Here is a 46,470-nt window from a genome sequence, read left to right on the forward strand (position 1 = left end):
TCCTGCGGGTCCTGGAGGGCGTCCAGGCCGAGTTCAACACCGGTGCCAAGAAGGTCTCCCTGGCCGACCTGATCGTCCTCGCGGGTGCCGCGGCGGTCGAGAAGGCCGCCAAGGACGCCGGTGTCGCGGTGGAGGTCCCCTTCACCCCGGGCCGTGTGGACGCGACCGAGGAGCACACCGACGTCGAGTCCTTCGCGGCGCTGGAGCCGGTCGCGGACGGCTTCCGCAACTACCTCGGCAAGGGCAACCGCCTCCCGGCCGAGTACCTGCTGCTCGACCGCGCCAACCTGCTCACCCTGAGCGCCCCCGAGATGACCGTCCTCGTCGGTGGTCTGCGCGTCCTCGGCGCCAACCAGGGCGGCACCGCGCACGGTGTCTTCACCGACCGTCCGGGCGTCCTGACGAACGACTTCTTCGTCAACCTGCTCGACCTGGGCACGGAGTGGAAGTCCACCTCCGAGGACCAGACGGCCTTCGAGGGCCGCGACGCGGCGACGGGCAAGCTGAAGTGGACCGGCACCCGTGCCGACCTGGTCTTCGGCTCCAACTCCGAGCTGCGCGCCCTCGCCGAGGTCTACGCGAGCGACGACGCGAAGGAGAAGTTCGTGAAGGACTTCGTCGACGCGTGGGTCAAGGTCTCGAACCTGGACCGCTTCGACCTGGTCTGAGCGTCCGAGTGAGGCAGGGGCCGGTCCTTCGGGGCCGGACCCTGCGTCATGTCTACGAGGAGAGCGTGGCCACGAACTTCCCGAGCCGCGCGATGCCCTCCCGCAGTTCCTCGGCCGAGGCCGCGTAGGACAGCCGTACATGCGTGTCGGCGGTGCCCACCCCGAAGTCCCGCCCCGGGGTGAGCGCCACATGGGCCTCCTCCAGCGCCCGTCCGCAGAACTCCCACGAGGTGAGCCCGGTGCCGCTGACGTCGAAGTAGACGTAGAACGCCCCGTCGGGCGGCACGGGCACCGGCAGTCCGATCCCCGCGAGCCCGTCGAGGACCAGCTTCCGCCGCCGCCCGAACTCGGCCCGCCGCTCCTCGCACACGGCGAGCGACTCGGGCGTGAAGCACGCGAGCGCGGCGTACTGGGCGGGGGTGGAGGCACAGATCATGTAGTTCTGGGCCAGCCGCTCCAGCGCCGGCACCAGCGCCTCGGGCACCACGCTCCAGCCCAGCCGCCAGCCGGTCATCCCGAAGTACTTCGAGAAACTGTTGATCACGACGGCTTCCTGGTCGTACGACAGCACACTGCGCGGCGGCCGCCCGTGCTCGTCGTGGTCGCCGAGGTCGAGGTAGATCTCGTCGACGATCCGCCACGCGTCCCGCTCCCGGGCGAACTCGCTGATCGCGGCCAGCTCGTCGGCCGGTACGGAGGTGCCGGTCGGGTTGGAGGGACTGGCGACCATGATCCCGCGGGTGCGCTCGGTCCAGTACGACCGGACGGAGGCCGTGTCCAGCTGGTACCGCGACTCGGCGCTGGTCGGCACCAGGGTGACCCGGGCGCCGAAGCTCTCGGCGATCTGCCGGTTGCACGGGTAGGAGGGGTCGGCGATGAGGACCTCGTCCCCGGGGTCGACGAGCGCGGCGGCGCCCAGCACCAGCGCGGCCGAGGCGCCGGCGGTCACGACGACGCGGGCCGGGTCCAGATCGACGCCGTGCTGATCGCCGTAGAACCGCGCTATGGCCAGCCGCAGTTCGGGCAGCCCGAGCGCCCCGGTGTAGCTCATGGGCCGGCTCCCCACGGCCTCCCGCAGGGCCTCCAGCACGGCCGGCGGCGCCCCGAAGTCCGGTTCCCCCAGGCTGAGTTTGACGACGTGACGGCCCTCGGCCTCCAGCGCCGCGGCATGCTTGCCGAACTCCATGGCGTAGAACGGCGCGACGGACCGAGCCCGCTGCGAGATCCTCATACGGTCGGCCTCCTGGGGTCCTCGAATCACGTCGAACTATACGAGGCCGGGTAAAAGGGCAGGTCAGGCGTCCCCACCGGGCATGCGGCGGAGTTATCTAAGAGGGGACGCCTCAGCTCACGCCCGCCGCGTCCAGCAGGGTCGTCACCGTGGGTGTGACGAGACCCGTCAGCTTGTCGGCTCCGATGCCCGCGCGGGCGCTGGCGCCGTCGAAGACCAGGCTGAGCTGGCGGGCCAGCAGGTCGGGATCGCCGGCCCCACCTTGTTCGGCCTCGGAACGGAAGAAGGCCGTCAGGTTCGCCTTGACCTGATGGGCGACCCGGCTGGCGGGATGCCCCTGGTCCTTGAGCTCGATCTGGACGGCCAGATACCGGCACCCCCGGAACTCGGGCGCACCCGACTGCGACTCCACTTGCTCGAAGACGTGCAGGATGCGCTCGCGGGGGGAACGGCCGTCGTCCGCCGCGGGAAGGAGGGTCGCCGCATAAGCGGCGGCCTGCTCCTTCAGGCTCACCGCGAGCAGGTCGTCCTTGCTCTCGAACAGCTGGTACATGGACCGCTTCGACACACCCGCCGCCTTGCACAGCGCCTCGACGCCGATGCTGACGCCGTCTCGGTAGGTGAGGGTGGCCGCCGCCTCCAGCAGTCGCTCTCTGGGGCTCGGTTTCACTTCGGAGGTCATACCGCGAGGTTAACCCGAAGCGGACAAAATAGAAACCGATCGGTTTCCGGAGGGCTTGAACTCCTTCCCGGCCACGGCGGTCCCGGACCCGCCCCGGCTTGCGCGTGAAAACCGATCGGTTTACCTTGGTGGAAACCGATCGGTTTCACGTTCTCCGGAGCAAGGAGTCGGCGAGATGCCCAGCCAAGAGTCACGTCCCTCGATCCACATCCCGGGGACCACCAGCCACACGCTCCCCGCTCGCGGCGGCCGTGAAGGACAGCTGCGCTATCTGAAGGCGGGCACGGGCGCTCCCCTGGTCCTGCTGCACACCGTGCGCACCCAGGCCGAGCACTTCCGCCGCCTCGTCCCGCTGATCGCGGACCACTACACGGTCCACGCCCTGGATCTGCCGGGGATGGGCTACTCGGAGATCGTGCCCGGGGCGTCGTACGACGAACCCGCGATGCGTGCGGGCGTCGAGCGGCTGCTGACCGAACTCGACCTGCACGACGTGACGTTGGCCGGCGAGTCCATGGGCGCGGTGCTCGCCCTGACCACCGCGGCCGACCTCCCCGAGCGCGTCCGACGCGTCGTCGCGGTCAACGCCTACGACTTCCGCGGCGGCATCGCCCGCTCCAGCCTCCTCGCCCGAGCCGTGGTCACCGGTGTCCTCGCGCCGGGAGCAGGCCCGCTGCTCGCCCGGGTCGAGCCCAAGCCCGCCCTGCGCACGATCCTTCAGGGCGGCCTCGGCGACAGGAGTGCCCTGCGCGAGGACTACGTCGACGAGCTCCTCCAGGTCGGCGCCCGCCCCGGCTACCCCACCGTCGCCCGGGCCGTGTACCAGGCCCTGCCCAGCCTCATCGCGGCCCGCTCCCGCTACCCCGAGGTCAAGGCCCCCATCCACCTCGTCTACGGCGAGAAGGACTGGTCCCGCCCCTCGGACCGCCAGGCCAACCAACACCTCCTGCCCGCCGCCGACTTCACCCAGATCCCCGGGGCAGGCCACTTCGTCGCCCTGGAACGACCGGACGTACTGGCCGACTTGCTCAACGCGGTGGCGTGACCCGCCCCGGCCCGCGTTCGGATGCGGCCGTGGTGGGTTGGGCGGCGCAACGCGCCCGCGTCGGGCCGGCCGGAGCGCGGGCGGGCACGGGTTCGCGTCCGGTGCTGCTTCGCGTCCGGTGCTGCCGCCGGATCAGCGATCGGCGGTCTCGGCCGGGAGGGGGTCGTCCTCCGGCACGGTGTCCGGGTCCGCGAGCGGTCGCGCCTCATAGGTGATGCGGGTGACGCCGTCGGCGTGCCGTTCGGTGCTCGCGCGGACGCCGAAGACCGTGGCGAGGATCCGGGGGGTCAGGACCTCCAGGACCGGGCCCGCGGCAACCACCGCTCCCTCGTGCAGGACGACCAGGTGGTCGCAGAGGCGGGCGGCCAGGTCGAGGTCGTGCAGGACGGCCAGCGTGGTGACGCCGGTGGCGCGGATCAGGTCCAGGAGCTCGAACCGGGCCCGGATGTCGAGGTGGTTGGTGAGTTCGTCCAGGACCAGCAGCTGCGGGTTCTGGGCCAACGCCCGCGCCAGCAGCACGCGTTGGCGTTCGCCGCCGGAGAGCGAGGCGTAGTCCCGGTGCGCGAAGGGCCGTACACCGCAGCGGTCGATGGCCTCCTCCACGGTCCGGTGGTCCTTCGTTCCGTCCCGCCCCAGCAGACCGTGATGCGGCGACCGGCCGAGCGCGACGATCTCGGTGACGCTCAGCCCGGTGGTGTTGCCGCCCGCGTCCTGGAGGACGGCCGCGGTACGGCGCGCCGTGGCCCGCGGGGACAGCGACCACACGTCGTCCTCGCCGACCCTGACCACGCCCTCCGTCGGCCGCAGCGAGCGGTAGACCGCGCGCAACAAGGTCGACTTGCCGCTGCCGTTGGGCCCGACGAGTCCGACGATGCCGCCCTTGTCCGCCTCCAGGTGGACGTCGTGGAGGATCGGGGTGCGGTCCAGGGTGATGTGGAGCCCGTCCACGGTGAGTTTCATGGTTCAGTCCAGACCCTTGTTGCGGCGCAGCAGCCACAGGAAGAAGGGGGCGCCGAGGAAGGCGGTGATGATGCCCAGCGGCAGTTCGTTGGGGCGGGTGAGGGTGCGGGAGAGCAGGTCGACGAGGACCAGGTAGAAGGCTCCCGACAGGGCGGTCAGGGGCAGGAGTCGGCGGTGGTCGGCGCCGAGGGTGAGGCGGACCAGGTGCGGGATCATCAGGCCGACGAAGCCGATGCCGCCCGCGACGGCGACGACCGTGCCGGTCAGCAGCGCGCTGAGGGCCAGGAGGAGGGCCCGTAGCCGGTTGACGTCCACGCCGAGCGCGGTGGCGGACTCGTCGCCGGCCAGCAGGGTGTTGAGGTGCCGGCCGAGGAGCGTGAGGAGGACGGTGGTGGCCAGGACGACCGCGGTGACCGTGGGGATCTGGTCCCACTGGGCGCCCGCGACGCTGCCCAGCATCCAGAACATGACCGTTCGCAACTCGTTGGGCGTGGCCTGGAGTTGGACGAAGCTGGTCGCCGAGAGAAGGACGTAGCCGACGGCCACGCCGGCCAGGACCAGCCGGGTCGGAGCGAGGCGCCCCCGCCGCTGTCCGAGCGCGAAGACCAGTGCGCCCGCCACGATCGCCCCGAGGAAGGCCGCCGCCGACACCCCGAGCCCGGCGAGCGCCGCGCCGCCGCCCAGGGTGATGACGAGGACCGCGCCCAGCGTCGCGCCGTAGGAGAAGCCGAGCACGACGGGGTCGGCGAGCGGGTTGGCCACGACCGTCTGGAGCACTGCGCCGGTCACGGCGAGTCCGGCGCCGACCAGGGCGGCCAGGACCACTCGCGGGGTGCGGAAGTTCCAGACGATCTGGTCGAGCGCGGGGTCGGAGGGGACCGGGCCCGCGCCGGTGACGTGGTGCAGGACGATCGACCAGACGTCGCCGAGGGGAACGTTCACCGCGCCGATGCTGATCGCCACGATCATGGCGGCGAGCAGCGCGACCGGCAGGAGTGTGAAGGCCAGCGGGACCCGGATACGGGTCAGAACGCGTCCGGGTGCAGCTTCCTGGCGATCTTCTCCACGGCCAGGTCGTTGCTGGGGCCGAGGTACATCGAGTCGGACACCGTCACGTACGTGTTGTTCTTGGCTGCCGGCCACTGGGGGAACTCCTTCAGCAGTTTCCTGGCGTAGGCCGCCGGGTTCGGGTCGTTGTAGGCGATGACGACCACGGCGTCGACGTCGGTGGCGGCCACCGTCTCCTTGCTCAGGTCGGCGAAGGTGGTCGTGGCGGCGCTTTCGAAGGCGTTGGAGGCACCGGCCCTGGCGAGGATGTCGTTGACGATGCCCTTGGAGAAGATCGAGCTGAAGTCGTTGCTGCCCATGGACATGTTGGAGAAGAGCACCATGACCTTCGGCTTCTTCTCGCCCTCGACCTTGTCGGAGACCGCCGCGATGTTCTTCTCGGAGGCGGCGATCACCTTCTCCGCCCTGTCACCGACGTTGAAGATCTTTCCCATGTCACGCAGCAGTCGGTAGCTGTCGGCCACGGTCATCTTCGAAGGGTCGTCGTCGCAGCCCTGCGGGGAGACGTAACTGTTGGCTCCCACCTGCTTCAGCTGCTCGCGGGTGGCGAAGCCGTTCTTCTGGTCGAAGCCGTACGTGGTGACGGACAGGACGAGGTCGGGGCGCAGGCCGAGCATGGCCTCGCGGGGGATGTCGTACGCCTCGTTGAGCCTGACGTCACCGGTGGGGAGCTTCTTGATGGCCGCGGCGCGGCCCGGCACGTCGGAGGCGCCGTACGTCTGCTGGTTGGCGACGATCCTGTCGCCCAGGCCGAGAGCCAGGAGCGTCGAGACCTCGGCGACGGAGGCACCGTTCATCACGACGACCCGGCTGGGTGCCTTCTCGAACGTCTGCTGCACACCGCAGTTGTCGAGGGTCACCGGATAGCCGGACTTCGCGGCGGCCTCGGTGGCGGTACCGCCCGCCGCGCCGCCGGAGGGGTCGGACGAGGAGCCGCACGCAGCTGTGGTCAGACAGAGGGCCGCGGCCAGGGCGGTGGCGACCGGCCGGTACATCGACATGCGAACTCCTTGCGTACGGACTGCGGTGAAAGGCTCTGGTACAGCAGTCGGGCGGAAGCGGCCCCCAGTTCCCGGCGATTTCCCTTGGTTCGGCGAAGGCCGGCGCCTGCCGGGCGGCGCCGGCCTTCCCGTCACGCCGCCTCGGCGGCCTGTGCCTCGGCCTCCAGCAGCAGGCGGTCCAGGGTGGCCCGGGCGCGGGCCACCCTGGAGCGGACCGTGCCGACGGGGCAGCCGATGAGACCGGCCGCCTCGTCGTAGGGCAGCCCCACCACCTGGGTCAGCATGAATGCCTCGCGGCGCTCGTCCGGCAGCCTCTCCAGCAGGTCGAGGAGCGCGACGCCGTCGTCGAAGCCCGGGAGTCCACGGGGCTGGGCGCGCTCCATGGCCGACTGCCAGTCATCCGTGTCGGCCGAACGGGGTCGGACCGCGGCCCGGCGCAAACTGTCGGCCACCGCTCGACGGGCGATCGACATCAGCCAGGTGCGGGCCGAGGACCGCCCCTCGAAACGCGGCAGGCTGCCGAGGGCCCGGACGAACGTGTCCTGGGCTAGGTCGTCGGCTCCCTGGGGGTCGCCGCTCAGAAAGGCGACATAGCGCAGTACGTCGGCGTGCAGCGCGCGGACGAAGTGCTCGGTCGCGTCGAGGTCGCCGCCCCGGGCGGCCAGTGCCCAGGCGGTGGCGGAGACGTCCGCCGTGGCACGCTCCGCCCGACGGGGAGCGGGCAGGACAGAAGTGGTCACGTGATGTCCTTCTCGGGTCATCCGGAGCCGACGTCCCGTCACGGGACACGGCTCTACGGCACTTGGGTGCGGCCGCACCCGGTGGGTACGGCGCATGCCCGGAGCTCGTCGCGCGCCTCATCGGGTCGCACGGCATGGCGAAAGAGCGAGTGAGGTGAGCCCCGGTCGTTCCGGCTGTCTCAGACGACAGCGGCACCCACGGGCGGTCCGCGGGAGGTGACCGAGTAGCAGAGAAGGAAGCGGGCCGGCGAGGGCCGGTACGCGGCACGGCGCCTGCGCGCGGAGGGACGGCGGACCGGCACGGGCAGCGCCAGCAGCATCCGCAGTGGCGCGGTCAGCCGGGCGGCCGCGGCCCGCAGGACCCGGAAGACGGCGCGCTCACCGTGGGCGAGCCACAGCCCGCACAGGATCGCGGCGAGGAGGTGGGCGGCGAGCATGCCGAACGAAGGGGAGCCGGCCATGGTGTGCGCGTCACCCATGTCGTGCGAGCCGTGCGCCATGTGTGTCATGCCGCTCATGTCCATGGCATCCGAGAAGCCCATGTCCGTGGCGTTCGAGGAGTCCATGTCCATGCCGGCCATACCGGTGTGGGTGGCGGCGGGTTCGGACGTCACGGTCTGCGCCAGGGAGAACCCCTCGTGGAGCATGACCTGAGCGGCGACCACGACGGTGACGATCAGCGCGCGCCCCCGCTCACGGCCGGCCAGCAGCCAGCCGGCCGTACCGGTCGCCGCCGCACCGGCGGCCATGGTCCACCAGGGGACGGCGGTGCCGGACATCATCACGTGGCCGAGAGCAGCCAGCAGCACGCAGGCGGCGGCGAACACACCGGCCCGCAGTGTGCGGCACCACCCTCCGACAGCCATGACGCGCCCATCTTCGCACCCGGGTACCGCTCGTCGAGGAGGGGTACGGACGCCCACCGGGTTCCCCACCAACCGTCGTACGAGAAGCCGTGGTTGAAGTCATGCCCTCCAGGAGTCACATCACGGTGAACGCCTGTCGGTACTCGCTCGGTGTGGTCCCCGTGGCACGGCGGAAGTGCTGGCGCAGGTTCGCCGGAGTGCCGAGGCCGCAGAGCTGACCGATGCGGCCGACGGTGGCGTCGGTGGTCTCCAGGAGTTCGCGGGCCCGGTCCACGCGGGCCGCGTTGAGCCAGCGGATCGGGGTGGTGCCGGTCTCGGCCGCGAAGGCGCACACGAAGGTCCGGGTGGACAGCAGGGCGTGGGCGGCCAGTTCGGCGACCGTCAGAGGCTTGTCGAGGCGGGCCAGCGCCCATTCGAGCGTCGCGCCGAGACCCGTCCTGGCCTGCGGCACCGGCGGTTTCCGGATGAACTGCGCCTGTCCGCCTTCCCGGCGCGGTGCGGCCACGATCTCCCGCGCCACCGCGTTCGCCACGGCCGCCCCGTGGTCCCGGCGCAGGAGGTGCAGACAGAGGTCGATGCCGCTGGCCACCCCCGCGGAGGTGAGGACGCCCCCGTCGTCGACGTAGAGCACGTCGGGGTCGACCTCGATCGCCGGGTGGAGGCGGGCCAGGTCGTCGGCGTAGCGCCAGTGGGTCGTCGCGCGCCTCCCGTCGAGCAGGCCCGCGGCGGCGAGCGCGAAGGCTCCGGTGCAGATCGAGGCGATGCGGGCGCCGTCACGGTGTGCCCGGCGCAGCGCGTCCACCACGTCGTCCGGTACGCCGCCCTCGGGTCCGTGTCCGTGGAAGGCGGGCACGATCACGGTGTCCGCGGCGCCGACCGCGTCAAGGCCGTGCGCGGCGGTCAGCGGCCATCCGTTGTCCGTCACGACGGGGCCCGAGGTGCGGCCGCAGAGCGTCACCTCGTAGGGCAGTTCCGGTCTGTCGAGGAGGTGGAACGGCATGCCGACCTCCATCGGCAGTACGCCGTCGAGGGCGAGGACGGCGACGCGGTGAACGGGCATGGCAGAAATCTATCCACCTCGGCCTCTTCTGCCGCTTGTCGGGGTGACCGCGACCTCGGACGATCGAGACGACCAGGTCAACAGGCCCGGCACCGCACCGAGTTCACCCCGTCCACTCCACCAGGAGGTCCGGAGCCATGCCCGTAGCACGCCCGTACCGAGTCACCGTGCTGCTGTTCGAAGGTGTCGAGGAGTTGGACGCGATCGGCCCCTGGGAGACGCTCCGCTTCTGGCAGGAGCTGACCGGACGGGACGTGCTCGTCCGCACCGCGAGCCTCGACGGCCGCCCGGTGCGCTGCGGACTGGGGCTGGCGGTCACGCCCGACGGCGCCGTCGACGACGGTCCGAGGCCGGACCTCCTCGTGCATCCGGGCGGTGCCGGGGTCGACGCCCTGCGGACCGACCCGGTCCACCTGGAACGGCTGCGGTCCCTCTCGTCCGAGGGCACGGTCTGGCGTCGGTCTGCAACGGCGCCCTGGTCCTCGCGGCGGCGGGGCTCCTCGACGGGCTCCCGGCGACCTCGCACTGGAGCGTCCTCGACGACCTCGCGTCACACTCCCCGGACATCGAGGTGCGCGCCGAGGAGCGCTGGGTCGACGCCGGACACATCGTGACCAGCGCGGGCGTCTCGGCCGGCATCGACATGGCCCTGCACCTCGTCGACCGCTTCGAGGGGACCGAGTTGGCCCGGACGGTGGCCCAGGTCCTGGACTACCCGTGGCACTCCCCTGGCTCGGCGCCGGACGACGACAAGGCCCTGCGCGAGGCACTCCTCGCCGCACACCGCTGACGACGCCAGGGAGGCGGGGGCCGGGGCGGGGGGCCGGCGACACGGGTGGGGCGGTGGGTCGTTCGGGGGCCGCATGCCCACGACGAACGGCGCGACGACGAGGGTGAGGGCTGTCCGCCGGACAAGGCGCGCCGCCATCCGGCGAGCAGCCGCAGGTGCCGCACCGACCGCTCCCGGTCGCTCCCGGTCCCTCCCGGTCGCTCCCCGTCTCGCCCCGTCGCTCCCCGTCTCTCCCGCTCAGCCCACGGAACCGGCCGCCGCGAGATCGAGCGCGATGTCCGTGATCATGTCCTCCTGGCCACCGACCATCTTGCGCCGACCGACCTCGACGAGGATCGCGCGGGTGTCGAGGCCGTGGCGGCGGGCGGCGGTCTCGGCGTGGCGCAGGAAGCTGGAGTACACGCCGGCGTAGCCGAGGGTGAGTGTCTCGCGGTCCACCCGCACCTCGCGGTCCTGCAAGGGGCGTACGAGGTCGTCGGCGGCGTCCATCAGGGGGAACAGGTCGCAGCCGTGCTGCCAGCCCATCAGGTCGGCGACCGCGACGAACGCCTCCAGCGGGCAGTTGCCCGCCCCGGCGCCCTGTCCGGCGAGCGAGGCGTCGACACGGGTGACGCCGTTCTCGACGGCGACGACGGAGTTGGCGACGCCCAGGCCGAGGTTGTGGTGGGCGTGCATGCCGATCCCGGTGTCCGGGTCGAGGACATCACGGTAGGCGCGGACCCGGTCGCGGACGCCGTCCATGGTCAGGCGGCCGCCGGAGTCGGTGACGTAGACGCACCCGGCTCCGTAGGACTCCATCAGCTGTGCCTGGCGGGCCAGTTCGGCAGGGTCGGCCATGTGGGACATCATCAGGAACCCGGCCACGTCCATGCCCAGCTCGCGGGCGGCGGCGATGTGCTGGGCGGAGATGTCGGCCTCGGTGCAGTGGGTGGCGACGCGGACCGAGCGGATGCCGAGCGCGTGGGCCTGCCGCAGGTCGTGCAGGGTGCCGATGCCGGGCAGCAGCAGTGTGGTGGGCACCGCGTGCTGGACGCTGTCGCAGACGGCCTCGATCCACTCCCAGTCGGTGTGCGCCCCGACGCCGTAGGTGATGCTGGAGCCGGACAGGCCGTCGCCGTGGGCGATCTCGATCGCGGCGACCCCGGCCGCGTCCAGGGCGGTGGCGATGGTGCGGGCCTGCTCGACGGTGTAGCGGTGGCGTACGGCGTGCATGCCGTCCCGCAGGGTCACGTCCTGCACGTACAGGGCGGGGGGCTGGGTCGCGGTCATCGGGAGACCACCTCCGTGAGGGGCTGCGCGGCGGCCATGCGCTCGGCGGTGCGCAGGGCGGCCGAGGTCATGATGTCGAGGTTCCCGGCATAGGCGGGCAGGTAGTGGGCGGCGCCCTCGACCTCCAGGAAGACCGAGACCTTCGCGGCGTCGGCGGCTCGTGTGCCGGCGGGCAGCAGGGAGCGCAGGGGGTCGTCGTCGGCGACGCGCTCGAACTGGACTTTCTGCTTGAGGCGGTATCCGGGCACGTACGCCTGGACCCGGACGACCATGTCCTGCACCGAGGCGGTCACCGCGGCGTCGTCGCACTCGCCGACCAGGCAGTGCACGGTGTCGCGCATGATCAGCGGAGGTTCGGCGGGGTTCAGGACGATGATCGCCTTGCCCCGGGCGGCGCCGCCCACCTTCTCGATGGCCGCGGAGGTGGTCTCGGTGAACTCGTCGATGTTGGCCCGGGTGCCGGGACCGGCCGAGCGCGAGGAGATCGAGGCGACGATCTCGCCGTAGTGGACGGGCGTCACGGCCGCGACGGCGGCCACGATCGGGATGGTGGCCTGTCCGCCGCAGGTGACCATGTTGACGTTCGGTGCGTCGAGGTGGGCGTCGCCGTTGACGGGCGGGACGACGTACGGGCCGAGTGCGGCGGGCGTCAGATCCACGACCCTGCGGCCCAGCGAGCGCAGCACCTCGTCGTGGCGGCGGTGCGCACCGGCGGAGGTGGCGTCGAAGACGATCTCCACGTCCGCGAACTCGTCCAGCTTCACCAGGCCGTCCACGCCCTCGTGGGTAGTGGCGACCTTCAGGCGGCGGGCGCGGGCCAGGCCGTCGGAGTCGGGGTCGATCCCCACCATCGCGGCGATCTCCAGGGAGTCGGAGAGCCGGAGGATTTTGATCATCAGGTCGGTGCCGATGTTGCCCGACCCGATGACGGCGACCTTCGTGCTCATGCTCCGGCTCCTTCCGTGGCGGCGGACGCGAACGCGGTCGTGACGGTGCCGAGTCCTTCGATGTGCGCGGTGAACGCGTCGCCCTCGGCGGCGACGGCCATCGGGCCGAGCGCCCCGGTCAGGACGATGTCGCCGGCCCGCAGCGGGTCGCCCAGGCCGGCGAGGGTGGCGGCGAGCCAGAGGGCGGCGGTGAGCGGGCTGCCCAGGCAGTCGGCGCCGGTGCCCTGCGAGACGGTCTCGCCGTTCTTCGTCAGGGTCATCCGTACGGCGCGCAGGTCGACCCGGTCCAGCGGGACGGGGGTGCCGCCGAGGACGTACAGGCCGCAGGAGGCGTTGTCCGCGACGGTGTCGACGATGGTGATGTCCCAGTCGGCGATCCGGCTGTCCACGATCTCCAGCGCGGGCAGCGCGAACGCGGTGGCACGCAGAAGGTCGGCGACGGTGGGGTCGCGGTGCGGCAGGTCCGTGCCCAGCACCAGGGCGACCTCGGCCTCGACCTTCGGCTGGAGCAGTCGGCCGGAGGCGATCGGCTGCCCCTCGGGCACGGCCATGTCGGCGAACAGGGCACCGAAGTCCGGCTGACCGACGCCCAGTTGCCGCTGCACGGCGGGCGAGGTCAGACCGATCTTGCGGCCCACGAGCCGTCGGCCGGCGGTGACACCGCGTTCCACGTGCAGGCGCTGCACCGCGTAGGCGGCGTCGAGGTCCGCCTCGGGCAGGAGCGAGCGCACCGGGGCGCACGGGACGCCGGTGCGGGCGGCCTCCGCCAGGACGTCCGCCGCCTTGGCCACGGTGTCGGCGGATGCGCGGGCGCTCACGGTCGCCCCCGGTGCGGACCGGTACAGCGGTGCGGTGCGGACATGCGGGTTACCTCCGGTGCGGGGAGACAGGGGGCTGTCGGAGAGGCGGCGGTGGCCGTCCGTCGATCCACGACAGGTATAGGTGTGGGGCCGGAGCAGTGGCAAAATTCGTTCCGTGACACGGAACAGCGCGCAGGGGAACATGCTCGACAAGGCGACTGCCGTCCTCGACTGCTACCGCCCGGACGGGGGCGCGTTCCGTCTCACGGAAATCGCCACCCGTACGGGGCTGGCCAAGACGACGGCGTTCCGCCTCTGCGCCGATCTGGTTCGCCTCGGACTGCTCGAACGCGACGGCGAGACCTACCGGCTCGGCGGCAGGCTCTTCGAGCTGGGCTCGCTGGTGCCGCGCCGGCTCGACCTGCGGGAGGCGGCACTGCCGTTCCTCCAGGACCTCTTCGAGGCCACCCACGAGACCGTGCACCTCGGCGTCCGGGAGGGACACGAGGTGGTCTACATCGAGCGGATCCACGGCCACCAGGCCCTGTCGCTGCCCTCCCGCATCGGCGGCCGACTCCCCCTGAGCTGCACAGGCGTGGGCAAGGCGCTGCTGGCCTTCTCCGGCTCCGAGCTGGTGGACGAGGTGCTGGCCGCGCCGCTGCCCCGTCTCACCCCCCACTCGGTCACCGACGCGGCGCGGCTGCGTACCGTCATCGAGCAGATCCAGGTGTCCGGCCTCGCCTACGAGGAGCAGGAAGCCGCCCTCGGCGTCAGCTGCATCGCTTCCCCGGTCTTCGACGGACCGACGGCGGTGGGCGCCCTGTCGGTCGCCGTGCCGCGCGCCCGCTTCCACCCCGCCCAGCTCGCACCCGCCGTGCGCACGGCCGCCCTCGGCTTGTCCCGTGTCCTGCGCGCGGGGGGCAACCCGCCGCGCCGCGCCTCTTCTTGAGACGTCACCGGGGGGCCTGCGGTGCCGTCACCCCGCCGTTGGTGATGAGGTGGCCGTCTCCGGATCAGTCGTCCGCGATCCCCGCGCCGCTCAGCGCGGGCACGGTGTTCTCGGAGCGGGCCAGCGAGCGGGCACCGACGCGGAACTGGTTGAGCTTGTCCACGATGGTCTGGCCGACGGGGAGATGCCCCCAGACGCTGATGCCCTGGTGGGTGGTGGGTTCCCAGGTGTTCTCGTCGATGACGATCGGGTTCCAGCCCACTTCCCACTCGAAGCCCGAGGGGGTGCGGGCGTAGTAGGAGAGTTCACGGTCGTTGGTGTGCCGGCCCACGGACAGGGCCATGTCGAAGCCGAGTTCGTGCACGCGCTGGTAGCTCCGGGCGACGTCGTCGAGGCTCGCGGCCTGGATGTTGAGGTGCTGCACGCGGGTGCGGACCGGGTCGATCGGCAGACCGCGGGTGGTGGCGACGGCGACGGAGTGGTGGCGTTCGTTGACGCGCAGGAACCGGATCCTGAGCTTGACGCCGCTGATCGTCTCGTCGATGTAGTCGGTCAAGCGGGCGTCGAAGACCGTGTTGAAGTAGCCGCGGATCTGCGCGGGCTTGATGGAGGTCAGCGCGATGTGTCCCATGCCCGAGTCCCCGGTCACGAACCCGGAGGCAAGCATGCACAGCGGCTCGGCCGAGGCCGTCGGGGTGGTGTAGATCTCCTGGGTGATGCCCTTGGGACCGGGGAAGCGCAGCAGGCGTTCGACGCCCCGCAGCGCCGCCTCCTCGTCGGTACCGACGGTGAGGGGGACGCCGTGGGCGCGGATGCGGGCCTCGATCTGCTCGAACGCGGTGTGGTCATCGATGTGCCAGCCGGTGGCGACGACGTCCTCGGCGGGGCCCCGCCGCAGCAGGAAACGGCACTCCTGGTCGTCCAGGCGAAAACGCATCAGGTCGTGGGAGAGGGCGTCGTGGTGCATGCCGATGGCGTCCGTGCCGAACCGGCGCCAGTCGGTGAACCGGTTGGTCTCGATGACGATGTAGCCGAGATGGACGGCTCCGAAGACGGAGGCGCCGGTGGCCGCTTCGGTACTCATCGGCGGCCTGCCAGGAAGTCGACGCACAGCCGGTTGAACAGCTCGGCGCGCTCGAACTGGACCCAGTGCCCGGTGTTGGCAACCAGGTAGAGGTCGCAGTTGGGCAGGCGCTCGGCCAGCATCCGGCCACCGGACGGCCGGTTGACCTTGTCCCGCGCTCCCCACAGCACCAGCGTGGGCACGGGCAGCCGGGACAGGCGGGGGTCGCGGGTGAAGTCCATCTTCCACACGGTCCGCAGGGCGCCCGGTCCCGAAGGCCGTCGCAGCGGCGGCGCGGCGATCACCTCGGGGTCGATGCTGGCCCGGTAGCGCTCGTCGATCGCGGAGTCCGGGACGTCGGCGGCGTTGAAGACGAGGTAGTTGCGGATGAACTTCTCCAGCTTGTGCCGCGAAGGCCCGTCGCCGGTGTAGTAGTTCAGCAGGCTGCTGAGGCCGGGGGTGGGCAGGGCGCGGGTGGTGCCGATGCCGCCCGGGCCCATGAGGACCATGCGCTCGACCCGGTCGGGGGTGTCCAGGGCCAGGCGCAGGGCGCAGGCGCCGCCGTAGGAGTTGCCGACCAAGTGGGCTTTCTCCAGGCCGAGTTCGTCGAGCAGTCCACGGATGCCGTCGGCCAGGTACCCGAAGGGGTCGGTGCCGTCGACGCCCTTGCTGCTGCGTCCGTAGCCGGGCAGGTCGGGCACGATGACCCGGTGTTCCTCGGCCAACTCCGCGATGTTGCGGGCGTAGTTGGAGACGCCGGAGGCTCCTGGGCCGCCGCCGTGCAGCAGCAGGACGGGCGGGCCGTCTCCGGTCTCCGCGGCGAAGATCTTCCGCCCGCCGATGTCGTACGTCGTCTCCTGCATCGTCGGCAGGCCGGTCGGGGTGGTCGTCATGATGCCGGTGTCCTCACTGGGCGGCGGACGCGGTCGGGCGGGAGGTCGTGGACGGGGTGAAACCGCGAGGTGGGGGCGGGAGCGGGGTGCCTTCGGGAGCGGCGGCGGCGTAGACGTAGGCGTCGGGGCGCAGGGCGAGCGTGGCGGCGCCGTGCCTGGTCATCCAGGGCAGCAGGATGCCGTCGCTGTCGACGAGGGTGCCCTCGGCCGGCCGGGAGCCGACGGGGGTGACGGTCAGGGAAGGGACGCCGGGCAGGTCCCAGGCGGGCTGGGGTGAGGCCGTGGGGGCGTGCAGGAGGAGCCACCGGCCCCCGAGTGCGTCGTCGAGACGGACGCGGGTGCCGTCGGGGCCGGTGACCCAGGGCTGGGGGACCTGGTGGCCGCTCGCCCTGGTGCGCGGGCGGGCCTGCAGGCCGGCGTCGTACTGTGCGACGGGGATCCAGTGGGAGTCCTGCATCCAGTTGCCGAAGCCCGGTATGCGGTCCAGGGCGCGCAGGGCGCCGTTGCGGACGCGCGCGAGCGGCAGGCGGCGTTCGGTGATGATCCGGCCGACGAACACCGCCCGCTTGGTGACTTCCTTGACGTGCGGTTTGCGCTCGGCCTCGTAGCTGTCGAGCACGCTCTCGGGCAGTTCGCCGCGCAGGACGGCGTCGAGTTTCCAGCAGAGGTTGGCCACGTCGCGCACCCCGGCGGCCATGCCCTGGCCGATCCACGGAGGCATGGCGTGGGCGGCGTCGCCGGCGAGGAAGACCCGGCCCATGCGGAAGCGGGTGGCGAAGCGGACGTGGTGGCTGTAGACGGTGGCACGCAGGATCTCGATGCTGTCGCGGGAGATGCCGTACCTCGCCACCAGCCGGTACACGGCCTCCTCGGTCGTCAGCTGCTTCTCGTCGTCGCCGGGCAGGATCGGGAACTCCCACCGGTGGTGGCCGAGCGGGGTCGGACAGTCCACGGCGGGACGGGCCGGGTCGCAGCGGAAGCGCAGCCTGTCGTGGTCCAGCCAGGGCTTGAGCATCTTCGTGTCGATGACCACCCAGCGGTCCTCGTACGTCCTGCCCTCGTAGCCGATGTTGAGCTGGGCACGGGTGAGGCTGGAACCGCCGTCGGCCGCGATCACATAGGAAGCACGCAGACGGTGAACGGAGTCGTCGGCCCTGCCGATCACCGTCAGTTCCACCCCGTCCGCGTTCTGGCGCACGCGCAGGCACTCGTGCCGCAGCAGCACCCGCACATGGGGGTAGCGGTCGACGCCGTCGCGCAGGACCTGCTCCAGAGCGGGCTGGTAGATGAACATCTGCGGCGGATGGCCGTGGCCGCGCGGGGTGGGACGGGCGCTCAGGAACGGGCGGCCGTTCGCGTCGACGAAGTCGACGGGCCGTTCGGTCAGCATGTCCTGCTTGAGCCGCTCGGCCAGGCCGGTCCGCTGCCAGACGCGGACGACCTCCTCGTCGGTGGAGATGGCTCTGGCGCGGCTGAAGATCTCCGCCTCGCTCTCCAGGACGACGACGCGCAGGCCCATGGCCCCCAGCAGATTCGCGGCGGTCACGCCCGTGGGCCCGTAACCGATCACCGCCACGTCGTAGTCGTCGCTCTCGGTCTCTGTTCCGGCCCTGATCTCACTCACACCAGGCCACCTCACTGTCGTCCGTAGTGCTCGGTTCTTGCTGCACGGCTCTTGCTGTAGCGATTATTCCAATTGGAACGTCCGCTACGGTATGCTCGTCGTCGGAGACGGTCAAGAGCCGGCGTGAACCGCACGGAGGAGGGGCACCTGCCATGACGAGGCCGCAGACGACCCGCAAGAAGCGCGCGAACGGGGTGGAGTCGCGGCAGCGCATCCTCGACGCCACCGTGGAGATCGCGGGCGAGCGGGGATACGAGGGCACGTCGATCGCGGCGGTCAGCGCCAAGTGCGGACTGCCCGCCAGCTCGATCTACTGGCACTTCAAGGACAAGGACGACCTGATCGCCGCGGTCATCGAACGCAGCTTCGACACCTGGCTGGCCGCGGTCGTGCTTCCGGGCGAGGAGACGGGGACCCCGCTGGAGCGGATCACCGTCATGGCGGGCAGCGTGGCGAAGTCACTGATCGACGCCCCCGACTTCCTCCGTCTGGGTCTGATGCTCGCGCTGGAACGACGTCCCGCCGAGCCCCGCGGCCGGACCGTGTTCCTCCAGGTCCGCGCCATCGCGCACGCGAAGGTCACCGAGGTGGCCCGGACGCTGTTCCCCGACCTCGACGAAGAGGCCGTCCGCACCCTGGCGACCTACGCCGTCGCGGGCGCCGACGGACTGTTCGTCCACCGGGAGATCAACGGCGACGCCGTCGACCTGGTGGCGATGTTCGAACTGCATGCCCAGCTGGTCTACGAGGCGGCGACGCGCATGGCGGCAAGGAGCGAGGCATGACCCCGCCCGGCCGGCGGCGTGCGGAAGCCGCCCGGCTGCTGCGCGAGGCCGAACGCCGTACGACGCCCATCGAACCGCTCTCCACGACGCTGCCCGGTCTCGGTCTCGCCGACGCCTACGCCGTCCAGCAGGACAACATCAGCCACCGGCTGGCCACCGGGGCGACGGTGATCGGCCACAAGGTCGGTCTGACCTCCGCCGCGATGCAGCGGCTCCTCGGCGTGCACGAGCCGGACTTCGGGCACCTGCTCGACGACATGCTCCACCGCGACGGCGGCACCGTACGCGCCGCCCGCTACTGCGCGCCGCGCGTCGAGCCCGAGATCTGTTTCCGCCTCGCCCGGCCGCTGCGCGGTCCCGGCGTGACCACCAGGGACGTACTGGCCGCCACCGAGGCGGTCGCTCCCGCACTGGAGATCGTCGACAGCCGCATCCGCGACTGGCGGATCACCCTGGTCGACACCGTCGCTGACAACGCCAGTTCCGCGGGACTGATCTGCGGTTCCTGGACACCGATGGAGTACGCGCCTGAGCTCGCGGCGGTCACCTCCGACCTGTATGTGAACGGGGACCACGTGGCGTCCGGCAGCGGCAAGGAGGTCCTGGGACACCCGGCCGCCGCGGTCGCCTGGCTGGCCAACACCCTCGCCGCCTTCGATACCGGACTGGACGCCGGACACGTGATCCTGCCCGGCGCCCTGACCACCGCTCCCCTCGTCGGCGCCGGACAGAAGGCGGAGGCCCGTTTCAGTGCCCTCGGCTCGGTCTCGGTGTCCTTCGTCTGACCGACCGTCCCGCCCGCCGACCCGACACCCCCAGCCTGCTCGTCGCCCGGTCGGCAGTCCGTGGTCGGCCGTGCGTGGACGGCACTCCGTGGTCGGCGGCCGGAATGACACGACTTCACCGCCGTACCGCGCAGAGCTACATGAAAGGCCCCGTCACATGTCCCCTTCGGCACAGCGCATCGACGTCCACCAGCACGTGGTGCCCGACTTCTACCGGGCCGAGCTCGCCGAGGCCGGTATCGCCGACGCTGGCGGCCGGCCCCTGCCCGACTGGAGCCCCGAGTCGGCGCTGGAACTGATGGACCTGCTGGGCACCACCACCTCGATCCTCTCCGTCTCCACGCCCGGCACCGGCTTCCTCACCGACCCCGGCGAGGCCGCCGACCTGGCCCGACGCCTCAACGACCACTCCGCGGCCCTGACCGCCGACCACCCCGGCCGCTTCGGCTTCTTCGCCACCCTGCCCATGCCCGACACGGACGCCTCCGCCGCCGAGGCCACGCGGGCCCTGGACGCCCTGCGCGCCGACGGCGTCACCCTGCTCGCCAACAACCGGGGCACCTACCTCGGCGCCGACGGCCAGGACAGGCTGTGGCGCACCCTGAACGACCGCGGTGCGGTGGTCTTCGTGCACCCTGCGGAGCTGCCCGCTCCGCCGGTCGACGGCATTCCCGCCTTCGCCGCCGACTTCCTCCTGGACACCACCCGCGCCGCCTACCTCCTGGTCCGCAACTGCATCCCGCGCCGCTACCCGGACATCCGGTTCATCCTCAGCCACGCCGGCGGCTTCGTCCCTTACTCCTCGCACCGCATGGCCGTCACCATCGCAAGCGACACCGCACGCAGCCCGCTCGACGTGCTGGACGACTTCCGCTCCTTCTACTTCGACACCGCTCTGTCCTCCAGCCCCGCCGCCCTGCCCACCCTGCTCGCCTTCGCCCGCCCCGGCCACGTCCTCTTCGGCAGCGACTGGCCCTTCGCCCCCACTCCCGCCGGGCAGTACTTCGCCAACGGCCTCGACAGCAATGTCGACTCGGACACGCTCCAGGCCATCAACCGCACCAACGCCGAGGCGCTCTTCCCCCGTCTGGCCACCACGCCCCCCGCGCCGTCCCCGGCCCTTCCGGCACCGGTGCGCCTGCGCCGGGCGGCCCAGCGCACCGCCGCGCGTCTTGCCTTCAAGCTCGTCCAGCCCGGCACCGACTGAGACAGGTTCCTCAAGTCCACAGCCCCGCTCCGCAAGCCCGCCGATCAGGCCGAAGCCGCCCAGGAAGCCGTCGCGACCGGCCCCGCCGGCCACCGCGGTGTCCTGTTCGCCATGGCCTGTCCCTGGTCCTGGTCGTCGCGTCCGTCTCCGCGCTCAACCTCGCCCTGCCCGACCTGACCATCGACCTGTCGACCTGTCGACCACCAACAGCTCGCTGGCCTGAATCGCCGACGGCTACACCGTCGCCCTGACCGCTCTCGTCCTGCCCCTCGGCGCCCTCGGCAAGGCGTCGCCTCCGCGATGAACGACACCACCCGCGAGGTCGGCTCGGCCGTCGGCATCGCCCTCATGGGCTCGATCTACGGCAGCCACTACCGCTCCAGCCTGCCCGACCCCCTCGACCGGCTCCCGACCGAAGCCGCCGACGCCGCACGCGACTCCGCCGCCGCGGGCCTCCACGTCGCCGACCGACTCGGCGCCCGGGGCACGACCCTGGCGGACGGCGTCAAGGCCGCCTTCATGGACGGTCCGTCCGCCTCACTCATCGCGCTCGGCGTCATCGTCCTGGCACGAGGGACTGAAACCCGAGAAAACTACAGGTCATTGTCCCTTTGCAGCGGGTTCCAGAACAGCGACGCACTCCACGTGATGCGTCATCGGAAACAGATCGAACACCCGAAGCGTCCGCACCCGGTACCCCCCGTCCCGGAAGTACCCCAGGTCCCGGGCCAGCGCGGCCGGGTCGCAGGCGACGTACGCGATGCGGCGGGCCCCGAGGGACGTCAGGTGCTCCACCGTCTTGCGGCCCGCGCCAGCCCGCGGCGGGTCCAGGACGATCAGGTCGACCTCGGTGATGCCGGTGCGCGGCAGGACGCTCTCGACCTTGCCCTGTTCGATGCGGACCCGGTCGAAGCCGGCGAGGTTGTGGCGGGCGTCCTCGACCGCGCGCTTGCCGGACTCGATGCCGAGCACCGCGCCCTGGTCGCCGAGGCGGTCGGCCAGCGCGCCCGCGAACAGGCCGACGCCGCAGTACAGGTCGAGCGCCATCTCGCCCTTGCGCGGCAGCAGGCCCTGCATGACCGCCTTCACCAGGGTGTCGGCCGCCTGCGGGTGGACCTGCCAGAAGCCGCCGCTGCCCACCCGGTGGGTGCGGCCGTCGGCGCGCTCGCGCACGAACCCGCGGCCGTGGACGCGGTGGATGCCGCCGTCCTTCTCCTCGACCCGCATCACGGAGACCGGCTTGTCGAGTTCCACGAGCGGCAGCCGGGCGCCCGGCCGGGGCTCCAGGATGACCATGCGGTCCTGGGACCCCGTGGCCGCGATCGCCTCGACCGACGCCATCCCCGACCAGTCGCGCTCCTCGATGCCCAGCTCGCTCACGCCCGGGGCGGCGATCATGCAGTGCTCGATCGGCTCGACCTCGTGCGAGCGGTGGCGGCGCAGACCGGCATTGCCGTCGGGGTCGACCGCGTACTGCACGCGCGTGCGCCACGCCGGCACCTCGCCCGCCGGCAGCTTGTCGCCCTCGGCCGGCATCACCGTGCCGTCCCAGCCGGCCTCCTCGGGGGTGAGCCCCGCGAGTCGCTTCAGCTGCTCGGCGACCACCTCGCCCTTGAGGCGCCGCTGCGCCCCCGGCTTGGCGTGCTGCCAGTCGCAGCCGCCGCAGCGGCCGGGACCGGCGTAGGGACAGGGCGCCTCGATCCGGTCCTTGGACGCCTCCAGGACCGTCACCGCGTCGGCCCGCAGGAACCGCGCCCCCTCCTCGCCCTCGGTCACCCGGGCCACCACCCGCTCACCGGGCAGCGTGTGCCGGACGAACAGCACCTGGCCGTCGGACGTACGGGCGATGCAGTGCCCGCCGTGGGCGACGGGGCCGACCTCGACCTCGAACTCCGTCCCCACCAGCGATTTCTTCGGTTCTGCCTGCATGGCGGGGTGACTCCAAAAAGGTGAGGGACACGCGTTCCCAAAAGGTGAGGCACACGCGTGGGGACAACAGCCGACCAGTCTACTTCGGCGCCGACGGCTCCTTCGCCCGCTCGGCGGGTCCTCGCCGCACCGCACCCGGCGCGTTCCACTCCTGCCGCTTGCGCGCCCGCAGGCGAGCCGCCTCGGAGGACTGCAACTGGTACGGCACCGAGGTCACCATGACCCCCGGCGTGAACAGCAGCCGCCCCTTCAGCCTGAGCGCGCTCTGGTTGTGCAGCAGATGCTCGTACCAGTGCCCGACCACGTACTCGGGGATGATCACCGACACCGCGTCCCGCGGCGACTCCTTCCGCAGCCCCTTGACGTAGTCGATGATCGGCCGCGTGATCTCGCGGTACGGCGAGTCCAGCACCTTCAGGGGTACGTCGATCCCGCGCCGCTCCCACTCGGCGCGCAGCGCCTTGGTCTCGGCCGGGTCCACGTTGACGCTCAGGGCCTCCAGCGAGTCCGAGCGCATCAGCTTGGCGTAGGCGAGCGCGCGCAGCGCCGGGCGGTGGATCTTGGAGATCAGGACCACGGAGTGGACGCGGGAGGGCCGCAGGCTGTCGTCGCTCGGGCCCTCGGGCGCGGCGAGCTCCTCGGCGACACGGTCGTAGTGCTTACGGATGGCCGTCATCGTCGCGTAGAAGATGCACATGCCGAGCAGGGCCACCCAGGCGCCGTGGGTGAACTTGGTGACCAGGACGACGACCAGGACCAGCCCGGTGAAGAAGGCACCGAAGGCGTTGATCGCCCGGGAGCGGATCATGTGGGTGCGCTTGGCCTGGTCCTTCTCCACGGCCAGGTGGCGGTTCCAGTGCCGGACCATGCCGGTCTGGCTGAGCGTGAAGGACACGAACACGCCGACGATGTAGAGCTGGATCAGCCGCGTCGAGTCGGCGCCGTAGATCCACACCAGCATGGCGGCCGCGCCGGCCAGCAGCACGATGCCGTTGGAGAAGGCGAGGCGGTCGCCGCGGGTGTGCAGCTGGCGCGGGAGGTAGCGGTCCTGCGCGAGGATCGAGCCGAGCAACGGGAAGCCGTTGTAGGCGGTGTTGGCCGCCAGGAACAGCACCAGCGCGGTGGCGGCGGCCAGCACGATGAACAGGAAGCTGCCCTTGCCGAAGACCGCCTCGGCGACCTGGGAGATCACCGGGTTCTGGACGTAGTCCGAGCCGAGGGCCACGCCGTTGTGGATCAGGTCGACGGCCGGGTTCTCGGCCATGCGCACCTTGGTGGTCATGGCCAGCGCGATGATCCCGCAGAACATGGTGACGGCGAGCAGGCCCATCATGGCGAGCGTGGTCGCCGCGTTCTTCGACTTGGGCTTGCGGAAGGCCGGCACGCCGTTGGAGATCGCCTCGACACCGGTGAGCGCGGCACATCCGGAGGAGAAGGCGCGCAGCAGCAGGAAGACCAGGGCGAATCCGGCCAGGCCCTGGTGCTCGGCCTTGATGTGGTAGTCCGCCGTCGGGGCCCGCATGGTGTCGCCGAGGACCAGACCGCGGAAGGCGCCCCAGGCGATCATGACGAAGACGCCCGCGACGAAGACGTACGTCGGGATCGCGAAGAGCGAGCCGGACTCCCTGACCCCGCGCAGGTTCATCAGGGTCAGCAGCACGATCACGGCGATCGCGCACAGCACCTTGTGCTCGACCACGAAGGGGACCGCGGAGCCGAGGTTCTCGATGCCGGAGGCGATGGAGACGGCGACCGTGAGGACGTAGTCGACGAGCAGGGCGCTGGCGACCGTGAGGCCGGCCTTGGGGCCGAGGTTGGTGGTGGCCACCTCGTAGTCGCCGCCGCCGCTCGGGTACGCGTGCACGTTCTGCCGGTAGGAGGCGACCACGGTGAACATCAGCACGACGACCGCGACGGCGATCCACGGGCTGAAGTGGTACGCCGACACGCCCGCGATGGACAGGACCAGCAGCACCTCGCCGGGCGCGTACGCCACGGACGACAGCGGGTCGGAGGCGAACACGGGAAGGGCGATGCGCTTCGGCAGGAGCGTTTCCCCGAGCCGATCACTGCGCAGTGCGCGCCCGATCAGGATCCGTTTGGGCACGTCGGTCAGTTTGGACACAACAGAGAAGCGTAAGCGTTCGAACGGGTGCCCAACCACCCGGCACCCCGCATCTGCTCTCCGGGTGAAATCGGCGGCCGCCCCGGCTACGGATTCCGCAGGTGGCCGGATCGGCATGCCTATATGACAAGACCCCGCCGCCCCACCGCTCCGGAGGCCTCATGGACACCACCGCGCAACTGATCGGCGCCGCCGCCGCCCTCGTCGGCCTCGGAATCCTGACCCTTGCGAGTGTCCGCAGCATCAGCCGCCGCTGACGGCACGAAGTCGGGGCAACCGTGCACAGGGGTGCCGTCGTCCTACCGCGCGTGTGTAGCTTGGGCGTCGGTCTGAGACCCTGATGTGGCTGAGCAGTAGTTATTGACACCGGAAGGACGGTCGTGCACATCGTCATCATGGGCTGCGGGAGAGTGGGTTCCGCTCTCGCCCAGACCCTGGAGCAACAGGGGCACACGGTCGCCGTGATCGACCAGGACCCCACCGCCTTCCGACGACTGGGCTCCGGTTTCGGCGGCCGGCGTGTCACCGGAGTCGGCTTCGACCAGGACACCCTGCGCGAGGCGGGCATCGAGGAGGCCGGGGCCTTCGCCGCGGTCTCCAGCGGCGACAACTCCAACATCATCGCCGCGCGGGTCGCGCGCGAGATGTTCGGCATCGAGAACGTCGCGGCCCGTATCTACGACCCCCGGCGCGCCGAGGTCTACCAGCGTCTGGGCATCCCGACGGTGGCCACGGTCCGCTGGACGGCGGACCAGATGCTGCGCCGGCTGCTGCCGTCGGGCGCGGAGCCGCTGTGGCGCGATCCCACCGGTGGTGTCCAGCTGGCCGAGGTGCACGCCTCGTCCGCCTGGGTCGGCCACAAGATCAGCAGGATGCAGGAGGAGACGGGCGTCCGGGTGGCGTTCCTGACCCGCCTCGGCGAGGCGATCCTGCCCACCTCGCAGACCGTGCTCCAGGAGGGTGACCTGGTCCACGTGATGATGCGTACGGACGACATCGAGAAGGTCGAGGCGTCCTTCGCCGAGGGCCCCGAAGAGGAGGGCGGTCACTGATGAGGGTCGCCATTGCCGGTGCCGGCGCGGTCGGCCGCTCGATCGCGGGCGAGCTGCTGGAGAACGGCCACGAGGTCCTTCTCATCGACAAGGCGCCGACCGCCATCTCGGTCGAGCGCGTCCCGCAGGCGGAGTGGCTGCTCGCCGACGCCTGTGAGATCACCTCCCTGGACGAGGCCGCGCTCCAGCGCTGCAACGTCGTGATCGCCGCGACCGGCGACGACAAGGTCAACCTGGTCGTCTCGCTGCTGGCGAAGACGGAGTACGGCGTCCCCCGGGTCGTCGCACGCGTGAACAACCCGAAGAACGAGTGGCTGTTCAACGAGTCCTGGGGCGTGGACGTCGCCGTCTCCACCCCGCGCCTGATGTCCGCCCTGGTCGAGGAGGCGGTGAGCGTCGGCGACCTGGTCCGCCTGCTCCGCTTCAGCCACGGCGACGCGAACCTGGTCGAGCTGACCCTCCCGGAGGAGTCGGCCCTGGCCGGCACCACGGTCGGCGACGTGGAGTGGCCCGAGGACACCTCCCTGGTCACCATCATCCGCGGCACCCGCGTCCTCACCCCGTCCCAGGAGGACTCCCTGGAGGCCGGCGACGAACTCCTGTTCGTGGCGGCCCAGGCCCGCGAGGAACAACTGGAGGACCTGCTGTCGGTCCGCAGGGAAGACGCGTCTTAGGGGTTACGACGACGAAGGGCGCCCTGGAAATCTCAGGGCGCCCTTTCTCACTTCAGCCCGTCCGGCGTTTGAGGACGAGGCCCTTTCGGGGCCGACGCGGGGGCCCGGGGGCGGCAGCACCCGGCAAGCCCCGCACCCGGCACCGAGCGCTATGCCTCCCGGCGGTGTCGACCGCCCGCGGCCTCCGTGTCCCCGCGCTCCGCGGCCTGGGCCGCCTTTCGTGCCTCTTCGGCCTTCTCCTCCGCCTCCATCTCCGCGAACACGTCGATCGGCGCGGGCGCCTTCGCGAGGAAGACCCAGGTGAGCCAGACGGCGAGCAGGAACGGCGGGATCTTCAGGGCGACCAGGACCCAGCCGAGCTGCGCGGTGTCGGCCCACCAGTACAGCGGGAAGAGGATCGCGCACTTGGCGAGAAGGATGCCGCCCCAGGCGTAACTGGCCTTGGCGTACGCCTTCTTGCGGCCGGGGTTGCGGGTCCGCCAGGAGAGGTTCTCCTTGAAGACCGGGCCGAGGATGAGCCCCATCAGCGGCACACCGGCGAGGGTGGTGATGACGTACGCCAGGCCGAGACCCAGCGTGTACAGCATGCCCGGCAGGTAGAAGTTCTTCGCGTTGCCGGTCATCATCGCGAAGACGACACCGAAGGCGACGCCGAAGACCCCGCTGAAGGCGTGCTTGACGGTGTCGCGCATGACCAGGCGGACCACGACCAGCAGCAGGGACACCGCGAGCGCGGCGATCGCCGACAGGTGCAGGTCCTTGTTGATCGTGAAGATCGTGACGAAGAGCAGTCCTGGCAGGACCGTCTCGACCATGCCCCGGACGCCGCCGAACGCCTCGAAGAGGGCGGCCTCGGTCACCGCCCGCGCGTCGTCGGCCTGAGTGTCTTCGGTCGGCTTGTCGAGAGACGTCACCGGCTACTCCCGTCCGAGGGGTCGGAGTTCGTATTTCGGATTGAACAGCACCCGGCGGCCCCGGCTCATCGAGATCCGGCCCGACGCGATCAGCTTGCGGCCCGGCTCTATCCCGACGATGGAGCGCCGGCCGAGCCACACCACGTCCAGGGCGGCGGAGCCGTCGAACAGCTCGGCCTCCAGGGCGGGGACGCCTGCGCGCGGCCGCAGGGTGACCGTGCGCAAGGTACCAGTAACGGTCACGATCTGGCGGTCGTGGCAGTCGCCGATCCGGGTGCAGCCGGCGGTCTCGGTGTCCTCGCGCAGCTCCTCGGACTCCAGGTCCTCCTGCGACGAGGAGAGCCGGTCGAGCATGCGCCGGAACCGGCTCACCGGCTTCTCGGAACGAGGAACAGCACTCATATCCGAAAGCGTACCGGGGCCTGCCGACAGCGTTGTACCCACAGCACTGGCGTTCGAACCGGCCCCCGGTGCCCGGCTTCGTCGCCGGCCTCTCACTTCTCGAACCGGTAGCCCATCCCCGGCTCCGTGACGAAGTGCTTGGGGTGCGAGGGGTCCGCCTCCAGCTTGCGTCGCAGCTGGGCCATGTAGACCCGCAGGTAGTTGCTCTCCGTGCCGTACGACGGCCCCCAGACCTCCTGGAGGAGCTGCTTCTGGCTGACCAGCCGGCCGGTGTTGCGGACCAGCACCTCCAGCAGGTGCCACTCGGTGGGCGTGAGCCGTACGTCCCGGCCGTGCCGCTGGACCTTCTTCGCGGCCAGGTCGACGGTGAACTCGTCGGTCTCCACCAGGACGTCGTCCTCGCCGCCCCCGGTGGGCTCGGCGCGGCGCACGGCGGCCCTGAGGCGGGCCAGCAGCTCGTCCATGCCGAACGGCTTGGTCACGTAGTCGTCGGCGCCCGCGTCCAGCGCCTCGACCTTCTCGTCGGAGGAGTGCCGGGCGGACAGCACCAGGATCGGCACCCGGGTCCAGCCGCGCAGCCCCCTGATCACCTCGACGCCGTCCATGTCGGGCAGGCCGAGGTCGAGGACGACCACGTCGGGGTGGCGGGCGGCGGCGAGCTTCAGGGCGGTGGCGCCGTCGTGCGCCGCGTCGACCTCGTACTTGCGCGCCTTGAGGTTGATCACGAGGGCGCGCACGATCTGCGGCTCGTCGTCGATGACCAGCACTCTGGTCATGTGGCCTGCCTTTCGGGTTCTGCTTCCGCGAAGGGTGCGTCGAGGAGCTCCACACGCGCGTGGGCGGCCCGGAGCGTCAGCACCATGGTGAGGCCTCCGCCGGGCGTGTCCTCCGCGTTGAGGGTGCCGTTCATCGCCTCCGCGAAACCCCGGGCCACCGCGAGCCCGAGTCCCACACCGGCACCGCGCGGGGCGTCGCCGTAGCGCTGGAAGGGTTCGAAGATGCGTTCCTTGGCCTCGTCGGGGACGCCCGGGCCGCGGTCGACGACCCGCACCTCCACCCGGTCGGCGATGGCACTGGCGGAGACCCGGACGGGCCGCCCGGCCGGGCTGTACTTGACGGCGTTCTCGACGAGGTTGGCCACCGAGCGCTCCAGGAGCCCCGGGTCGACGGCGACCATGGGCAGGGTCTCCGGGACGTCCAGCTCGACGCTCCCGTCGGGCACCCCGCCGAGCGCCATCGGCACCACCTCGTCGACATCGATCTCCCGGATGAGCGGGGTGACCGTGCCGGTCTGGAGGCGGGACATGTCGAGCAGGTTGCCCACGAGGTGGTCGAGCCGGTCGGCGCCCTCCTCGATGCCCTCCAGGAGCTCCGCCTGGTCCTCCTCGGACCAGGCCACGTCGTCGGACCTGAGCGAGGAGACGGCCGCCTTGATGCCGGCCAGCGGGGTCCGCAGATCGTGCGACACGGCCGCCAGGAGCGCCGTACGGATGCGGTTGCCCTCGGCGAGCGCGCGGGCGCGGTCGGCCTCCTCCTGGAGGCGGCTGCGGTCCAGGACGACGGCGGCCTGGGCGGCGAAGGCGGCCAGCACCCTGCGGTCCTCGGCGGGCAGCACCCGGCCGGTGAGCGCGAGCGCCATGTGATCCCCCACGGGCATGTCGACGTCGGCGTCCTCCGGCCGCTCCACGGACGGCCCGAGTCCTGAGCGGCCCGCACAGGTCCAGGGCTCGGTGTCGCCGGCCCGTTCCAGCAGGGCCGCCGACTCCATGCCGAAGGTCTCCCGGACCCGCTCCAGGAGCTCCTCCAGGCCGGTCTCGCCGCGCAGGACGTTCCCGGCGAGGAAGGACAGGATCTCCGACTCGGCGCGCAGCCGAGCGGCCTGATGGGTCCTCCTGGCCGCCAGGTCGACGACGGAGGCGACCGAGATGCCGACGCCCACGAAGATCACGATGGCGACGATGTTCTTCGGGTCGGCGATGGTCCAGCGGTGCAGGGGCGGTGTGTAGAAGTAGTTCAGCAGCAGCGAGCCGACCGCGGCCGAGGCGAGCGCCGGGAACAGTCCGCCGAGCAGGGCCGCTGCCACCACGACCGCGAGGAACAGCAGCATGTCGTTGGCGAGGCCGAGGTCGACGGCGCTGAGGAGGACGGCCAGCAGTACCGGTCCCGCCACGCCGACCAGCCACCCCCACAGGATGCGGGCCCGTCCGAGCCGGGCGCTGCGGGCCACCGGCAGTCCACGCCCCTTCGCGACCTCGTCGTGGGTGACGATGTGCACGTCCAGGTCGGGCCCGGACTCCCTCGCCACCGTCGCGCCCACGCCGGGTCCGAAGACGTACTGCCAGGTCTTGCGGCGGGAGGAGCCGAGGACGATCTGGGTGGCGTTGACCCCGCGCGCGAAGTCGAGCAGCGCGGCCGGTATGTCGTCGCCGACCACATGGTGAAAGGTTCCTCCGAGGTCCTCGACCAGGGTCCTCTGCACGGCGAGTTCCTTGGGCGAGGCGGAGGTGAGTCCGTCGCTGCGCGCTATGTAGACGGCGAGGACCTCGCCGCCGGCGCCCTTCTCGGCCAGGCGCGCGGCCCGTCGGATGAGGGTCCGCCCCTCCGGCCCGCCGGTCAGCCCGACCACGATCCGCTCCCGGGAACCCCAGATCCGTGAGACGCGGTGCTCGTTGCGGTACTGCTGGAGGTACTCGTCGACGCGGTCGGCCACCCACAGCAGGGCGAGCTCGCGCAGGGCGGTGAGGTTGCCGGGCCGGAAGTAGTTGGAGAGCGCGGCGTCGACCTTGTCCGGCTGGTAGATGTTGCCGTGCGCCATCCGGCGCCGCAGCGCCTCGGGCGACATGTCGACGAGCTCGATCTGGTCGGCGCGCCGTACGACCTCGTCGGGCACGGTCTCGCGCTGCCGCACCCCGGTGATCGACTCGACGACGTCGCCGAGCGACTCCAGATGCTGGATGTTCACCGTCGAGACCACGTCGATCCCCGCCGCCAGCAGCTCCTCCACGTCCTGCCAGCGCTTGGCGTTGCGGGAGCCCGGGATGTTGGTGTGGGCGAGTTCGTCCACCAGGGCGACGGCGGGGGCCCGCCGCAGTACGGCGTCGACGTCCATCTCGGTGAAGACGGCGTCCCGGTACTCGATCTCCCGGCGCGGGATCTGCTCCAGCCCGTGCAGCATCACCTCGGTGCGGGGCCGCCCGTGATGCTCCACGAAGCCCACGACACAGTCTTTCCCCCGCTCGACCCTGCGGTGCGCCTCGGACAGCATCGCGTACGTCTTCCCGACCCCGGGTGCCGCACCGAGATAGATCCGAAGCCTGCCGCGTCCCATGTCCCCATTGTCTTCCGCCCACCGTGTACCTGCGCAGCGCCGACCTTACGTCCAACAATCCCGACAAAGGGGTCCGGGACGGGTCTCGGGGAGGTCTTTGACGCAACTCTGACGCGGGGGGTGGCTGGGGGCTCGTCTGACGCCGGGGGCGTGCCGGGGGGCGGGCCTGACGCCGGGGGCCGTGGCCGGAGACGTCTGACGCCAGGGGCGCGGCCGAGGGAGCGGCTCTGACGCCGGAGGCGGGGACCGTGGCCGGGGGGCGCCTCTGACGCCGGGGGCGCGGGGAGCCGACCGCGACGCAGGCCCCAGCCGGGGTGGCGAGCCCCCTCAAGGTGGGTCGCCGCTCCGCCGGTCCGACCGTCGCACGCGCGCTGCACCAAAGATGCCCGCCTCATCGCGGCCCGCTCTCGTCGCACCGAGATCGAGACGCACCGCCCGGCCCTGCACGCGTCACAGCCAATCGCGGCCACCGCTGTGTCCGCGGCCTGGCCGCCACACCGCCCCCGCCGGACCATGCCACGTCCCAGCGGGCCGCCCGGTCCGCACCGGCAACACCGGCCACGACCCGCGGGGACTCGCCCACAGCACCCTTCGCACCCCGACCCGCAGGGACTCGCCCACGGCCCCCTTCACCCGCGCCCCAGCCAGAACCGCGAACTCAAGCCCCCGGATCCCCCTTCGCCTCCGACGTGACCCCTCAGCCCCCTCAGCCCCCCACGATCACCCCGTCCCCCACCTCCAGCACCCGGTCCGCCAGATCCAGCAGCGTCGCGTCATGCGTCGCCACCAGCGCCGTCACGTTCTCACTGCGTACGACGGCCCGCAGCAGTTCCATCACGGCGTGGCCGGTCTCCGCGTCCAGTTGGCCGGTCGGTTCGTCCGCGATGAGGAGGGAGGGGTTGTTGGCGAGGGCGCGGGCGATGGCGACGCGTTGCTGCTGGCCGCCGGAGAGTTCCCCGGGGCGCTGCTTCGCGTGGTCCGAGAGACCGACCAGGGCCAGCAGCAGCTCGACGCGCTCCTCACGCGCGCGTGCCTCGGCCCGCCGCAGCCGCATCGGGACGCCGACGTTCTCCGCCGCCGTGAGGATCGGGATGAGCCCGAAGGACTGGAAGACGAAGCCGATACGGTCCCGGCGCAGCGCCAGCAGCCCGTCCTCGTCCAGTCCGGCGAGATCGACCCCGTCGAGCTCCACCCGCCCCCGGTCGGGCCGGTCAAGCCCGCCGACGATGTTCAGGAGTGTGGTCTTCCCGGAGCCCGACCGCCCCTTGAGGGCCACCAGCTCCCCGCGCGGCACCTCGAAGGACACCCCGCGCAGCGCGTGCACCGCGCCGGCCCCCTCTCCGAACGACCTGTGGATGTCCTCGACCCGCACCATGGTCTCGGTGACCGTCTGCGTCATACGTCCTCCCCCGTGAACCGTGAAACCCCTGAACTCCCGTGAAACCGGGCGCCAGTATCACCGTACGGCGCCCGGCCTTCAACGCCTTCAGCTCGGGTTCTCCCCATGCGTGAGCGTCTCCCACGCCACGAAGAGATTGTTGCTGCCCGCCGGACGGTTCCGCTCGGTCAGCGTCTGCGTGTTGGTCATGCCCATGCCAAGCCGATGGTGCAGGGCGTTGTAGCCGACCTCGGTGACCGGCCCGAGCCCGAGCTTCAGCGACCCTCCGCAGAGCCAGCTGGGCACGGCCGTCCCGAGTTCGTACTTGGCCTGGAACCCCAGCGCCTGCCGCAGCCGCTCGCCCACATCGGTGCCGTACAGATCCTGCCCCTGGATGCGACTGGTCTCGGCGACGTGCGAGATCGCGGAGACGCCGTACCCGGTGTGCGTGAAGTCCCGGCAGGTCTCCTGGGTGAGCCCGGTGACGAAGGTCGACTGCCCCTGCCAGTAATTGACGATCTTCTCCCGGGTGTTGAGGTTCTGGCTCGGCACGGTCTTCGGCAGCGCGCCGTCGGACTCCAGATACACATAGGCGGCGGTACGGGTCCGGAACTTCCCCATCGCCTTGTCGTACGACGCCTTGTCCTCCAGGAAGACGGAGATGCCGACGGCGGCCTCCATCATCGACAGCTCCCAGTTCCCGTTGGAGTTCGAGCCGTTGATGATCTCCGGCAGATAGACGGAGCGGAGCATGGTCGCGAAGCGCCCGGAGTTCGCCCAGCTCCCGGTGTACGTGTACTTGATGATCTCGGCCGCCCTGGGCCACGTCGAGCCGGCCCAGCCGGTCTGGAGGGGTGCGTTGCTGTTGGTGTGGTCCGTGATCACCGCCGACCAGGCGTCCATCAGCTGGATGGCCTTCTTGGCGTACCGGTCGTCCCGGGTGATGTACCAGGCGAGCGCGTCGGTGTACGCGGCGATCGCGTCCTCGCGCTCGTCGGTGCAGCCGTAGTTGGGGTTCGAGTACGACCCGCACTCGACGACCGCGCGCGGCTTCGGCGTGCGGTTCAGATCGGCGTACCTGCTCGCCAGCATCTGGTCGAAGGCGCCCTTCCAGGGCTGGGCGCCGGCGTTGACCTTGCCGCGGACGAAGTCCAACTGCCCCTGGGAGACGGTGACTCCGGGATGGACGAAGGTGGCGGGAGCGGCGTCGGCGGGCACCGCGAGAGCTCCGGCGGCCAGGGCCGCGACGGTGGCGAGAAGAGCGGTTCTGCGCATGCGTGGGGGGCCTTTCGTTCTCGTATATGAACGGAAAGCGCCTTTATGAACAGAGGCGTTGAGCGGAGACCGTAGGTACAGACCAATCGGCCGTCAAGGGTCCGCGCATGCGAAAGGGCCGCACCCCATGACGAGGTACGGCCCTCAGGCCTCGACGTTGCTCGTCTACCGGACCTCGGTGATCTCCGGTCCGCGCTGGAGCTGGCCCATCCCGCCGGAGAAGCGGGAGCCCTCCTCCTGCTGCTGGACGCCCTCGGGGACCATCTGGGCGTCGTTCGGCAGCTTGAGGACGATCGGGTCGCGGGGCGCCATCGGGCCCTCGCCGCGGACCACGACCGTGTCCCGGAAGATCTGCTCCAAGAGCCCGGCCGCCTGCGGCTGCACCGCGCCCTGGCCCGAGATCACACCGCGCAGGAACCAGCGGGGACCGTCCACGCCCACGAACCGCACGACCTGGAAGCCGCCCGTGCCGTCCGGCAGCTGCACCGGCACCTGGGCACGCAGCTCCCAGCCCAGCGGACCCTCGACCTCGTCGACGATGCCGCCCTGCTGGGTGATGCCGGAGCCGATCTCCTCGCGCACCTCGCCCCAGATGCCCTCGCGCTTGGGAGCGGCGAAGGCCTGCAGCTGGATGGCGCTGTCGCGCAGCACGACGGTGGCCGCGACGATCGCGTCGCCCGCGACCTCGACCCGCAGCTCCATGCCGTCGACACCCGGGACGAACAGACCGCCCAGGTCGACCCGGCCCTCGGCGGGGTCGCGGACCTCGGTGTCGTCCCAGGGCCCGTCGGGGCGCGGCTCCGGCTCCAGCCGTACGCGCTCGCGCTCTACGTCGTCCGCCTCAGTGTCGACACTGTCGACGACCTGCTCGGCCTCGCCGGCCGCGTCCTCGGCGGCACCCTTCTTCTTGCGACGTCCGAACACGTCACTGTCCTTCCCGGTCGGATACGACCGAAGCGTATCGATTCCCACCCGTATGACCGCCCATGGCGGCCGCATCGCCTGTATCGCCCCCGTCGCCCACGGCGGCGTGACCGCCGGTGGACCCGAAGCCCCCCTCGGCCCGCGCCGATGCGGGAAGCTCCGCGACCTCCTGGAAGCGGACCCTCTCGACCTGCTGGACGACGAGTTGGGCAATCCGGTCGAAGCGCTCGAACCGCACCGACTCGTGCGGGTCGAGATTCACCACGATCACCTTGATCTCCCCACGGTACCCGGCATCAACCGTCCCCGGGGCATTCACGAGAGCGACACCGCAGCGGGCGGCGAGGCCGGATCGGGGGTGCACGAAGGCCGCGTACCCCTCCGGCAGCGCCACAGACACCCCGGTGGGCAGCACGGCCCGCTCCCCCGGCTCGAGTTCACGGGCCTCGGTGGTCCGCAGATCGGCCCCGGCGTCACCAGGGTGCTCGTACGCCGGAAGCGGTACGTCGGGGTCGACGCGCCGGATGAGCACGTTCAGGGGGTCACGGCTCACGGGTTCACCTCGAAGGCACGGGCACGCCGGACCTGGTCCGGGTCGTCCATGGCGGCCCGGATCTCCTCCGGACGGCCGTTGTCGATGAAGTGGTCCACCTTGACCTCGATGAACAGGGCGTCCGCGCGGACCGCGACGGGCCCCTCGGGGCCGCCGATCCGGCCGGTGGCGCTCGAGTAGATCTTCCGCCCGGCCACCGCGGTCACCTCGGCCTCCAGGTACAGCACCGTGCCGACGGGCACCGGCCGCACGAAGTCGGTCTCCAGGCGGCCGGTCACGGCGATCGTGCGCAGCAGCCAGTTGAGCGAGCCCAGGGTCTCGTCGAGGGCGGTCGCGAGCACCCCGCCGTGCGCGAGCCCCGGAGCGCCCTGATGGGCGGGGCGCACGGTGAACTCGGCGGTGACCGAGACACCCTCGCCGGCCCGCGCCTCCAGGTGCAGCCCGTGGGGCTGCTCGCCGCCACAGCCGAAACACTGGCCGTAGTGCGCACCGAGCAGCTCACCGGGCGCGGGAGCGTCCGGGTGTCGCACAGGTTGCGCCGCGTCGGCGGGAGGCTTGAGAGCCGGGGAAGTACCACTCACAGGCGCAGACCTTACCCGCGCGTCGGGGGTATCAGGACACCGTGCCAAGCTTGTTTCATGCAGCCCTCCGCCGTCCCGTACGACGAACGCCTCACCGCCCCCCGCTCCTGGTGGCTGATCTCCCTCCTGGTCGGGGTCGCCTTCGCGCTGATCCTGCTCCCCTTCGGCACGCTCCCGCTGCTCGGCGGCCTGGTCGGCGGCACCGCCGCGGCGGCGGTCATGGCGAGCTCCTACGGCTCGCTGCGCATCCGTGTGGTGGGTGACTCGCTGATCGCGGGTGAGGCGAAGATCCCGGTGTCGGCGCTGGGCGAGGCGGAGGTCCTGGACCCGGAGGAGGCCCGGGCCTGGCGGACGTACAAGGCGGACACCCGCGCCTTCCTGCTGCTGCGGGCCTACATCCCGAGGGCGCTGAAGGTCGAGGTCACCGATCCGGCCGACCCGACGCCCTACCTGTACCTGTCGACCCGGGAGCCGGAGCGGCTGGCCGAGGCGCTGAATGCGGCCCGCACCGCCGCCGCCTAGGACATTCGTGCAGGGCTTCACCCAGCGGTGAAGCCCGCGTTCTCACCGGGGCGCCCGAAGTCTCACGGAAGTCTTACCCCTCCAGCTCCAGCGGGTTCGCCGGCGCCTCCAGGGCGGGCAGATCGGGCAGCGCGTCCCACGGCACCTGGATCCTGCGCAGGTCCTGGCGGATGCGCTCGGCGAGCTTCCTGGTGTCGCGGCGGTTCATGACCGCCCCCACGGCCGCGCCGACCATGAACGGCATCAGGTTCGGCAGATCACGGATCATCCGCTTCATGATCTGCTGCCGCAGCTGCTGCTTCATGGGGCCGCTCACGGCGGTGTTGAACGTCGACGGCTTCCTCACGTCGATCCCGCGCTCCCCGGACCAGGAGTTCAGATACGCGGTGCTGCGCTCCCTGAGGTTCCCGGGCGGCCGTACGCCGTAGACCTCGTGCAGTTCGGCGATCAGCTTCAGCTCGATCGCGGCCACGCCGGTGATCTCGGCGGCCAGTTCGGTCGGCATCGCCGGCGGCACGGGAAGCATCGCCGCCGCACCGACCCCCGCTCCGACCGTCGCGGTGGCGCTCGCGGCGCCTGTGACGAGCTTGTCGGCGAGTTCCTCGGGTCCCAGGCCGGGGAACTGGCGGCGGAGGGTCGCGAGGTCCCGTACGGGGACACGCGGGGCGTTCTCGATGATCCGGTCGGTGAGGTACGCCAGGCCCGCCCTGGCCCGGCTGCCGCCCTTGCGGACCCCTTCCCGGGCCTTGTCCCGGATCGCCGCCCCACGCCGTCTGGCGACGGGAGGAGGCGTCCTGGTCGTATCGGCCGGTACCGGGAGGTCGGCCCGGTCGGCCGCCGGTTCGAGCGAGGCTCCCGGATCGAAAGAGCCCCGCTCGTCTTCACGCGCGCGCTGAGGGCCGCCGGACGGCCCTTGGTCCGCCTTCCGCAGGGGAAAGCGGCGCTTCCGAGGAGGGGTCGAGCCAGTCATGCCCGACCCGCCCTCAGTCGCAGTCGCGGCAGATCGGCTGGCCGTTCTTCTCGCGGGCCAGCTGGCTGCGGTGGTGCACCAGGAAGCAGCTCATGCAGGTGAACTCGTCCTGCTGCTTGGGCAGCACCCGGACGGCCAGCTCCTCGTTGGAGAGGTCTGCTCCGGGAAGTTCCAGGCCTTCGGCGGCCTCGAACTCGTCGACGTCGACAGCGGACGTCGACTTGTCGTTGCGACGTGCCTTGAGCTCTTCAAGGCTGTCCGAGTCGACGTCGTCGTCGGTCTTGCGTGGGGTGTCGTAATCCGTTGCCATGTCGCTCTCCCCCTCTGGGTGTCTGCGGTGTCTCCAGCGCACGTAACGCGTGAGAGGCCGGACTTGTGCCCGACCCGAGGCGGAGATTTTGCCTCACATCAAGGTCTGTTACTCAATCGACACCCAACCGGACTCCTCTTGAGTGATCGGGTTGGATGGCGATCGGGACCGTACACGGTCCGAATCCCGCACTTCAAAGGCGTCTCACCGTGTACTTCCCGTGATCAGGACCCCTGAAAACCCGGATTTTCCCGGCTTTCCGACAGGGTGCATGATCACTGAGAGTAGATGGCCGGAAAATCTCCCTTGTGATCGATCACACACGGAACAGTCCGTCGGGTGCCCAGAAAATTCCGCGCAAAGCGAACATCTTTGTGTGTCGATCTCAGTGCGGGGGCCATGGTCTCAGACCGGCAGGGTCACTCGCATCACGAGCCCACCCCCTTCGCGCGGCTGAGCCGCGATGTGCCCGCCGTGCGCCCGCGCCACGGACCGCACGATGGACAGGCCGAGCCCGACGCCCTTGTCGCTGCCGGTGCGGTCGGCGCCGCGCAGCCGCTTGAAGGGCTCGAAGAGATCGTCCACCTCGTACGCCGGCACGACCGGGCCCGTGTTGGAGACCGTGAGCACCGCGTGGCCGTGCTGGACCTCCGTGGTGACCTCCACCCAGCCGTCCTCGGGCACGTTGTAGCGCACGGCGTTCTGCACGAGGTTCAGGGCGATGCGCTCCAGCAGGACGCCGTTGCCCTGCACGACCGCGGTCCTGCGCTCGCCGCGGATCGCCACGCCCTTGGCCTCGGCCTCGGCGTACACCTGGTCGACCGCCTGCTCGGCGACCTCGGCGAGGTCCACAGGCTTGCGCTCGACGATCTGGTTGTCGCTGCGGGCGAGCAGCAGCAGGCCCTCCACGAGCTGCTCGCTGCGCTCGTTGGTGGCCAGCAGCGTCCTGCCGAGCTGCTGGAGCTCCACCGGCGCACCGGGATCGGACAGGTGCACCTCCAGGAGCGTGCGGTTGATCGCCAGCGGTGTCCGCAGCTCGTGCGAGGCGTTGCCGACGAAGCGCTGCTGGGCCGTGAAGGCCCGCTCCAGGCGCTCCAGCATGTCGTCGAAGGTGTCGGCCAGTTCCTTGATCTCGTCGTCCGGGCCGTCCAGCTCGATACGGCGGGAGAGGTCCGAGCCCGCCACCGCGCGGGCGGTGCGCAGGATCCGGCCGAGCGGCGACAGGACGCGGCCCGCCATGGCGTAGCCGAAGGCGAAGGCGATGATCGCGAGGCCGAGCAGGGCCAGCAGGGAACGGCTGAGGAGGTCGTCGAGGGCGTGCTGGCGCTGGTCGTTGACACAGGCGTTGATGGCCTTGTTCATGACCTCGGGGGTGCCGCTCGAGGGCAGGTTGCGGCAGATGTCGCTGGTGACACTGCCTGAGTTGATCTCGAAGGGCAGTTTGCTGCCGACGTTCAGCGCCTGGGCGGCGACGAGGTAGATGATCGACAGCAGCAGGATGCCGGCGATCAGGAACATGCCGCCGTACAGCAGGGTGAGCCTTATCCGGATGGTCGGGCGCAGCCAGGGCAGCTGCGGGGCCGGCCGCCTGGGGTCCCAGGTGGGTTTCGGGGGTGCCTGGGGAGGAGCGGGAGTCGAGGCCACGGGATATCAGATCCGGTAACCCGAGCCGGGGACGGTGACGATCACCGGGGGCTCGCCGAGCTTGCGGCGAAGGGTCATGACGGTCACCCGCACGACGTTGGTGAAGGGGTCGGTGTTCTCGTCCCAGGCCTTCTCCAGGAGCTGCTCCGCGGAGACGACGGCGCCCTCGGAGCGCATCAGCACCTCCAGGACGGCGAACTCCTTCGGCGCGAGCTGGACCTCCTTGCCGTCGCGGAAGACCTCGCGGCGGTTGGGGTCGAGCTTGATCCCTGCGCGCTCCAGGACCGGCGGCAGCGGCACGCTGGTGCGCCGGCCGAGGGCACGCACGCGTGCCGTCAGCTCACTGAAGGCGAAGGGCTTCGGCAGATAGTCGTCGGCGCCGATCTCCAGGCCCTCGACACGGTCGCTGACGTCACCGGAGGCCGTGAGCATCAGCACGCGCGTGGGCATGCCGAGTTCGACGATCTTGCGGCAGACGTCGTCGCCGTGGACGAGGGGGAGGTCACGGTCGAGGACGACCACGTCGTAGTCGTTGACGCCGATGCGCTCCAGGGCGGCCGCACCGTCGTACACGACGTCGACGGCCATGGCCTCCCGGCGCAGTCCGGTGGCCACCGCATCGGCGAGCAGCTGCTCGTCCTCGACGACGAGTACGCGCACGTCGCTTGTCCTTCCTGTGTCCACCCGCGTAGCGCGCTTCGGGCACGCACGGGCAGGGAGTTCGGGTGAGTGTTGCTCTCCATCCTGCCCTTTTCGGCCATAAGTCGGCGGTAAGGCGGATGAGGGGCAGCTGAAAGACGGGTGTGAGAGCGGGAATGCGGGATTTTCTCGCGCGGTTGAGGTTTCCGTCGGAAGGAGCGGGGGGAGGACGGCTTTACACCCCGCGATCACGCTCTGCATGTGCCGTACCACCATGCGGCACGACGCGGTCCCGTTTGTCCAGAGCGGGCGTGGGTGTCCGGCACCGTCGCCGCCCGGCAGGGCAGCGCTGGGCACCCGCAAGAGACGTGATCGCCCCTTTCGACCGGCACACCCCCGTGCCACCGACCCACGACCCAGGACGAGGGGGCGCAGCATGGACGCATTCACCGCAGGACTTCTGCAGCGCATAAGGGCGACCGAGACCGACCTGACGCGGGCTCGCAACGAGGGCGACGACTTCCTCGTCGAGGTGGAGCAGGGCGAGCTCGACGACCTGCGCCGCCTCGCCGCCGAGCACGGTGTGGAGGTCGGCGCCTAGCGTCTGATCGGCTTCGCGGCACGACAGCGGACCCCCGGCGAATCCAGCGCCGGGGGTCCGCTCCGTCTGCGTGCGGCCGCGTTCACCTCTTGTTCGTACGGGGTCCGCCTGTGCGTTCTTTCGTACGGCGGCCTCAGTCGTGCCAGGCTCCGAAGTCCTCCAGGAGCCGCTGGAGGGGCTCGAAGACGCCCGGGGTGCCCGCGACCGTGAGGGCCGGGTTGGGGCGCTCTCCGGGGCGTCCGCCGGTCAGGGCGCCCGCCTCCCGGGCCACGAGGTCGCCCGCCCCGTAGTCCCAGGCGTTCAGGCCGCGCTCGTAGTAGCCGTCGAGGCGGCCCGCGGCCAGGTCGCACAGGTCGACCGCCGCCGATCCACCGCGGCGGATGTCGCGGAGCAGCGGGATCAGCTTCCCGGCCACCTCGGCCTGGTGGGTGCGGACCTCGCTGACGTAGTTGAAGCCCGTCGACACCAGGGCCTGCTCCAGGGGCGGCGCCGGACGGCAGGCCAGCCTGCGCTCGCCCTCCCAGGCACCGGTGGCCCAGGCGCCCCCGCCGCGGACCGCGTGGAAGGTCTCCCCGCGCATCGGCACCGCGACGACCCCGACGACGGTCTCGCCGTCCTGCTCGGCCGCGATGGAGACGGACCAGGTCGGCAGCCCGTAGAGGTAGTTGACGGTGCCGTCGAGCGGGTCGATCACCCAGCGGATCCCGCTGGTGCCCTCGGTGGAGGCGCCCTCCTCGCCGAGGAAGCCGTCGTCCGGGCGGTGCTCGGAGATCAGGTCGGTGATCAGCTTCTCCGCCGCGATGTCCATCTCGGTCACCACGTCGATGGGGCTGGACTTGGTCCTGGCGACCGCGAGGTCGGCCGGGCGGCCGTCCCGGAGCAGGGTGCCGGCGCGCCGGGCCGCCTCCTGGGCCAGCCGAAGCAGTTCCGCGTGCAGGGGGTCGGTCACGGCGCTCCTCACGCGTACGGGCTGTCGGCGCCCGCGGCGGCGGGCTTGAGGGCGCGGGCGGGGCAGCAGCCGACCGGGCAGAGGTTGTGGCTCGCCCCGAGGGCGCCCAGGGCGCAGGGGGTGACCTCCTGGCCGCGCTCGGCCGCGGCGCGCTCCAGGACCAGGTCGCGGATCGCGGCGGCGAACCGCGGGTCGGCACCGACGGTCGCCGAGCGGCGCATCGGCAGGCCCAGCTCCTCGGCCTTGGCCTTGGCCTCGGTGTCGAGGTCGTAGAGGACCTCCATGTGGTCGGAGACGAAGCCGATGGGCGCGACCACCACGGCCGGGACGCCGGCCGCGTGCCGCTCCTCCAGGTGGTCGCAGATGTCGGGCTCCAGCCACGGGATGTGCGGGGCGCCGGAGCGCGACTGGTAGACGAGCTGCCAGGGGTGGTCGACGCCGGTGCGCTCGCGGACCGCGTCGGCGATCAGCCGGGCGACCTCCAGGTGCTGGGCGACGTACGCGCCGCCCTCGCCGTGGCTCTCGGCCGGGCCGGAGGTGTCGGCGGACGCGGTCGGGATCGAGTGGGTCGAGAAGGCGATGTGGGCGCCGTCACGGACGTCCTCGGGGAGCTCGGCGAGGGACGCGATCACCCCGTCGACCATCGGCTCCACGAAGCCGGGGTGGTTGAAGTAGTGCCGCAGCTTGTCGATCGACGGCAGCTCCAGGCCCTCGGCCTCCAGGGCGGCCAGCGAGTCGGCGAGGTTCTCGCGGTACTGGCGGCAGCCCGAGTAGGAGGCGTAGGCGCTGGTGGCGAGGACCAGGATCCGGCGGTGGCCGTCGGCGACCATCTCGCGCAGGGTGTCGGTGAGGTAGGGCGCCCAGTTGCGGTTGCCCCAGTAGATCGGCAGGCCGAGGCCGTGGTCCGCGAAGTCCTTGCGGAGGGCGTCCAGCAGGGCGCGGTTCTGGTCGTTGATGGGGCTGACCCCGCCGAACAGGAAGTAGTGCTGCCCGACTTCCTTCAGGCGTTCCTTGGGGATGCCGCGCCCCCGCGTCACGTTCTCCAGGAACGGGACCACGTCGTCCGGGCCCTCGGGGCCTCCGAACGAGAGCAGGAGCAGGGCGTCGTAGGGGGTGGCGTCGAGCGCGTCTCGCATGGGTCGATCCTGTCATCCGGTACTGACAGCCGGGAAACGGCGGGGTGACCACCCGGGTTCCCGGGCCGTTCGGACGGGTGCGTTAGGGTCACCTCACTCGTAAGCTGTATGAGGCTCGTTCGCGCCTTACTCGTTCGTGCCGTACGGAAGCCCGAGTCCCCGCTCACCGTCCGACCGGAGCCCCTTGTGCCCAGCCCCTACCGCGCCCTGTTCGCCGCCCCCGGCTCCAAGGGCTTCTCCGCCGCGGGCTTCGTCGGCCGGATGCCGCTGTCGATGATGGGCATCGGCGTGGTGACGATGATCTCGCAGCTCACCGGCAGGTACGGGCTCGCGGGCACGCTGTCGGCCACCATCGCGCTGGCCGCCGCGGCGATCGGACCGCAGGTCTCGCGCCTGGTGGACCTGCACGGCCAGCGGCGGGTGCTGCGCCCGGCGACCCTGGTCGCGCTCGTGGCCGCCGCGGGGATGCTGCTGGCCGCGCACTTCGGCTGGCCGGACTGGGTGCTGTTCGTGTGCGCCGTCGGCATCGGCGCGGTGCCGAGCCTCGGCGCGATGATCCGCTCGCGGTGGGCGGCCCTGTACCGCGGCACCCCGCAGCTGCACACCGCGTACTCCTTCGAGTCCGTCGTCGACGAGGTCTGCTTCATCTTCGGACCGATCATCTCCATCGGGCTGTCCACGGCCTGGTTCCCGGAGGCGGGCCCGCTGCTCGCGGCCTGCTTCCTGGCGATCGGCGTCTTCTGGCTGACCGCGCAGCGCGCCACCGAGCCGGCGCCGCATCCGCGCACCGAGCACAGCGGCGGTTCGGCGCTGCGCTCGCGCGGTCTCCAGGTCCTGGTGGCCACCTTCGTGGCGACCGGCACGATCTTCGGGGCGGTGGACGTGGTCACCGTGGCCTTCGCCGACGAACAGGGTCACAAGGCGGCCGCGAGCGTGGTCCTCGCGCTCTACGCGGCGGGCTCGTGCGTCGCGGGCCTCGTCTTCGGGCTGTTGCGCTTCTCGGGAGCGCCCGAGCGACGCTGGCTCCTGGGCATATGCGCCATGGCCGTGAGTATGATCCCCCTCCTACTGGTCGGAAACTTGCCGTTTCTGGCCGTGGCGCTGTTCGTTGCGGGTCTGTCCATCGCTCCGACGATGATCACGACGATGTCCCTGATCGAGCAGCACGTACCACGCGCGCAACTGACCGAGGGCATGACCTGGATCAGTACCGGGCTGGCGGTCGGGGTGGCCCTCGGCTCCTCCATCGCCGGCTGGGTCATCGACGCGGCCGGTGCGCGGGCCGGGTACGGGGTTCCGGCGGTGTCCGGGGCCGTCGCGGTCGCGGTCGGTTTCCTGGGGTACCGCCGGCTCAGCAGGCCGGCTCCACGTCGGGGAGGAACCGTTGAGCACGGCAGCGAGCGGGAAGAACGGCACGTGGCGTAACTGGGGCGGCACGGTCGCCGCCCGTCCCGCGCGGGAGGTCACACCCGCCTCGGTCGACGAGCTGGCGGCTGCCGTACGGAAGGCCGCCGAGGACGGTCTGAAGGTGAAGGCCGTCGGCACCGGGCACTCCTTCACGTCGATCGCGGCAACCGACGGTGTATTGATCCGCCCTCAACTGTTGACCGGTATCCGCAACATCGACCGGGACGCCATGACCGTCACGGTGGAGGCCGGCACCCCGCTCAAGAGGCTCAACCTGGCTCTCGCGCGCGAGGGGCTGTCGCTCACCAACATGGGCGACATCATGGAGCAGACGGTCTCGGGGGCCACCAGTACCGGCACCCACGGCACGGGCCGGGAGTCGGCCTCGATAGCCGCCCAGATCAGGGGACTTGAGCTGGTCACGGCCGACGGGTCGGTGCTCAGCTGCTCCGAGAAGGAGAACCCGGAGGTCTTCGCGGCCGCGCGGATCGGCCTGGGCGCGCTCGGCATCGTCACCGCGATCACCTTCGCCGTCGAGCCGATCTTCCTGCTCACCGCCCGCGAGGAGCCGATGAGCTTCGAGAAGGTCGCCGGCACCTTCGACGAACTCTGGGCCGAGAACGAACACTTCGAGTTCTACTGGTTCCCGCACACCGACTCCACCAACACCAAGCGCAACAACCGCAGCGCGGGGCCCGAACAGCCGGTGCCGCAGCTCAAGGGCTGGATCGAGGACGAGTTCCTCTCCAACGGGGTCTTCCAGGTGGCGCAGTGGGTGGGCCGGGCGGCGCCGGGCACGATCCCCTCCATAGCCCGGATCTCCAGCAAGGCGCTGTCCGCGCGGACCTACACCGACATCCCGTACAAGGTCTTCACCTCGCCCCGCCGGGTGCGGTTCGTGGAGATGGAGTACGCCGTCCCGCGCGAGGCCGTGGTCGGGGCACTGCGGGAACTGAAGGCCATGGTCGAGCGCTCGGGCCTCAGGGTCAGTTTCCCCGTCGAGGTGCGCACCGCGCCCGCGGACGACATCACGCTGTCCACCGCGTCCGGCCGGGACAGCGCGTACATCGCCGTCCACATGGCCAAGGGGACGCCGTACCAGGCGTACTTCACGGCGGCGGAGCGGATCTTCACGGCGCACGAGGGGCGCCCGCACTGGGGCAAGGTGCACACGCGCGACGCCGAGTACTTCGACGGCGTCTACCCGCGCTTCGGCGAGTTCACCGCGCTGCGGGACCGGCTCGACCCCGAGCGCCGCTTCCAGAACGACTACTTGCGCAGGGTGTTGGGTCCGTAGCGCAGGCACCGGCCGTTCCGTTTCTGGATATTGCGTGAAGTGCGCCACGTCCAAGATCCCTGAACCGCTCAACGGGCGGCCGGACATCACTTCTTGAACGAAGTTGAGTGGCGTGCCAATCCACGCACGTGGCCCAAATGGAGTACTGTTGCGAGCCCTGGGTCCGGTCTCCCGCCTGGGCGTCCGTGGCCTTCAAGGGCGGCCGGAAGGGGGCCAGTTGCACAGGGTGACGGAGTTGGTCACTTAGCGTTGCGAATAGGTAACCGTGCCATAACGGCGATCCAGGGCCCGTGCCCGACACGCCGGGCAACTCGGCAAGGTTGTGGCAGGCTGCACCCGGGCAGGCCACACTCGACTAGCGGAAGCAGCGACGCACGTGACGTCGGCAGGCACCACCCGGGAGGTCCCCATGCCCGAACTGCGTGTCGTGGCCGTCTCCAATGACGGCACACGGCTGGTGCTGAAGGCTGCCGACTCAACGGAGTACACGCTTCCGATCGACGAGCGGCTGCGCGCTGCGGTGCGCGGCGACCGTCCCCGCCTCGGTCAGATCGAGATCGAGGTCGAAAGCCATCTCCGTCCCCGCGACATCCAGGCGCGTATACGCGCGGGTGCCACCGCGGAAGAGGTAGCCCAGCTCGCAGGCATCCCCGTAGACCGTGTACGGCGCTTCGAGGGCCCCGTGCTCGCCGAGCGCGCCTTCATGGCCGAACGAGCCCGCAAGACCCCGGTCCGCCGGCCCGGCGAGAACGCGGGCCCGCAGCTCGGCGAGGCCGTGCAGGAGCGGCTGTTGCTGCGCGGCGCCGAGAGGGACACCGTCCAGTGGGATTCCTGGCGCCGTGACGACGGCACCTGGGAGGTGCTGCTGGTCTACTGCGTCGCGGGCGAACCGCACTCGGCGAGCTGGACCTACGACCCGCCCAGGCGGCTCGTCCAGGCCGTCGACGAGGAGGCCCGCTCGCTGATCGGCGAGTCCGACGACCTCGCCGCGCCGGAGCCGAGCTTCCCGTTCGTGCCGCGGATCGCCCGGCTGCCGCGCGACCGGCCGCTGGACCGCGCCCTCGACCGGCCGAGCCTGCCCCCGGCCGAGCCCGTCGAGGAGGCCGTCGCCGAACGGGACTCGCTGACCAGCCTCTTGGAGGCGGTGCCGAGCTTCCGGGGCGACATGGTCGTACCGGAGCGGCCGTCCGAGACGGCGACCGTCGAGGAGCCCGACCCGGAGCCCGAGGCGGAGGAGCCCCCGGCTCCCGCGGCCTCGGCGGGGTCCGCCTACGCGGACGTCCTCATGCCGCGCTCGGTGGCCAGCCACCGCGACCGCCTCATCGGCGCGACCGACCGCCAGGCGGAGGCCGACGGCGTCCGCCCGGGCCGCAGAGCGGCGGTCCCGAGCTGGGACGAGATCGTGTTCGGCACTCTGCGCAAGAAGC

General features: G+C 71.2%; 45 protein-coding genes and 1 pseudogene (1 of these 46 cut by a window edge). 15 read left to right on the plus strand and 31 right to left on the minus strand.

Annotated elements, in window-relative coordinates; translation table 11 throughout:
- On the plus strand, window positions 1-668 hold the 3' end of the coding sequence (gene katG, locus ACFULQ_RS05825) for a catalase/peroxidase HPI (protein WP_383538663.1). The gene continues 1,549 nt to the left of window position 1, outside the view; the window shows 668 of its 2,217 coding nt (coding positions 1,550-2,217); the start codon falls outside the window, past its left edge; it ends in the stop codon at window positions 666-668.
- Between the two features lie 52 nt (window positions 669-720).
- Here katG and ACFULQ_RS05830 read toward each other — a convergent pair whose 3' ends face one another.
- Both ACFULQ_RS05830 and ACFULQ_RS05835 read right to left on the minus strand, forming a co-directional pair.
- Window positions 721-1,899 (minus strand): pyridoxal phosphate-dependent aminotransferase, encoded by a 1,179-nt coding sequence (locus tag ACFULQ_RS05830; RefSeq protein ID WP_383538665.1) that lies wholly within the window; start codon window positions 1,897-1,899, stop codon window positions 721-723.
- A gap of 112 nt (window positions 1,900-2,011) precedes the next feature.
- Window positions 2,012-2,581 carry a TetR/AcrR family transcriptional regulator gene (locus ACFULQ_RS05835; protein WP_383538667.1) on the minus strand — a complete coding sequence of 190 codons (570 nt, stop codon included), beginning with the start codon at window positions 2,579-2,581 and terminating at the stop codon, window positions 2,012-2,014.
- A 175-nt stretch (window positions 2,582-2,756) separates the two neighbouring features.
- Here ACFULQ_RS05835 and ACFULQ_RS05840 point away from each other — a divergent pair, with 175 nt between their 5' ends.
- A complete protein-coding gene (locus tag ACFULQ_RS05840; protein WP_383538668.1) occupies window positions 2,757-3,626 on the plus strand; it encodes an alpha/beta fold hydrolase in 870 nt (289 codons plus the stop codon).
- A 132-nt stretch (window positions 3,627-3,758) separates the two neighbouring features.
- Here the strand turns inward: ACFULQ_RS05840 and ACFULQ_RS05845 are convergent, their stop codons facing one another.
- The 6 genes from ACFULQ_RS05845 to ACFULQ_RS05870 all read right to left on the minus strand — a co-directional run bounded on the left by ACFULQ_RS05845 (window position 3,759) and on the right by ACFULQ_RS05870 (window position 9,321).
- Entirely contained in the window at window positions 3,759-4,586 is an 828-nt protein-coding gene (locus ACFULQ_RS05845; RefSeq protein WP_383538669.1) for an ABC transporter ATP-binding protein, read from the minus strand.
- Window positions 4,587-4,589: 3 nt separating this feature from the next.
- Window positions 4,590-5,555, minus strand: coding sequence for a FecCD family ABC transporter permease (locus tag ACFULQ_RS05850; RefSeq protein WP_383538672.1), 966 nt, complete (start codon window positions 5,553-5,555; stop codon window positions 4,590-4,592).
- A gap of 56 nt (window positions 5,556-5,611) precedes the next feature.
- Complete coding sequence (locus ACFULQ_RS05855) at window positions 5,612-6,655, minus strand: ABC transporter substrate-binding protein (RefSeq protein ID WP_383538674.1); 1,044 nt, start codon at window positions 6,653-6,655, stop codon at window positions 5,612-5,614.
- A gap of 131 nt (window positions 6,656-6,786) precedes the next feature.
- Complete coding sequence (locus ACFULQ_RS05860; RefSeq protein ID WP_383538677.1) at window positions 6,787-7,395, minus strand: sigma-70 family RNA polymerase sigma factor; 609 nt, start codon at window positions 7,393-7,395, stop codon at window positions 6,787-6,789.
- A gap of 179 nt (window positions 7,396-7,574) precedes the next feature.
- Window positions 7,575-8,261 (minus strand): hypothetical protein, encoded by a 687-nt coding sequence (locus ACFULQ_RS05865; RefSeq protein ID WP_383538680.1) that lies wholly within the window; start codon window positions 8,259-8,261, stop codon window positions 7,575-7,577.
- Window positions 8,262-8,376: 115 nt separating this feature from the next.
- Window positions 8,377-9,321, minus strand: a complete 945-nt coding sequence (locus tag ACFULQ_RS05870) for a GlxA family transcriptional regulator (RefSeq protein ID WP_383538682.1) — start codon at window positions 9,319-9,321, stop codon at window positions 8,377-8,379.
- 137 nt (window positions 9,322-9,458) lie between these two features.
- Here ACFULQ_RS05870 and ACFULQ_RS05875 point away from each other — a divergent pair.
- Window positions 9,459-9,925, plus strand: a pseudogene (locus ACFULQ_RS05875) (DJ-1/PfpI family protein); the annotation flags it as partial.
- 6 nt (window positions 9,926-9,931) lie between these two features.
- Window positions 9,932-10,111 (plus strand): hypothetical protein, encoded by a 180-nt coding sequence (locus ACFULQ_RS05880; RefSeq protein WP_383538762.1) that lies wholly within the window; start codon window positions 9,932-9,934, stop codon window positions 10,109-10,111.
- Between the two features lie 237 nt (window positions 10,112-10,348).
- On the opposite strand, the gene dmpG is transcribed toward ACFULQ_RS05880, so the two are convergent.
- Genes dmpG through mhpD form a run of 3 tightly spaced genes read right to left on the minus strand, consistent with a single transcriptional unit; the run spans window position 10,349 to window position 13,145 of the window.
- Complete coding sequence (gene dmpG, locus ACFULQ_RS05885; protein ID WP_383538685.1) at window positions 10,349-11,380, minus strand: 4-hydroxy-2-oxovalerate aldolase; 1,032 nt, start codon at window positions 11,378-11,380, stop codon at window positions 10,349-10,351.
- Window positions 11,377-12,327, minus strand: coding sequence for an acetaldehyde dehydrogenase (acetylating) (locus ACFULQ_RS05890; protein WP_383538687.1), 951 nt, complete (start codon window positions 12,325-12,327; stop codon window positions 11,377-11,379). Before ACFULQ_RS05890 ends, dmpG begins: the two co-directional genes overlap by 4 nt.
- A complete protein-coding gene (mhpD, locus tag ACFULQ_RS05895; protein ID WP_383538689.1) occupies window positions 12,324-13,145 on the minus strand; it encodes a 2-keto-4-pentenoate hydratase in 822 nt (273 codons plus the stop codon). Before mhpD ends, ACFULQ_RS05890 begins: the two co-directional genes overlap by 4 nt.
- Before the next feature lie 184 nt (window positions 13,146-13,329).
- Between mhpD and ACFULQ_RS05900 the strand changes: the two genes are divergently transcribed.
- Window positions 13,330-14,076, plus strand: a complete 747-nt coding sequence (locus tag ACFULQ_RS05900; RefSeq protein ID WP_383538757.1) for an IclR family transcriptional regulator — start codon at window positions 13,330-13,332, stop codon at window positions 14,074-14,076.
- A gap of 64 nt (window positions 14,077-14,140) precedes the next feature.
- Here ACFULQ_RS05900 and ACFULQ_RS05905 read toward each other — a convergent pair whose 3' ends face one another.
- The 3 genes from ACFULQ_RS05905 to ACFULQ_RS05915 are packed head-to-tail and all read right to left on the minus strand — an operon-like array spanning window position 14,141 to window position 17,656.
- A complete protein-coding gene (locus ACFULQ_RS05905) occupies window positions 14,141-15,160 on the minus strand; it encodes a VOC family protein (RefSeq protein ID WP_383538692.1) in 1,020 nt (339 codons plus the stop codon).
- Window positions 15,157-16,032 carry an alpha/beta fold hydrolase gene (locus tag ACFULQ_RS05910; RefSeq protein WP_383538695.1) on the minus strand — a complete coding sequence of 292 codons (876 nt, stop codon included), beginning with the start codon at window positions 16,030-16,032 and terminating at the stop codon, window positions 15,157-15,159. The genes ACFULQ_RS05905 and ACFULQ_RS05910 overlap by 4 nt, the downstream gene beginning before the upstream one ends.
- A gap of 13 nt (window positions 16,033-16,045) precedes the next feature.
- Window positions 16,046-17,656 carry a bifunctional 3-(3-hydroxy-phenyl)propionate/3-hydroxycinnamic acid hydroxylase gene (locus ACFULQ_RS05915; protein ID WP_383538698.1) on the minus strand — a complete coding sequence of 537 codons (1,611 nt, stop codon included), beginning with the start codon at window positions 17,654-17,656 and terminating at the stop codon, window positions 16,046-16,048.
- Window positions 17,657-17,808: 152 nt separating this feature from the next.
- On the opposite strand from ACFULQ_RS05915, the gene ACFULQ_RS05920 reads away from it, so the two are divergent.
- The 3 genes from ACFULQ_RS05920 (at window position 17,809) to ACFULQ_RS05930 (ending at window position 20,433) form a co-directional block, all read left to right on the plus strand.
- A complete protein-coding gene (locus ACFULQ_RS05920) occupies window positions 17,809-18,441 on the plus strand; it encodes a TetR/AcrR family transcriptional regulator (protein WP_383538700.1) in 633 nt (210 codons plus the stop codon).
- On the plus strand, window positions 18,438-19,226 hold the full coding sequence (locus tag ACFULQ_RS05925) for a 2-keto-4-pentenoate hydratase (RefSeq protein ID WP_383538702.1): 789 nt from the start codon (window positions 18,438-18,440) through the stop codon (window positions 19,224-19,226). Before ACFULQ_RS05920 ends, ACFULQ_RS05925 begins: the two co-directional genes overlap by 4 nt.
- A 157-nt stretch (window positions 19,227-19,383) precedes the next feature.
- Entirely contained in the window at window positions 19,384-20,433 is a 1,050-nt protein-coding gene (locus ACFULQ_RS05930) for an amidohydrolase family protein (RefSeq protein WP_383538704.1), read from the plus strand.
- Window positions 20,434-21,033: 600 nt separating this feature from the next.
- Here ACFULQ_RS05930 and ACFULQ_RS05935 read toward each other — a convergent pair.
- Window positions 21,034-22,362: a class I SAM-dependent RNA methyltransferase gene (locus ACFULQ_RS05935; RefSeq protein WP_383538706.1), complete on the minus strand. Its 1,329-nt coding sequence runs from the start codon at window positions 22,360-22,362 to the stop codon at window positions 21,034-21,036.
- Between the two features lie 79 nt (window positions 22,363-22,441).
- Window positions 22,442-24,487 carry an APC family permease gene (locus tag ACFULQ_RS05940; RefSeq protein ID WP_383538709.1) on the minus strand — a complete coding sequence of 682 codons (2,046 nt, stop codon included), beginning with the start codon at window positions 24,485-24,487 and terminating at the stop codon, window positions 22,442-22,444.
- Between the two features lie 380 nt (window positions 24,488-24,867).
- Here ACFULQ_RS05940 and ACFULQ_RS05945 point away from each other — a divergent pair, with 380 nt between their 5' ends.
- Both ACFULQ_RS05945 and ACFULQ_RS05950 read left to right on the plus strand, forming a co-directional pair.
- Window positions 24,868-25,539, plus strand: a complete 672-nt coding sequence (locus ACFULQ_RS05945) for a TrkA family potassium uptake protein (RefSeq protein ID WP_123763562.1) — start codon at window positions 24,868-24,870, stop codon at window positions 25,537-25,539.
- Window positions 25,539-26,213 carry a potassium channel family protein gene (locus tag ACFULQ_RS05950; RefSeq protein ID WP_383538711.1) on the plus strand — a complete coding sequence of 225 codons (675 nt, stop codon included), beginning with the start codon at window positions 25,539-25,541 and terminating at the stop codon, window positions 26,211-26,213. Before ACFULQ_RS05945 ends, ACFULQ_RS05950 begins: the two co-directional genes overlap by 1 nt.
- A gap of 149 nt (window positions 26,214-26,362) precedes the next feature.
- On the opposite strand, the gene ACFULQ_RS05955 is transcribed toward ACFULQ_RS05950, so the two are convergent.
- The 9 genes from ACFULQ_RS05955 to ACFULQ_RS05995 all read right to left on the minus strand — a co-directional run bounded on the left by ACFULQ_RS05955 (window position 26,363) and on the right by ACFULQ_RS05995 (window position 35,568).
- Entirely contained in the window at window positions 26,363-27,127 is a 765-nt protein-coding gene (locus ACFULQ_RS05955; RefSeq protein ID WP_383538714.1) for a DUF3159 domain-containing protein, read from the minus strand.
- A 3-nt stretch (window positions 27,128-27,130) separates the two neighbouring features.
- Window positions 27,131-27,529 carry an OB-fold nucleic acid binding domain-containing protein gene (locus ACFULQ_RS05960; protein WP_330263944.1) on the minus strand — a complete coding sequence of 133 codons (399 nt, stop codon included), beginning with the start codon at window positions 27,527-27,529 and terminating at the stop codon, window positions 27,131-27,133.
- A 92-nt stretch (window positions 27,530-27,621) separates the two neighbouring features.
- Entirely contained in the window at window positions 27,622-28,305 is a 684-nt protein-coding gene (locus ACFULQ_RS05965) for a response regulator (protein WP_383538717.1), read from the minus strand.
- The gene (locus ACFULQ_RS05970) at window positions 28,302-30,857 is read right to left on the minus strand and encodes an ATP-binding protein (RefSeq protein WP_383538720.1); all 2,556 of its coding nucleotides are present in this window, start codon (window positions 30,855-30,857) and stop codon (window positions 28,302-28,304) included. The genes ACFULQ_RS05965 and ACFULQ_RS05970 overlap by 4 nt, the downstream gene beginning before the upstream one ends.
- Window positions 30,858-31,563: 706 nt before the next feature.
- The gene (locus tag ACFULQ_RS05975; protein ID WP_383538722.1) at window positions 31,564-32,256 is read right to left on the minus strand and encodes an ABC transporter ATP-binding protein; all 693 of its coding nucleotides are present in this window, start codon (window positions 32,254-32,256) and stop codon (window positions 31,564-31,566) included.
- An 87-nt stretch (window positions 32,257-32,343) separates the two neighbouring features.
- On the minus strand, window positions 32,344-33,510 hold the full coding sequence (locus ACFULQ_RS05980) for an alginate lyase family protein (RefSeq protein WP_383538725.1): 1,167 nt from the start codon (window positions 33,508-33,510) through the stop codon (window positions 32,344-32,346).
- A 165-nt stretch (window positions 33,511-33,675) separates the two neighbouring features.
- Window positions 33,676-34,434, minus strand: coding sequence for a DUF3710 domain-containing protein (locus ACFULQ_RS05985; protein ID WP_330263949.1), 759 nt, complete (start codon window positions 34,432-34,434; stop codon window positions 33,676-33,678).
- Between the two features lies 1 nt (window position 34,435).
- On the minus strand, window positions 34,436-34,987 hold the full coding sequence (dut, locus tag ACFULQ_RS05990; RefSeq protein WP_383538727.1) for a dUTP diphosphatase: 552 nt from the start codon (window positions 34,985-34,987) through the stop codon (window positions 34,436-34,438).
- Entirely contained in the window at window positions 34,984-35,568 is a 585-nt protein-coding gene (locus tag ACFULQ_RS05995) for a PaaI family thioesterase (RefSeq protein ID WP_383538729.1), read from the minus strand. Before ACFULQ_RS05995 ends, dut begins: the two co-directional genes overlap by 4 nt.
- Window positions 35,569-35,625: 57 nt before the next feature.
- Here ACFULQ_RS05995 and ACFULQ_RS06000 point away from each other — a divergent pair, with 57 nt between their 5' ends.
- The gene (locus tag ACFULQ_RS06000; RefSeq protein WP_383538731.1) at window positions 35,626-36,090 is read left to right on the plus strand and encodes a DUF3093 domain-containing protein; all 465 of its coding nucleotides are present in this window, start codon (window positions 35,626-35,628) and stop codon (window positions 36,088-36,090) included.
- 73 nt (window positions 36,091-36,163) lie between these two features.
- Here the strand turns inward: ACFULQ_RS06000 and ACFULQ_RS06005 are convergent, their stop codons facing one another.
- The 4 genes from ACFULQ_RS06005 to ACFULQ_RS06020 all read right to left on the minus strand — a co-directional run bounded on the left by ACFULQ_RS06005 (window position 36,164) and on the right by ACFULQ_RS06020 (window position 39,674).
- A complete protein-coding gene (locus tag ACFULQ_RS06005; protein WP_383538734.1) occupies window positions 36,164-37,060 on the minus strand; it encodes a hypothetical protein in 897 nt (298 codons plus the stop codon).
- 13 nt (window positions 37,061-37,073) lie between these two features.
- Complete coding sequence (locus tag ACFULQ_RS06010; RefSeq protein ID WP_005481602.1) at window positions 37,074-37,370, minus strand: DUF4193 domain-containing protein; 297 nt, start codon at window positions 37,368-37,370, stop codon at window positions 37,074-37,076.
- Between the two features lie 405 nt (window positions 37,371-37,775).
- Entirely contained in the window at window positions 37,776-39,014 is a 1,239-nt protein-coding gene (locus tag ACFULQ_RS06015; protein WP_383538736.1) for a sensor histidine kinase, read from the minus strand.
- A gap of 6 nt (window positions 39,015-39,020) precedes the next feature.
- On the minus strand, window positions 39,021-39,674 hold the full coding sequence (locus ACFULQ_RS06020) for a response regulator transcription factor (RefSeq protein ID WP_007385219.1): 654 nt from the start codon (window positions 39,672-39,674) through the stop codon (window positions 39,021-39,023).
- Between the two features lie 415 nt (window positions 39,675-40,089).
- Here ACFULQ_RS06020 and ACFULQ_RS06025 point away from each other — a divergent pair, with 415 nt between their 5' ends.
- Complete coding sequence (locus tag ACFULQ_RS06025; RefSeq protein ID WP_330263955.1) at window positions 40,090-40,254, plus strand: hypothetical protein; 165 nt, start codon at window positions 40,090-40,092, stop codon at window positions 40,252-40,254.
- Window positions 40,255-40,387: 133 nt separating this feature from the next.
- Here ACFULQ_RS06025 and ACFULQ_RS06030 read toward each other — a convergent pair whose 3' ends face one another.
- Window positions 40,388-41,203 carry an inositol monophosphatase family protein gene (locus tag ACFULQ_RS06030; protein WP_383538739.1) on the minus strand — a complete coding sequence of 272 codons (816 nt, stop codon included), beginning with the start codon at window positions 41,201-41,203 and terminating at the stop codon, window positions 40,388-40,390.
- A gap of 8 nt (window positions 41,204-41,211) precedes the next feature.
- Window positions 41,212-42,339, minus strand: coding sequence for a ferrochelatase (locus tag ACFULQ_RS06035; protein ID WP_383538741.1), 1,128 nt, complete (start codon window positions 42,337-42,339; stop codon window positions 41,212-41,214).
- A 186-nt stretch (window positions 42,340-42,525) separates the two neighbouring features.
- On the opposite strand from ACFULQ_RS06035, the gene ACFULQ_RS06040 reads away from it, so the two are divergent.
- The 3 genes from ACFULQ_RS06040 to sepH all read left to right on the plus strand — a co-directional run.
- Window positions 42,526-43,764, plus strand: coding sequence for an MFS transporter (locus ACFULQ_RS06040; protein ID WP_383538744.1), 1,239 nt, complete (start codon window positions 42,526-42,528; stop codon window positions 43,762-43,764).
- The gene (locus ACFULQ_RS06045) at window positions 43,724-45,043 is read left to right on the plus strand and encodes a D-arabinono-1,4-lactone oxidase (RefSeq protein ID WP_383538747.1); all 1,320 of its coding nucleotides are present in this window, start codon (window positions 43,724-43,726) and stop codon (window positions 45,041-45,043) included. The genes ACFULQ_RS06040 and ACFULQ_RS06045 overlap by 41 nt, the downstream gene beginning before the upstream one ends.
- Before the next feature lie 409 nt (window positions 45,044-45,452).
- Window positions 45,453-46,470: septation protein SepH (gene sepH / locus ACFULQ_RS06050; RefSeq protein WP_383538749.1), on the plus strand; the 1,018-nt coding region annotated here is incomplete at its 3' end.

Origin of the sequence: Streptomyces sp. NPDC057253 (assembly GCF_042669125.1) — a bacterium.
In the GTDB taxonomy this organism is placed as follows: Bacteria; Actinomycetota; Actinomycetes; order Streptomycetales; family Streptomycetaceae; genus Streptomyces.

Coding starts and splice junctions, on each gene's coding strand:
- ACFULQ_RS05890 (WP_383538687.1), bottom strand. CDS start 12,327: ATGAGCACGAAGGTCGCCGTCATCGGGTCGGGCAACATCGGCACCGAC.
- ACFULQ_RS05840 (WP_383538668.1), top strand. CDS start 2,757: ATGCCCAGCCAAGAGTCACGTCCCTCGATCCACATCCCGGGGACCACC.
- ACFULQ_RS05970 (WP_383538720.1), bottom strand. CDS start 30,857: ATGGGACGCGGCAGGCTTCGGATCTATCTCGGTGCGGCACCCGGGGTC.
- ACFULQ_RS06005 (WP_383538734.1), bottom strand. CDS start 37,060: ATGACTGGCTCGACCCCTCCTCGGAAGCGCCGCTTTCCCCTGCGGAAG.
- ACFULQ_RS06010 (WP_005481602.1), bottom strand. CDS start 37,370: ATGGCAACGGATTACGACACCCCACGCAAGACCGACGACGACGTCGAC.
- ACFULQ_RS06000 (WP_383538731.1), top strand. CDS start 35,626: ATGCAGCCCTCCGCCGTCCCGTACGACGAACGCCTCACCGCCCCCCGC.
- ACFULQ_RS05930 (WP_383538704.1), top strand. CDS start 19,384: ATGTCCCCTTCGGCACAGCGCATCGACGTCCACCAGCACGTGGTGCCC.
- ACFULQ_RS05865 (WP_383538680.1), bottom strand. CDS start 8,261: ATGGCTGTCGGAGGGTGGTGCCGCACACTGCGGGCCGGTGTGTTCGCC.
- ACFULQ_RS05960 (WP_330263944.1), bottom strand. CDS start 27,529: ATGAGTGCTGTTCCTCGTTCCGAGAAGCCGGTGAGCCGGTTCCGGCGC.
- ACFULQ_RS06035 (WP_383538741.1), bottom strand. CDS start 42,339: ATGCGAGACGCGCTCGACGCCACCCCCTACGACGCCCTGCTCCTGCTC.
- ACFULQ_RS05910 (WP_383538695.1), bottom strand. CDS start 16,032: ATGACGACCACCCCGACCGGCCTGCCGACGATGCAGGAGACGACGTAC.
- ACFULQ_RS05950 (WP_383538711.1), top strand. CDS start 25,539: ATGAGGGTCGCCATTGCCGGTGCCGGCGCGGTCGGCCGCTCGATCGCG.
- ACFULQ_RS05935 (WP_383538706.1), bottom strand. CDS start 22,362: ATGCAGGCAGAACCGAAGAAATCGCTGGTGGGGACGGAGTTCGAGGTC.
- ACFULQ_RS05845 (WP_383538669.1), bottom strand. CDS start 4,586: ATGAAACTCACCGTGGACGGGCTCCACATCACCCTGGACCGCACCCCG.
- ACFULQ_RS05870 (WP_383538682.1), bottom strand. CDS start 9,321: ATGCCCGTTCACCGCGTCGCCGTCCTCGCCCTCGACGGCGTACTGCCG.
- ACFULQ_RS05855 (WP_383538674.1), bottom strand. CDS start 6,655: ATGTCGATGTACCGGCCGGTCGCCACCGCCCTGGCCGCGGCCCTCTGT.
- ACFULQ_RS05850 (WP_383538672.1), bottom strand. CDS start 5,555: ATGATCGTGGCGATCAGCATCGGCGCGGTGAACGTTCCCCTCGGCGAC.
- ACFULQ_RS05925 (WP_383538702.1), top strand. CDS start 18,438: ATGACCCCGCCCGGCCGGCGGCGTGCGGAAGCCGCCCGGCTGCTGCGC.
- ACFULQ_RS05905 (WP_383538692.1), bottom strand. CDS start 15,160: ATGAGTACCGAAGCGGCCACCGGCGCCTCCGTCTTCGGAGCCGTCCAT.
- ACFULQ_RS05980 (WP_383538725.1), bottom strand. CDS start 33,510: ATGCGCAGAACCGCTCTTCTCGCCACCGTCGCGGCCCTGGCCGCCGGA.
- ACFULQ_RS05975 (WP_383538722.1), bottom strand. CDS start 32,256: ATGACGCAGACGGTCACCGAGACCATGGTGCGGGTCGAGGACATCCAC.
- ACFULQ_RS05830 (WP_383538665.1), bottom strand. CDS start 1,899: ATGAGGATCTCGCAGCGGGCTCGGTCCGTCGCGCCGTTCTACGCCATG.
- ACFULQ_RS05900 (WP_383538757.1), top strand. CDS start 13,330: ATGCTCGACAAGGCGACTGCCGTCCTCGACTGCTACCGCCCGGACGGG.
- ACFULQ_RS05920 (WP_383538700.1), top strand. CDS start 17,809: ATGACGAGGCCGCAGACGACCCGCAAGAAGCGCGCGAACGGGGTGGAG.
- dmpG (WP_383538685.1), bottom strand. CDS start 11,380: ATGACCGCGACCCAGCCCCCCGCCCTGTACGTGCAGGACGTGACCCTG.
- ACFULQ_RS05835 (WP_383538667.1), bottom strand. CDS start 2,581: ATGACCTCCGAAGTGAAACCGAGCCCCAGAGAGCGACTGCTGGAGGCG.
- ACFULQ_RS05965 (WP_383538717.1), bottom strand. CDS start 28,305: ATGACCAGAGTGCTGGTCATCGACGACGAGCCGCAGATCGTGCGCGCC.
- ACFULQ_RS06025 (WP_330263955.1), top strand. CDS start 40,090: ATGGACGCATTCACCGCAGGACTTCTGCAGCGCATAAGGGCGACCGAG.